Below are 57,671 nucleotides of genomic sequence, written 5' to 3' on the forward strand. Positions count from 1 at the left end.
TTCGGGAAATCTTCTCTAAAGATTAACATGCGTACATCAGTTTGAGGGGCGATGTCGTATTTGTATAGTTGTATATCATTCAAGAATTTAGAAGTTATGGTTAGGGACTTATATATATAGTGTTCAGGATGTGCATTCTTATTTTTTAAGTTTTTTTCACAACATTTCCGTAACCATTGGATGTATCCTTCTATGTGGCTGCGCTTTAATTTTTTAATATCTATCCATGTAGATTCTACGGAAAAAATATAGAGAAAGAAGTTCGATATATATATCATGTAGTTTATTGCTGTAGAAAACCTAAAATTATTTCCGTTCAACAATCTTAGTTTAATGTATCTTTTTGCTTGTTCACGAATATTTTCATGCTCAATTTTAGTGAAATCAATATAATGTGAAGCACTACTTTTGTTATATTTAAGTCCGTATTGTTCATGAAGAATTCTAATATCCCATCGGTCTTTTTGCCATTCCTCACGAAAATCCGCCAATATGAATAACTTTGAATATAATAGACGTAAAAACGCTGCGGCTTTAGTCTTTGCATTAGAGACTATCTTGCCGTATCTTTTTGTTTTACAAGTCGTACTTCTCCCTCTTTCATTGAGCCAAAATATCCATTCTCTTTCTGCACTTTCAATATCTAAATGAAGTAAGGATGAAAGTGTTGGATATTTTCGATTAATGAATGTTATTAATAGTCTTAAATACTGCTCGACCCCTTTAAATGCGGTATACATGTTCCATTCATCCCTGAAAATCCGTTGATAAAATATATATTTTACTTCCAAATTGACCGAGGGACTTTTAAATGAGAAGGAGATATTTTTAAACTTACTCTTTAAACTCATATATTTTTGTAATGAATCACTAAATTGTTTTATTTGACCAACACGTTCAACATCCCACATATCATTAATCAAGAAATACGGATCTTGAATTTGTTGTGTTACTACTGAACCATCTTCATGAATAGTTTTCTCTGGATATGTTAATAATTCTTGTTGTAATCGTTCATGAAACCCTCTTTCACCTGTAATTATCCGTTGAGTATTTTTCACATCCTTAGTCCTTTCCTTTTTTTATATTAAGCGCAAATGCTTCTTGTGCTTTCTGCCAATCTTTCCGAATTTCTTCATCAGAAGGATGAAGATAGAGGTTCATTGTAGTTTGAATATTAGTGTGTCCCAATCGTTCTTGTACCTGTTTAATATCCTTTGTCTCTTGATAATATAATGTGGCATGTGTGTGACGAAATAGGTGAGGATGAACAGCCAGACCCGTTTTTTTTCTTAATCGCTTAAATAGAGACTCAACATCTCCATATGTCATCGGTCTACCTTTATTTTCTCCCCGTAGTTTTACAAAAACAAAATTTGTATCAATATCTAGTTCATCAATAACTTCATATTGATAATCATCATACAAATCCATTAGGGATTGTGATATAAAAATCATACGTTCACCTGTTTTTAGTTTCGCTCCATTTTCTAACTCTCCTCGATCCGTTAAACGAATTTTATGCCCCTTATAATCGAATATAAAATCCTCCATAAATAAAGAAAGCACTTCTCCAATTCGCAAACCTGTTTCAAATAGAAGTTGGATAAGAAAGGAATCTCGAATATTCGTTGTTTCCAATATGATTCTTTTTACATCCTCTTTTGTCAGTGTATTAATTCTCTTACGAGGCTCTTTAACCTTTAAAACATTCTTTAGACAAGGATTATCTTTATTTATATGATGAAGAAAGCTCCTATATCGTTTATTTCCTCCGGTAAATACATATCGCATCAACATATCCTTTGTATTTTTTGATAACTCCCCATTACGGTATAAATAATCATAAAAGTTTGTAACTACTGTAACTATAAGGTTTATTGTCTTTTCGGTTTTTCTCGCCTTTATAGGCTGAATAGGTATGACTTTGTTATTTTCATATGGGCTCCTTATCCAACCTACAAATTCTACTAAATCCTCCAATTGTATCTTGTTATAATCTTTTTTGAATTCCTGTAAATACACAAAATATTGTTTTAACGCATAACAATAAGTTTTTTGAGTGTTACTACTTTTCCCAGTATTATCTAGATATTTTAGGTATTTCATTGCTGCGAATACTGGGATACCTGTGTCATCGATTAACATATATCTTTTACCTTGTTCTAAAGTGACTTCCTGTACATGCATAGTTAATCAACTCCTTTTTCACATTAAGTTAAAAACCTCGCTACACCTCCCGCTGCGAAATATATTCTCTACTATTCAACGAATAACTAACTAAATATTCTGTACATAATAGACATACTCCTCTATATCTGTATAAGGAGTCTATTATATAACAAGAAAGTGGATACTATGCTTTATATTAAACATAGTATCCACTAATAATCTTAGTACATTTAATCCTACGGCGCGGAGTGGGTTTTTTGTTGTCCTTATCTAGAAGTTGCTTCCGCAAAAAATACGCTGAAACTTCACGTACAGTCGCTTTGACAAACTCTTTTACAAGGTCAAACAAAAAGTCCATATTATCACCCCCTTTCCTTCCAAATGGAAAGAAGGGATAACCACCCACCCTCACAATATGCAGTTGACTTTATTTTATCAAATGATTGTAAAGATATTATGTAAATAAAACAAATGAAATTTTATATAGAAAAATATGAGTTTATATTATTTTCATTCTCTTCACTTAGATTACTTACTGCACATAGTCATACAGATTTTTCGCTAACAACAAACAAGTTACTGTAATGAAAAGGGCGCGAACATACCCGCTTCCTTTTTTTATAGCAAATTTGGAGCCGGCGATTCCTCCAGCGATTTGAGCAATCCCCATTATGAAGCCATACGCATAGTTTACTTGCCCTACATACATAAACATGAACAATGCACCAACGTTACTTCCTAAATTAAGAAACTTCGCCGTACCTGCTGCTTTTAAAAAATCATACCCAATAAATAAAAGAGAAAACATTAAAAATGAACCTGTACCAGGACCTAGAAATCCATCATAAAAACCAATAACAAAAATAAAAAAGGTAAAAATAATGACGTGTCGACCAGACAATTTTTTATGAGTGGAAATACTACCCCAATCCTTTTTGAATATCGTATAAATAGCGACCACACCGAGCATGATCAGCATTAATGGCTTCAGCACTTCTGGATTCATTAAATGAACGGTCCATGCCCCTATTATGGAACCTATGAAAGTGATTGGAAATAATTTAAAAGCCGATTTCAAATCAAGGTTACCAGAACGATAAAACACAATATTACTAGTTGCACTTCCCATTGTCGATGCTAACTTATTTGTGGCTACTGCACTTGCTGGATTCAATCCTGTAAATAATAAAGCTGGTAAGGCAATCAATCCACCACCACCTACAACTGAATCAATAAATGCAGCTACAAATCCAAAAACAATCAAAATCATTAATACAGATGGGTCTAAATAAAAATCCATACTAGTAGCCTCCCCTTTAGTCACTATTGTAATAGTAACTACCAATTTGCTAAATGTAAAGAGTTATTGTAACGTTGAAATATAACAGCAAACATCGGAGGACGAAAAAGTGGACTACATAGTGCAACAGCTTAAAAAAATTGGTTTTAATGAATATGAAGCTAAATCTTATGTATCTCTTGTGAAACAAGGGCCTGTCACAGCCTATCAAGTGAGTAAAGATTCGGGTGTCCCAAGAGCGCGAATTTATGAGATTTTAGGTAACCTTGTAGAAAAAGGAATTGTCATGAAAGAAGAAATAAATGACACCACTCGCTATTCACCTCTACCTGTTGAAATCTTTTTACAGAAGGCTCAATCAGAATGGCAGTCTACTTATGAAGGAATTAGTGATTCATTAAAAAAACTAGAAACTTCTGAGGAAAAAACGGATAATCGAGTGATTACTTTAAAAGACAATCAAACAATCATTAGCTACTGTCAAACATTAATAAAAAAAGCTGAACGACGTATTGTCATTTCGATGTGGGATGAAATGTATGAAGCGTTAAAAGAGGATCTAGCTGAGGTAGCTGATAAAGTAACAGTACAAGGCATTACCTTGCATGTTGAAAATCCTATTAAAAATCTAGAAGCCCATCGTATAACAACTTATACAGAAACCCTGTCTACAGAGCATTGGTTTATTTTATCAATAGATTCTAAAGAAATGATTTATGGACCATCACTTGAAGAGCGTAATATTGCTTTTTATACAGATGACCCCGTTCATATATACTTATTAGAGGATTATGTATGGCATGATGTTTTAGTGAATCGACTTGTCCGACGTAGCCAAGATGACTTGGAGCAGTGGATTACTGCGGAGAGACGATCTTTCTTTATGGGGAAATAAGGAACATATTCAAAAAATAAAGCATAAGTGAATACAGTGGAAAACTTATGCTTTATTTTATATGCAAAGTAATACTCAAGTCTTTTCACTATTTCCCCTCCACAAACCTCCCAAACTCCTTCAAAAACCGCAGCTTAAAAATTCCCACAGGCCCATTCCGATGCTTCGCCACATGAATTTCCGTCATCTCTTTCTGCACCGTTTCCTTATCGTAATAATCTTCGCGATACATAAGCATAATGACATCCGCATCTTGCTCAATTTGTCCTGTTTCTCTTAGATCAAATAAAAGAGGTGTCACCTTATAACTATGTGACACCTCTTTTTTAAACATTTAATGTAGAATTTTTATTATTAGATTTTAAGTTTGTTTTTCTTACAATTGCCGTTATTACCTTCATTAACAATAAGGGGATAATAGCTGCGTATATAATATATATAATTCCATATTTAATAATAACCCCCAATCCATCAGTATCTCTCATTATAAAAGTGACATAATCTACATTTTCAAACAGTTCAATAACATTAGTAAATAACCTAGTGGCCAGAGCTAAACACCCTAAATAGAATAAAAAATTCATAAATCTAGAATTAGCTTTCGTTACATACATGAGTATAAATGATATAACAAATCCTATATAAATATATGTAGCGTATTCAACCGCATACGCAATAACAAGAAATCCACCGATGAAAAAAGCTATTAAACCGGCTATTAAAATAGCTAAAACTAAAAAAAATGTCCATTGTCCAGTAGGTATTGGAATCCCAACTGAATGAGTATCGTTTTGATTCGATCCTACATCCCATGTATCGCTATCAGGATCTAGTGTATACCCTCTGTCATATAACTTATTTTCTGCTTCTCGACTTGCACTTGTATTCCCTTCGTAATATAGCCGTTCTAGCTCTTCATCTGACTTATTCGAGTAATCCCCCATAAACTTCCCCCTATCAAATATTTTTTTCATTGTATTATCTCATTTATATTTATAAGTTTAAATTATTATTTATTTAATTTTCTGTTTTTTTATTTAAAAAGTAGTTATCTAAATCAATCTAGTTCGTAATATAAATAATGGAGACAAACAAAACGAGAAAGGGTGAGTTATTATGCAGTATGCAACGAATAAAAATATTTTACAAATAATATGTGGTGTCTTGCTATTATTCAGTTTCTTTTCAGCATGGTACAATACCGGAGCATTTTTATTTTCACCTTCAGAACTTATGGGGTTTAGTCGCTTTCCTTTATTTAAATTATTCTTTGTACTTCCTATACTCGGTCTCGCACACATATATTTTGGGTGGATGAAAACTTATAAACCAATCCTCCACCTTGCAAGTACGATACTGAGCATCATATTAATATATGAACTCAATCGGATGGTTAATTTTGGAACATCAAATATAGATGGGGCTGCGAATGGCTACTATATGGCTGGATTAGCCATTTTAATTTCAATCGCAAGCTTTATTTTATCTAAAAAAGAGATATCCAATGTACAAACAACTGGCAAAGAAGGTTAACTATTACGCTATAAAATATAGAGGATTCAAATTGTAAAAAGGCACCTTAAGGTGTCTTTTTACAATTTGAATCCCACTAAAATCATACGTAACTTTTTCCTAACATAAACTTCCTCTCCAACTATTTCTTCCCCTCCACAAACCGCCCAAACTCCTTCATAAACCGCAGCTTAAAACTCCCCACAGGCCCATTCCGATGCTTCGCCACATGAATCTCCGTCATCTCTTTCTGCATCGTTTCCTTATCATAATAATCCTCACGATACATAAGCATAATGACATCCGCATCTTGCTCAATTTGCCCTGTCTCTCTTAAATCAGATAAAAGAGGACGCTTATCTTGACGCGACTCTACAGAACGAGACAATTGCGACAATGTAACTTTTTCCTAACATAAACTTCCTCTCCAACTATTTCTTCCCCTCCACAAACCGACCAAACTCCTTCATAAATCTCAAATTAAAACTCCCCACAGGTCCATTCCGATGCTTCGCCACATGAATCTCCGTCATCTCTTTCTGCTTCGTTTCCTTATCGTAATAATCTTCGCGATACATAAGCATAATAACATCCGCATCTTGCTCAATTTGCCCTGTCTCTCTTAAATCAGATAAAAGAGGACGCTTATCTTGACGCGACTCTACAGAACGAGACAATTGCGACAATGCTACTACACAAACATTTAACTCACGTGCTAATAACTTAAGTTTACGAGAAATCTCACTAATCTCTTGAAAACGATTGCCCTTATGCTTCGGATCGCCCGTAATAAGCTGCAAATAATCTACAATAATTAAAATCTTTTTATCACCGTGCTTCCTCTTTAACTTACGAGTTTGCATCCAAATATCTTGCACCGTAACCCCTGCATTGTCGTAAATCTCAAGAGGTAACTCACCAATCTCCGCAAACGCCTTACTCACCCTTTCCCAGTCTTCCATCGCAAAACGATGCTTCGGATTTTTCAGCCTACCTCCTGACACTTCACCTACGCAAGAAGCTACCCTTTTCAATAATTGCTTACTACTCATCTCTAACGAAAACAACCCAACCGCCGCGCCAGACTTCGCCGCATGCAGTCCAACATTTAGCGCAAACGCTGTCTTCCCCATCGAAGGACGAGCACCGAGAACGACAAAATCTCCTTCCTGCAATCCGCACGTCATTTTATTTAGCGATGTATAACCCGTCTCAATACCAGTAATCTCTTTCGCATCTTGATGAAGCTCTTCATATAAATCAACTAGCGCATCCTTCAAATCAAACTCACATACACAGTCCTTCTCCTCTAACTCACAAAGTGCCGTAATCGTCTCACCAATAATTTTCTCACTCTTCTCTGCAATAAGACGCTCTCCCATCTTGTGCCCAAGAACACCCGCCTGATACATTTTCCAGGCACCTCGAACAAGCCCCTCATAATATGAGAAGTTGCTAGTAGTAGGCACACCATCCATTAACCCTATAAAATACTCCATTCCCCCGATCCCCTTCAAAAACTTCGGATCCACTCTAGAAGTGAACGTCACAAGATCAATCGGTTGCCCCTCATCTTCCATCTTTCGCATTAACTGAAATATAGACTTATGCACCGGCATAGAAAAATACTGCTCCGTCAAACGGCACTCCTTAATAAGCTCTCCATCAAGTAATAGAGAGCCTAACACCGTCTTTTCCGCCTCCACATTTTGAATACTCATGGACGCCACCCGCGTTCCGCTAAAAAGCGCTGCAACTCTTCCTCAGACGGCGTATTCTTCTCCCACTCCTCACACCTCGCCAAAAACTCCTCCGTCTCCACCGTACTAACAGACGACCCCTTCTTCCGGAAATTCGCAGCATCCGCCTCAACCTCAGACACTTTCGTAAACCCTTTCCCGTACCAACCACGCAAAATCCCCTTCACATAAGCCATCTTCCGATTTTTATTCTCATACGAAATTTGAAGAGCCTTCAGCACCAGCTCCTCTGACAAATCATTCATCCATGCATTCAATTCCTCCACCGTAAAAGGAGACAAACTACCAAAATGTTGCTCATAAAACGTGAACACCTTACTTCCCGTCTCTTCCTGAACAACCTCTTCTTCCTCTTCTTCCTCTTCTTCCTCTGCCTCCTCACAAGCCGGCTCTACATCATCCATAGCCAAATCACCAGGCATACCGAAATGCGCTAAAAGCATCGGAACATTCAGCTCCTCCTCTACGCACTTCTGAAGAAACATATGTACAAACTCCTTATTCTTCACACCCTTCAGCTCACGAAGCACACACTTCTCTACATTCGTATTCGTCACCGGATTATAACGAAGCCAATTCAAAACGAATAACTCCCGCGTATCCGCATCATAAAGAATCTTCCCATAATCAACAAAGCGCTGCACAAGCTTATCAACAGTCTCCCGATTATAACCAGTCTCCATCTCAGCTAACCGCTTCGGAAAAGGAAAAATCCCGCACTGCGTCGTCTTCGAACAAGTTAATAAGTAAACATAAAAATACCGCTCCTCCGGCGTCAAATCCAAAACAAAATCATCCTGCCAAAAATTCACCTGCACAGTACGATACACCGCCATCCTAATTCCTCCCGTCCTAATTCAAAAATGAAAATTTCCTCTTTGTACTATATATAGGAAGGAGGGCCAGGTTTTTGGCGTGTTATTTCAAAATTTTTTTCGACTCCTACTACGTTGTTTGTTGGTGTTTTTGTTTTGTTATGTTTTTTCTTAGTGATTTATTACTTGGTAGGGGCTTGTAAGGGGCTTAGGAGGGGCTAGTTATCGGTTACTTCGATTAGGAAGACTCGATTTGAGAAGCCACCTCGTTCTTCTGCTTTCTTTTACGGATGTTGTTGATTTCTTCTAGTGTTGAGCCTTCGTGTTCGGCTAGGGCGTTTATTAGTTCTAGTAGGTCTGATAGTTCTTCTAGTTTATGTTCTTTAGTATTTGCTTCTAGATATTCGGTTAGTTCTTCTTGTGTTTTTTTGCAGAGTTCTTTTATGTATTCGTCTTGGGATAGGATTCTTGTTGTGGGTGTTTTTCCGTTAGCTTTTATGATTTGTGGGATTTTGTCTCGGATTAGTTTGTTGTAAGTTGGCAGGTGTGGGGGCCGTTAATTTTTTCTTATATAAACATTATTTTCTTCTCCCTTATACGGCAATGTTTTTAAAATACTCCTTAATTGACTGCATAAGTCGTTATATTTCATCAAACACCCCAATTTCAAAGGAAAAAGACACCTGTTATGGGTGCCCACAGTTTTAAAATGTGATTGTATGACTAAGCTCATATGCGCTACCTTTTATACTAAAAGACTCTTTGTATGAACTAGTTGAATCATTTCATTTGTCTTGAAAAAATTTTAATTAAATTTACTATATTCCCAACGAAATAGTCATCTATTAGAGTATCTCTATGATATAAATTTCATTAATATTCCAGATTAGTTTAAGAGCACTTCAATAAAATTAATCTGCTATTTCCACACCTAATGTACCATTCATAAATCCATTTGCTTCAAAGTTTTTCTGTAATGCTCCTTCAATCTTAGTTTCAATACTAACTAATGAATTTTGTATTACAGTGCTAACAACAAGTTCTTGCTCTTGCTCTTGCTCTTGCTCTTGCTCTTGCATAATAGATTCTAATTCCAACTTAGTTTTTTTCCAATTTTCGATAACTTGTATTCGCAATTCATCTGCATTATTTGTAGAATCATTTTCCAAAATATCATTTTCATCTGCATATTCAGCTTCTAAATCTTCCAATTCTTCATCCGAATAATCATCTTCCAATTTTTGTTTATCCAATTTATTTGCATATACTTGATGAATTAAATTTAATAATGCATATCCTGCAAAAAAACAAATTGTAAAAGGACTATTATGCTTTACTTCCTTTAAATCTACCTGTCTTTCATCGAAAGAATTCCGTTTGATAAAGTTTACTCCCAAAATGTCAATACAATTTAATTCTTCATTAATGACTGCTACTATAGGTCTCGTACTATTTATAAATAAACTACCAAATTTATCTATGTATTTCTTCTTGAGATTATTATATCTTTCTTGTTTCTCCAAAGTACTCTCTTTTAAAGAGTTATCTTTAAGAAGATTTTCCATTAAAATATATTCATCAATTTCATTATTTACTTTAATATTTTTCTTTTCTAATCTCTCAAAAAGGTCCTCACACTTTTTGTGTAATGTTTCATACCTCTTTTTATCTTTAACTCGTTTTAAAGAAACATTAATGTACTTTTTCAACTTTTCGATACTAATATCTTCATTTGTGATATTATCTATTGCTTCATTAATAAACTCATGTAATTCATCTTTCTTTAAGATTATTCCTTCTGCATTAAAGGCTGTATACAATTTAGAAAACACTTCAAATACATTATAAATTGCATATACCCTCTTATTCGGATACAGAGAGATAGGTTTCCCTAGATGGTATAAGTTTTTCACCCCTGTTTCTGATTTTAAATTATGTTTCCCTAAATATTCATATCTTTTATGAATACTAAAGGATTTATCAAAAATAATTATCTGATGGCTTTTTACACCATTATCTAGTAATCTATGAATTTCATTTATTATTTCTTTTTTATAGTTTAAAAAAGAGATTTTATCGACAAAATCGGTAACCCTCCAAGATTTCAGATGCTCATTTTTATCTTGTATCAAAGTGAATTTGTATCTATTCGCCATTATTCTTCCTCTTTTCCAATTCTTCTTGTAATTTCTCTACTGTTTTTGTAGCTTCTTCTAAGTACTTAACTAATTCAATATTATGTTCCTTCAAACACCTATTTTTTTCTTGATATTTCATTTTTCCTTCTTGGAATTTTAATTTTTCCTCTGCTTCTTTTAAATATTTCTTATGATTTACTTCGGCTTTTTTCTTTTCTTTCATCAATGCATTTACACTATATACATCACTTGTTTTAAATGACCATAAAGTTATAGCAATACCAATAAGCAATAAAGCATTTGTATCCACTTTATTTATCAAACCTTCTAATACATCATAATATTTAAAACCACTTGCTAAAAAAGCAGTGATTATCATTAAAATTCCAATTAAAACATTAATTTTTCTAAAAAACTTTATAGTATGATCGTTCATTTTACTTGTTACAGAACCTTGATTCACACATGAAACAGTAAGGAAAAATGCACCGATATTAATTACATTGAGCTGAAAATTGTCAAAGTTATAAAACCCTATACCAAGTAATACTCCTAAAAACATGAGTATTATCGGGGCTGAATTTTCTTTAAAAATCATTTTATCCCTCCTATACTTATATAGTTTATTTTTTACTTATCAATTTTCCTTAATTGAAATAAAGTGATATTTATATCCTTTTTTGTGTATCCTTATTAATCATCATCCTTAATAAGGATATATTTCCTATAATAGAAAATATAATTATTTTTTACAAAAAATCCAGATACTAGAATATTATTTTACATTTTACAACTTCCATAATAATTAATACCTTGAATAAAAAAGAAAAAGACACTTGTTGTAAGTGCTTTATTTTATGATTATTTGATTTGCCGGTTACATCATTCTGTTCTTTGATCACTATATATAGTTGCTCTACTTATTTTTTATCTCCGCAATTCTCTTTACTGTCATTTTGTTAATTTCCTACTGCTAAATAATACAATTGCATATTTCAAACCTTAATTTTTTCTGTTTTTCACCCCTACCTTTTACTTCCATTCTACCAACATTTCCACTTATTTACTAGATAAGAATTTTTGCTTTTACATCGCCAAACCTTAATAAATCTCCTAAACAAAACTATATATTAGTATGGATTTATTTGCATCGATATCCTTATCGAAAATAGCAGCCCTTATAAAGGATACAAATTAAAAATACTTAGAGAAAATTCTAAGACCTCGACACAAGTATTTTTAACTGTTCTTGTATATAAATGTAGGTACTAATACCGCTATAAATACCGTATATTATATTCCTTATGAAAATTCGCTTAGAGTGCATAAGATGGTGTGCTTATATTCTGCTCATCATACAAATCAAATCAACTCACCTCTATCTCTCGTTCTTCACTAGTAATTCACCTTGTATACAATTATTTCACATCGCTAAGGCATTTTCTTAGTATTCCTCACCTTGATTCAGCTTCTCTTTCAACACGGTTACTCTATGCTTTTTTAACCTCGCAACTGTTGATGCGGTTAGTAGTATTTTAAAACTTGATTATATCTTTTCTCTAAGCAAGAACGTCTTCCCATCATGACTTAATGTTTGGTTAATGGTTAAATGTCCTTTTTCTAAATCAACATCTTTCCACCATAACTTAGCAATTCATCCCTTTCATATTCCAGTCATAAGAACCAATGGAGGGAACCAGGAGGCCCTGAGGTGTTTAGTTTGGAAACCCCTTCATTTTAAGAAGTCCTTGTTGCAGTCAACTCCAAAAAGGACTTCTTAAAATGAAGTCCTTTTTGGAAGTATAACTATATATCCAAGTGTTAAAATATGGTTTCACAGCCTAGTTTTCAACTATGGCTTGCTCATTCATCAATTGTGGTAGTAGCCAGTCTCTAAGATCCATTAAATTTTGATTTTCTCTTGTATTACTGGCAATTAAGTTAAACATTGGCTGTATTTTTCTGTTAAATAATTCTACTTCCTGTTCGGATGGAATATAAATCTTTCTATTTTTAAGAAGGGGCTTTTGCAAATGTTTTAGCCCTGTCCCCTGGAAGAACTTCACATTAAGTTCTGGCGTAATAGATTTTAGCATCAGGAAAAGATAATCTTCCATCCCATTTTTCGCAGTAATACACCATGTATCAGTGGAATAGGCAGATTTCCCGACGTAAAACTTAACGTCAGCATTACCCTAAGTCTTTAAAATCAACTTTCAAACTAAATTCTTTACTATCCACAACAGCGTAAAAAGCTCCGCCAAATGCGATATCTACTTGAAACTCATAGTCATCTATTTTAATAGGAACGTCTTTTTTGTATACAAATGAAGGAACGTTTTCAAATGATACGGACTCTACTTCACTCCCCCTATATGTTGCGTACGCAATGACTTCCCCAGCAGGGCTATCAATAATGAAATTTTGTTTCTCACCTGTCACTTCAAACATACCTGTCTCAATTCCGACTGTAATAACAGCGATAATGCCGTGTCCACACATCGTACTCCATCCTTCATTGTGCATAAATAACACACCAAAATCAGCGTGAGCACTCGCAGGCGGAGTAATAATACAACCGTACATACCGTGATGTCCTCTCGGTTCATACATAAGAACCTCGCGAAGATGATCCAAATGTTCTATGCAATATGCACGTCTTTCTAGCTGCGTTTCTCCCTTTATTTCTGGCACGCCTCCTGTAATAATTCGAAGTGGTTCCCCAGCTACGTGAGCATCAATTGTCGTATACACTTTACTAACCTTCATTTCCATCTCTCCCCTTTATGTTGATACTCTTTTTATTGCAAATATCATGCCAACGCATAGGGTATAAATTTGTATACATTGTTTAAAAAAGCATACACTACTGTCTATTTTTTTATACACGATCCAGAAGCTATTTTATGGAACCACTTGATACAGCCAGGCTTATTATTTTCACTGGAAAGTTACTTCCATCCCCAACATATACTGTTCAAAAGCAAAAAGGAAGTGATCCAATGTACTACGGAACAAAAGGCTGGTACGTAGCTGAACTAAAAAAATTAGGCGTACGTTATCATGAAGGACGCAAACTAGAAAGTTACCGCGGACACATCTTGCGCAATTTACTACTTGCACAACAAGAGAAATTAAAAGAACAGTAATATACTAATGTAACGATATCGACGATTCTCGGAATATATCAGCGATTTCACACAATATATCGGCGATTTTTTAAATTTATCGACGATTCGACATGGAATATCGACTTACCGACAATTTTCGCCAAATCCCTCCTCCATTCCACCAACCAATCACACATCAAACCACCATAAAAAAAGGTCACCCAAACGGGTGACCTTTCTTCCTTATTCACAAACAAGAATTTGTCTAGAAAATGTTCCTTTTTTTGTAGTGCAGTGATCTGTAATTTCAAATCCTGCTTCATGAATCATATCGTCCATTGTTTCCATTGTAACAACGACTACCTTTTTAGCAATGCGGCGCGCGCTTGAAAGAATGGAGAGCTGATTTTCTGGTGTTGCGTGCGTAAATAAGTCATATGGCATGTCGATAATTGCGACGTCGTAATTATCCGTAATCTCCTCGATTGGGCCTTTCGTTATCTTCCCATCGAATCCGAAGTGTGCAATATTTTCTCTCGCTCCAATCGCAACGAGCGGGCTTATATCTCTACCAACGATGTTAATTCCCATCGAAAGAGCTTCTACTACAACCGTTCCAATGCCACAGCACGGATCAATCGCTCTTACTCCCTCTGGATTTGGCACCGCAATATTTGCAACGGATCTTGCAACGCGTGTGCTAAGAGATGTCGAATAGCTACGTGGTTTTTTTATATGATGGTACCAAACTGGCTTACTCTCTACATAATGTCCAAAATACCAACGTCCGCCTAATGGAACAATACCAAAAGTACGCTCTGGATTGCGCACATCTGCTTCCGCATCAATACAATCTCCAATACGTCGTTCAATGATGCGTCTTTCCGCATACTCTATTTTATTTTCTCCCTCAAGATCATTGATTTTCACGAAGATAACTTTAAACGTCATTTCTCCTAATTCAATTTCCTTTACTTGTTCCAAAATACTTTCTAAGTCGTCTCCTTCATACATAACCTCAACGCGCTCTTTCATAAAAGGACTTCTACTCGGGTCAATTTTGACATCACTTTTCAAAATATTAACGTGGGACTCCATTCCAAAGAACGAGCGCATTTCCAAGTAACATAAAGCACGCTCCTCCTCACGAAATGCATACGTATATATACATGCAGGTGTTTTCCTATGATTATTCAATCTATGATCATCCTCTATATCGTTATAATTACAATACTTTCTTATATAAAATTAAATGATATCACATGCCTGAAATAAAGAGAAACGTTAATAAATAAAAGAGACTGCCTATTGGCAATCTCTTTTAATGTATTAACGGAAAGAAGATACGTTATTACCCTTTGCTTCGTAATAGTCTAAAATACCTTGATAAATTGCTTCTGCTGCACTTTGTTTCTGTGCTGATGTAGCGAGTTTATTTGCATCATTCTTATTATCTACAAATGCTAATTCTGCTAATACAGCTGGCATTGTATTATATTTTATTACGTACCAATTATCCTTTTTCACACCACGGTCATATGTCCCAAGTGCTGCTACAAGGCGTTTTTGAATTTTTTCTGCTAATAAGCGACTGTCTTCCGTATGTGGATTCGTTGATCTTGTCGGTGCTGCTGCATAATAGAATGTTTCTGTACCGTGTCCATTTTTTTCATCCGAACCGTTACCGTGAATACTTACGAAAATATCACCCTTATTTTCATTAGCAAATTCTACTCTTTTTCTTAAAGAATCACTAGAATCTACTCCTGGGCGTGTATCGTTCGTACGTGTTAACTTAACAGTAAATGGTGTCTTTTTCTCAAATAGTTTTTGTAATCGTAAAGATGTATCTAATACGATTTGACTTTCTTTCTCGTAATAACCAACATTACCCGAGTCAATTCCACCGTGACCTGGATCAATAATAATTGCTTTACCTTCTAAGAAGTTCTCTTGTTTTACTGGGTTTAATTGATTTTTATCAACCCATTGGAAACCAGCGCCTACGCGGATACGAATCCAACTTCCACTCTCTTCCATAACCGTTACTGTTTGTGCATTATATGTACCTAGCACTTTAGAACTATGTGAAGCTGTTTCATAAGTAGTAAATCCTTCATTAATCGTTTCTGTTTTTTCTGTTAGAGGTGTCCACTTCTCACCTTTACTTGTTACAATTTTTAACCAGCCGTCTGCTCTTTGTTCTTTCACTACAACCATTTGTGGCTTATGCTGAACATCAGTAATACCAGATGATAATGATGGTTGATGATATGTAATAAAGTTTCTGTTCATATACATTCTTTTTGATGTATCTGTTTTATTTTGATCAGCCATCGCAATAAACTGAGCTGCTTCTGCACGAGTTACAGTTCCTTCAGGCTCCCAGCCATTTCCCGTACCTTTAGAAATCTCTAAAGCTACTAAAATATTAGCTTGTTTCTTACCCCAATGAGGTTCCAAATCTTTAAACTGTGTTGGAAGTTCTCCAATAATTTTCTTATCTAATGAGTATGCTTGTACTAACATAGATGCCATAGATGCACGGTTAATTTGGCTTGATGGATTAAATTTACCAGTACCATCTCCATTAATTACACCTGCTTTTTCCACTGCAGCAATGTACGGAGCTGCCCAATGGTTTTGTGCATCTTTAAAAGATGGCTTTGCTTTTGGATCAATTGGTAAACCAAGAACGACTGCTAAAATCTTTGCAGCTGACCCTCTATCTACTGCTTCAGATGGAGAAAACGTTCCATCTGGCTTTCCATCAAGCGCCTTTTTTCCTACTAAATAATCAACTGATTGTTGCGCCCATGTAGGAACATCCGAAAACTTCTTCGTTGCTGCGAAACTACTTACTGGAGACGATAATAAACTTGCGGCTAAAATACCTGCCGCGACTGCACGATACTTCATAAAAAATAATACTCCTCTCGACAATCATCTTTTAATAACGCGTAATCTTAATATATAAATTTCAGCAAATCCAAACAAAAAAAATTAGTGCGCCTCTATTATTTTATAATACTCGAATTATGTAGTAAACCTACTTTCTTAATATTGTAAAATAAATTACAATTAATTTACTCTTTGTTAAATAAAGTCGATTTCTCTGCACACAAAAAATAGGCTACTAGAGGTAGCCTATTTCTTTTCTTATTCTGCAATCATCTCTGATAATACATATGCATAAACAAGTGCTTCTGTATGAGCAATCGAACTTTCATGTGTACGCTCAAATGCATGAGAAGAATCAATACCTGCTCCAATTAATGCATGCTTCACATCAAATCCAGCGCGAATTGCAGCTGATGCATCCGATCCATAGTACGGATAAATATCTACTTTATATTCAATATTGTTCGTTTTCGCAAGCTCTACTAAATGTTTACGTAGTGCATAATGATACGGACCACTAGAGTCTTTTGCACAAATAGATACTGTATACTCGTCAGATGCTTGTCCATCACCTAGCGCTCCCATATCAACCGCTAAATATTCAACCGTTTCTTCTGGAATGTTAGAGTTACCACCGTATCCAATCTCTTCATTGTTAGAAATTAAGAAATGAGTTGTATATGGTAATGTTACGTTTTCATCTTGTAATCGCTTAATTAATTTTAATAGAATCGCAACACTTACTTTGTCATCTAAATGACGTGATTTTATGTATCCACTCTCTGTAATTTGAACGCGCGGATCAAATGAAACGAAGTCTCCTACTTCAATTCCTAATTCACGTACTTCATCAGCTGAAAATACGCGCTCATCAATGCGAACCTCAATATTTTTCTCATCGCGTTTCGCCTCACCTGCATCTTTATATACATGTACAGACGTTTGATGCATTAAAATCGTTCCTGTATACGTCTTACCACTTGATGTTTCAATTTCACAATATTCCCCTTCTACAGAGTTCCAGCGAAATCCGCCAATCATAGAAAGACTCAGACGACCATCTGGCTTAATTTCTTTTACCATCGCACCTAACGTATCAACGTGTGCTGTTAATAAACGGTGCTGTGCATCATTTTTCCCTTTTACCGTTAAAATAAGAGCGCCTTTATTGTTACGCTTCGTTTCTACATTCCACTCACTTACATAGTTTTCAATAAAACGAATGATTTTCTCTGTATTTCCAGACGGACTTGGAATAGAGACAAGCTCCTTAATCAATTCCATCGTTTCTTTCGTATGATGTGCCATTGTTATTTCCTCCTCATTTTCCCTATTATTTAGTATACCGAATTTACTATAAATCCTCTACTCATATAGCTTAATTTTCTAAATTATAGTAAAATTCACTTTAACAAAAAACATAGCGTTATTCATGAACACTATGTTTTCTATAAATCTATTCTTCTGAAACATCCAACAAGTAAATACCTCTTTCAAACCCACCGCGCTCTATTTCTTTTTGCTTACGAAGACGTTCTACATCTTCAATTGTTGCACCTTCTGCACGCGCTAATGAGATGATTACTTCCAGTGCATCCGCAAGAGAATCAAGCGCATGTTCGCGCTCTTTCATAGAAGCAAATTCACGAATTTCTTCTGTTCCAATTTTTGCTAAAGCTTGTATGTATGCTTGTCCTGTTAATTTTTGTGCCGTATATGTTTTTCCAGACATTAAAATCTTCTCTGGAACACGATCTCTTACTAACTTGTTATATGCTGACATCATTCATCCTCCTATGTTTAATAGCAGCCGAGCTCTGCCTTATAAAATAACCACTCTTTTTTCACACAAGCACTTAACATATCAATTCCTGATCCGTGTGCCCTTACTGCCGGAAAGAAATAATGCTCTGGTTCTTCTTTCTTATCGCCATATAAGGTTTGGTACTCATCAGGAATCGCCTCTTTTTTCACATCCCGTTCTTTCTCCACTTCACCTGAGAAAGCAACAATTGGATGCCCTTCAAAGAATAGTGCAGTTCGTACCGCAAGAGATGGTGTACTATGCAAAGCATAATATGTAAGTAAAATAATAACGATAACACCAATAATTTTCTTCATATATTACTCCTAAAAAAAGTGCTAACACAATTATACTAAAATGTGTTAGCACTTTCTCCCCTTTACCTTAAATTAACCGTTAGTAAAACTATTACTACACTTTATTCTCCTTTAAATGCTGGCAAACGTTTTTCTAAAAATGCAGCAATGCCTTCTTTATGATCCGCTGTTTGTCTCATCGCATATTGACCGCGTTTTTCAAGCTGCAATGTTTGTTCTAAATTGGAGCGATTTACTTCACATAAAATTTGCTTCGTTTGAATCATCGCTTTGATTGGCTTTTGTGACCATTCACTAATTTTTTGCTTCACAGCCGTTTGGAAATCTTCGCCAATTACTTCATCAATTAAGCCGATATCAAGCGCTTCGCTCGCTGATAATTTCTTTCCTTCCCAAATAATTTGCTTCGTCATATTTTCACCAACGCGCTTTTGAAGGAAGAAATGGCCGCCGCCATCGGGAATTAAAGCGATTCCAATAAAGTTCATCGCAATAATGGATGATATATCTGCCATCACATAGTCAGCTGTTAGCGCAATGCTTAATCCAAGGCCAGCAGTTGGTCCATGAATCGCACTAATAACGAGCTTTGGCATCGTATATAAAGTCACAACGACTTCAGAAATAGTATTCATAATACCATCAAACTTGCTTTCATCATTACTTGAAAGCATCGATTTAATATCTCCACCCGCAGAAAAACCACGGCCGTTCCCGCATAACACAACAATGTGTGCAGAACTCTCCGCTACTTCTTTCAGCTTTTGTAATAACTCTTTTAACGTTGGCTCATCTAATGCATTTAACACCTCTGGGCGATTGACCATAACCGTTGCAACGTGCCCTTCATATTTCACAATGACAGATTCTGTTTTACTTGTTACTTCCATTATATATACCCCTCTTTTCTACACAAAGATTATACTTATATAATTATAGAAAGGATGTGAAAAACCCTTCTTTTTTCTTAATTTTCTGTCTAATAATCTCGTAATTTGTATATCACCACCTTGCATAAAACATACAATTTCGTTGAAAAATATAGAAATTAAAGTCGGTTTATCCCGGCTCTTCATCTATTTACCATTACAATAAAATGGTGTATTCTTAAGTCTGATATAAAAATTAAATATAGAAATTCATTCCCCTTCCTATTATATAGAGGGGTGCTGAAATAAAGGAATGAAGAAATGGAGGAACATATGGTTACTAAGTTAAAACAGACGGATAACTACTTCCCGCATTTCCTACTGCTATTCATCGTGTTTCAACCAATTTTAGATTTATTAACGTCTTTTTCAATCTATATATTACACATGAGCGCAACAGTCGGAATCGTAGTCCGTTTCGCCTTTATGCTTCTTGCATTAGGTTATCTACTTCTTCATCATAAACAACAAGGCGCGAAAAAGTACATGCTCTATTTATGTTTACTCGGAATTGCACTGGCAATCGGTCTTGTAAATAATATGATGGTTAAATCTCCAGTTTCATTTGGAGAAGAAGTTAAATTTATTTTAAAGAGCATATATCCAATTGTGCTACTGTTTGGATATATTATCGTCTTTAAAGAGCTAAAAAATAAAGAATATGTGTTTCATAAAATCATTACATATTTCTTATATGCAACTTTAATTTTAAGCATCACAATGATTATCGCAATGCAAACTGGCACTGATTTCCCAAGCTATCCTCACTCAAAAATTGGCTCAAGAGGTTGGTTCTTTGCTGGAAATGATTTAAGTGCTCTCTTCGCGATTATGTTCCCAATCGTTGTCTTATATTCGATTTATAAAACAACTTCTTTCTCGAAAATATATTACTGGATTCCAACAATACTTGCGATGTATGCAAGTATTATGGTCGGAACAAAAGTTGGATATGGTGCAATTGTGCTAACATTAGGCGTAGCACTTTTCTTCTCGTTCATTGAATATATGATAAACCGTAAAAAAGAAAAAAAAGGATTCACATATCTTATAAACACCATCGTTGCAGCAGTTGTACTAGGAGGTTTAATTGTTCTTACACCGCATACTCCTATCGCAAAAAATATGGGAATCCACATGCAAATATACGAATACAAAAAATCAGTACAAGAAGAACAGGATAAAAAAGAAGGAAAAGTAATTAAAGAAAATCCAGAGGATGCAAAAAAACACGCAAAAGGTGAACTAACAGACTCTGAAGTGAAGAGTTTAATTTATAGTGATCGGGACAAATTCTTAAAAGTATACAAACAATACTATAAAGAAGCACCGCTCTCACAAAAACTTTTTGGAATGGGTTACGCTGGTAACTACACAGTTAAAATTAAATTAATTGAAATGGACTTCCATGACCTATTTTTCGCCTTTGGAATTATCGGTTTCCTTATTTACTTAATACCACTTCTATACTTCGGTATTAAACTATTCATCCGTATGATCACAAACTTTAAGAAAATTATAACTGTAAAATATATGCTATTATCTAGTACACTCATCCTATCACTTGGCATTGGCTTTATGTCTGGTCACGTATTAACAGCGCCATCTGTTAGCATTTTTTTCATCGTTATACTTGCCTACTTAATTGTTGATTTAGAAATAGAATAGAAAGAAGCAGCATCTATTTGGATGCTGCTTCTTTCTTATTTCAACCCTTTATCGCCTCCATATTCAACAAAAAAACACTTAATTGCCCGCTTTTTTTACGTATGAAATTAGAAACCGTTTATATGGAATAATTATTTTAATCGAATTATTAACATGCTAAAATATTAAAGGCACTATTATAAAAAAGAATATATAATAGATATGTCGTTTTTTTTACGAAATGTATTTCGAAAAAGTGAGGAGAGTCCTTTGGTATTTAGTAGTTCGATTTTCTTGTTTATCTTTTTACCTCTCGTATTATTTCTCTATTTTATAGTGCGTGCCGAGCTACGTAATTTCGTATTACTTGCATTTAGTTTAATTTTCTATGCATGGGGCGAACCACGTTTCGTTCTTTTAATGCTCTTTTCCATCGTATTAAACTACTGCTTCGGCCTACTCGTGCATCATTATGATAAACGAAAAAATATGAAAGTCACATTTTTAATTATGGCTGTAGTCGGAAATATACTATTACTTTCTTATTTTAAGTATATTTCATTTTTCACAGACATTTTAAACAACGCATTGCACTTATCTATTCATGTGGAACCTATTCCACTACCAATTGGAATTTCATTTTATACATTCCAAGCGATGTCCTATGTCATCGATATATACCGTAAAGATGGGGATGTTCAAAAAAATCCACTTAACTTAGCGCTATATATCTCTATTTTCCCTCAGCTTATTGCCGGACCAATTGTTCGTTACAATATTGTCGCTGAGCAAATTAAAACGCGCATCCATTCTTTTGAACGATTCACAGAAGGCATTCAAATTTTCGTTCTCGGACTAGCAAAAAAAATATTAATCGCTAACCAAGTTGGATTTGTCGCTGATAAAATCTTTGCCTTACCACCATCTGAAATGAGTGTTGGAACGGCATGGATTGGTATTATCGCCTATACCCTGCAAATTTATTTCGATTTCTCAGGATACTCTGATATGGCAATCGGACTTGGAAAAATGTTCGGATTTGATTTCCCGAAAAACTTCAACTATCCGTACATCTCTAAATCTATTTCAGAGTTTTGGAGAAGATGGCATATTACACTCGGCTCTTGGTTCCGCGATTACATATATATCCCGCTCGGCGGAAACCGCGTTTCAAAACTGGCGAATTATCGTAACCTTTTCATCGTATGGGGGTTAACTGGTTTATGGCACGGGGCGAGCTGGACATTTATCGCCTGGGGCTTATATTACGGCTTTATTATTTCAATTGAAAAAGCTGGATTCGAAAAAATATTAAACAAACTATGGAAGCCGCTGCAACATGCATACGTATTACTAATCGTTATGATCGGTTGGGTCTTCTTCCGAGCTGACAACTTCGCTTACTCTTTCCAATATTTAAAAGCGATGTTCGGCATAGGTGGCCAATCTTTCATCGATGACAATACGATGTTATACGTACATGAATACATTATCGTATTTCTCATTGCCTTTATCGCAGCGACACCAATTTTAAAACGAATGAAAAACATACTAGAACTTGCGCCAAAAACGTATATGTTCACAATGCAATTTGTACGTCCTATATTATTACTAACATTATTTATGATTTCGGTTATGTACTTGATTAACTCAACATATAATCCATTTATTTATTTCAGGTTTTAACTGATGTAGGAAGGAAACGTTATTATGAAAAAATTGGGGAACCTCATCCTGTTTATCGGTTTTCTCACCATTATCTTTTCATTTGGCATATTATCGTTACTCAAAACAGACCGAGACATTTCACCAGTTGAAAATCGGCCGCTCGCTCAAAAACCAGCACTTACGAAAGAAGCTCTCCTAACTGGTAGCTTCTTTAAAGATGTCGAAACATACACAAATGATCAACTAATCGGACGAGATGAGCTTATTAAAAACTATACAATTGCTCAAATTAATATGGGCAAATCTCTCATTAACGACATTATTTTAACTGATGATAAATGGCTCCTGAAAAACCCGGCGTGGACAAAAAAATATAATGAAATTGACCAATCCATGCCCGCTATAAACGATTTATCTCAGTTTTTAAAAGAACAAAACGTTGAGTTTTACATTGCTTTACCACCGTCAAAAACGAATGCATTATCATTTAAATTACCTTCTCATATTCATACATATGCACAGGAAAATTTAAATTACTTTCTAAAGAAGCTTCCAGCAGACGTAAAGCCAATAAAACTGATGGAACACTTTAAACAGAACTATACAAACGAAGAAATACAGGACATGTATTTCAAAACAGATCATCATTGGAATATGGACGGTGCCTTCTTAGGCTACCAATATATAATGAACACAATTGGGCAACAATCTTCTATATATAAAGGAAAAGAAATAAAAAAAGAAGATTATATTCGTACATGTGCGCAAAACAAACATTTAGTTGGAAGCTTCAACAACCAACTATACCAACTCATAGATGCAAATGGTGAAAAATTGTGCTATTACACACCGAAAGACGGTTTCAACTTCACAAGCGTAACCGCAAAAGATGTGCAAGGTACCGTTCACCAAAACTTAGATGAAATATACGGCGTAGAAAAACAAAAAGATACAACATCATACGCAGGTTATTACACAGATGACTATCCAGAAATCGTCATCGAAAATAACAACGCACAAAATGAAGTACGCGCCTTAGTCCTAAAAGACTCATTCGCAAACGCAATCGTGCCACACTTAGCACAAAGTTTCAAACACACATCTATCCTCGACCTACGTCACTATCACGAAAAAGATGTATATCAATACATTCAAGACAATAACATTAACATGGTATTGTTTATGTATAGTGATTCGAATTTGAGCGGGGATATGTTTAAATTTAAGAAATAGAAAGAAGGCTCTTGTAAAAATACAAGAGCCTTCCTTCTATTAAAAAATCAGTGGGAATTCATCCCACTGATTTTTCTTTATCTATAATCGACTTATAGATTTGGGTTATTAAGAACGTTCACGTGTACAGCTTGTGAACCAATTTCGCTTGTTAGAACATCTTTCTCACCTAATACTTTGAATACTAATGTACCTTTGTCAGTGTACTTAGTAGTTAAAGTATTGTAAATGTCTGGATTGAAGTTTGGAAGTACAGAATCACTTGTTTGAGACACTGTTACATGACCAAGCTCTTGATCGAATAAATCGAAGTGAGCATTACCATTTGTATCAAGGTAAAGTTTACCTTGGTTTTCACCAGACTTCACAACGCGTACTTTATGTTGTGTTTCTTTCGTTAAGTTAATACCTTTTACGATATCATCAAGGTTACTCTTCTCAAGCTCTAATACAGTACCGATGTTAATTTTCTTCTCAACGAAGTTTTCTGTTTGAACTGGTTTGAAGTTTACAGATTTAATAGCAATCTTCTCTTGAACGATTTCAATTGTCGCTTTACCAGCAGTTGCACCATTTTTCGTTAAGTGGATATCAACTTTACCTGGTTTTAAGCCTTTAACAACAACTTTATTTCCAACAATCTTAGCTTCAGCTACAGCTGGATTTTTAGATTCAACTACATAACCTTCTAAGTTTTCAGGATCAGAGTATACGCGATCTGAAGTGTACTTAGATAATTGATATGCAACTGTGTTAGAAACATTTAGGTCAAGTTTTGTATCAGGTGACGCACCGTATTGACCTACTTTAGATACAAGTTCAAAGTTTTTGAATGCAACGTTACCTTCTGTTACGTTCACATATAATGAACCTAAAGTTTCACCGTTAGCATTTTGGAAGTGAACAGTTCCTTCGCCCACGTCATTACCTGTAACACCAATTGTTTTTGTACCGATTGAACCAGAGTCAGTCGTTACTACATCTAATCCACCTTCTGCAACTACACCTGTTTTCGGAAGAACTTCTTTAATTGCAGTTGTGTTAGCACCAAATGGATCGCCATATTGGTCAGTTGTTACGAATGTAACAGGTAATGTTTTGTTTTGAACAACTTGTAATTTATCTGGGTTAGCTTTTACTGATACTAATTTACGAGAATCAGTTGTTACTTTAAATTTAACATCTTTTGTAACGTCGCCTACTTTAATAGTAAGTGTAGCTTCACCAGCAGCTTCAGCTGTAATGTAGTTGTTTACTACAGAGATAATACCGTGATTTGAAGATTTAATGCTAATTGAGTTTGGATCAACTACTTTATCTTCTCCAGCAATTGTAGCAACTACGTTATGGATTTGTGCTTTTTCACCAACAACTAATGTTTGGCTGTTTAGTTTGAAGTCTTTTCCAGTCAATTTATTACCGTATACTACACCGTTTTTATCTGCATCTACCGCAAATGCAGTACTCTTAATTGCAGAAGCTGGTGTATCAAGGTTTTTCACTGAAATAATACCAGTGTTAGAAACGGTTAAACCACCGCGTTTTGTAACTTGTACTTCTACTTTATAGTCACCGTGTGAAAGGCCAACACCAAGTTTACCTGTAGCAGAAGTTGCCTCTCCATTCTCAAAGATGTACGCTGGTGAACCATCTAAATTATTTGCTACAAATTTGACGTCATGGTCTGCTAAGTTTAAGTATTCAACATCAGCGTTACCTTTTTCGTCATTTAATTTGAAGGCAACTGCTTGACCAGCACGATCATCATCAAATGTAAGTTTTTCTACTTCTAATTTTTTCACTTCGTATACAAATTTCGTTACGAATGATTGATTTTTCACTTTTACAGTAAGGTTTTTATTTGGAGCAACTTTACCACCAAGTGTTACAGTTGCAGAAGTACCGTCAGCACTTGCTTCGATTGCAACAGCTTTGTCTCCTTCAAGAGTTACATCATCAGCAGAAAGTTTTTCTAAACCAGTACCTGTTAATGTTAATTTCGTTGGTTCTGAAACTTTCACATCCGTTACATACGCTTGTGCATTATCTTTTTTGCCATACTTTTTATCTGCTACTGCGATAAATTTAGCTGCTTCTGCACGAGATACAGATTTATCTGGCTCCCACTTATTTCCTCCTGTTCCTTCAGAAAGTCCAAGGTGGATTAGGATATTAGCTTTTTCTTCACCCCAATGATCTAATAAATCTTCAAATTTTGTAACTAACTCGCCGTTAACTTTATCTTTTAAGTTATAAGCACCTACGATCATAGAAGCGAAAGAAGCACGGTCAATCTTTTTATCTGGAGAGAAGTTTTCTTTTCCATCTCCTCTAACTACACCCGCTTTTTCAACCGCTGCAATGTATTTTGAAGCCCAGTGATTTTTAGCATCTTTGAAAGATGGTTGTGCACCCTCTTCAACTTTTAAGCCTAATGTAATTGCCATAATTTTTGCAGCAGAAGCACGATCAATATCTTCAGCTGGAGCGTATGTACCATCTGGCTTACCTTCGATTGCACCTTTATCTACTAAGTAATTGATAGAATCTAATCCCCAATGATCAGCTGGAACGTCTGGGAACGATTTACCTGCTGCTGCTACTGGAGAAACAACACCTGCTACCATTGCTGCTGTCATTGTACCTGCGATTACTTTTTTGTAAGAGTTAGTCTTTGCCATTTTATAAATTTCCTCCTTCAGGAATATGCTACTAGTTTCATATCATATTAAATTTGAAAACTAGCTAGATAAAAAAGCCATAAAACAATAAAAACATAAACAAAAACACTATTAATGAAAAGTAGTTCACATAAAAAATGATACAAACCGTTAGATGTAAATATAAGGTTTGAATACCATTTCCTGAAACAAGTTCATCATACTATACAAAACTATTCGTTATCAAGAACTTTATCAAAAGAAGATTCGACACATTCTGATAATTCAGCCTTTTCATCGTACTATTAGAATATCGATAATGTTTAAATATAAAAATGAATAAACTGTTTCCCTATAAACCACTCTCAATGCGCTTCGTATATTTTTCATATCGAATACACAATTGGAATTATAGCACATATTTCCACTTCATCACCTAAATATTTTTTACAAAAAATACAATTTTCAGACTATATTCGACTGAAACTATTTCATTTCGACATTATTTTCTTCTTTTCGAATGATTTTTTAACAAAAAAAGGTGTGAATTTACAAATAATTTACATATTAATGAGGTATTCTTCTATTTTTGAAAGCGCTTTTGATTTGTTTCTCAATAAAGCTAACTATTAATCTGCAAAATATAATTTATTTTTCAGAGCTCGTTTTATATAAAAAAAGAGCCCACATGTTGTGGGCTCTTTCTATTGAAATAAATTTCAATTAGCGAGTTGCTGTTACTGGTTTGAAAGCAACAAGTTTATTTTTATTAGCAGAAGTATCAGCTGTATTTAAAACTACTTTACCTTCAACTTCTTTAGCTTTAACTGTTACTGTACCAGTTGCTAAGTTAACATCTGCTGGAGCTGTTACTTTAAGAACTACGTCTTTAGAAGCTTCAGCTGTTTCATCAGCTTTTGTCGCAGTTAATACTACACCGTTTAGGTCAATTACAAAATCAGTTGCATCAACGTTTACAGCTTCAGAGAATGTTAAAGTGATTTCTTTAGCATCAACTTTTGTAATTTTAGCTGATTTGAATTCAGGAGCTTTTGTGTCTACAACATTTACTAATAAGTTTGTTGTACCCATTTTTACTCCGTCTTTATTTGCAACGTTAGCTACTGTGAATTTCACTGTTTCTGATTTTTCAAAAGTGAATGTTTCTGGTAATTCAATTGTTACTGATTTTCCATCAGCATTAACAACGATTAAAGTACCTTCTGGTAATTTAGCACCAGCTAAAGTGTAGTTGTTTACATTAGAAGCTGAGTCAGCGCCTTGGCCACCTTTTACTTCTTTATCAAATGTTACTGTAAACTTAGTTTTGCTATCTGCAACACGCTCAACTTTAGTTGCTTTTGGTGCTACTTCATCTTTTTTACCTTCTTCTTTTTTCTCTACAACTTTTACTTCTTTAGTAAATGCTGCAGATTCATTACCAGCTGTATCTTTTACAAATCCTTTTGTAGCAGCAACTTTATAGTTACCCTTTTCTTGGAATGTTAAAGTGATAGCTTTTTTATTATCCTCAACTGAAGCAACAGCTACTTCTTTAGTTACATCTTTACTTGTATCTAAATTAATTACACGAAGTTTTCCTTCTTGTGCATTTACTTCTTTATCGAAAGTAAATGTTGCTGCTTTATTTTCATCAGCTACAACTTTTACCAAGTTAGGAGCTACAACATCTTTTGTAACTTTTACTTCTTTAGTTACTTTATTACCTACGTTGTTAGCTGCATCTTTGTATCCAACAAATTCAACTTTAAGGTTTGCAGCTGTTTCTTTGTCCGTAAGGGCTCCTGGTACTGTAACAAGTGCTTTTGTAGTATCTTGATCAAGAGCAATTGTAGCACCCTCTACTACTTTATCACCTTTTTTAACTACTACTTTACCTTGTGCAGAAAGCTCTTCTGAGAATGTAACTTCTAATGTAGCTACACCATCAACAAGTTCTTTCACTTTAATATCTTTAACTTCTGGAGCTGTAACATCTTTTTCTACTTTGTAAGTAGCTTTACCTTCGTACATTTCCATTGTGTTACCAACTAAATCTTTAGCGCCAGTTACGATTACGTTAAATGCTTCACCGTTTTTAACTACAGATGCAACATCAGCTTTTGTTAATGTAACAGTATTCTCTTCAGGCGTAGCTGTGAATTCCTTACCGTTAATAACAACAGTAACTGCATCTTTGCTTAATTTTTCACTGAATACAACTTTAACATTTCCGTCTGGAGTAGATACTGTAGATACAGTTGGAGCTACTTCATCGTTAAAGAAGATTACTTCTAATGCTTTTGGAATGTCTTTTCCATCTACAGATTTAACATCTTTAACATGTGCAACATAAGCTTGTTTATTTACAAGTGCATTTTTTAATGTAATAGTTGCTGATTTTTTATCTTTGCTTAACTCAACTTTTTCAATATCAAGTTCTTTTGAACCTTCTACAACTGCAAAGTTTGCAGCAGTTACATCTTTAACTTCAGTACCGAACTTAACTTCGATCTCTTTAGCGTTGATTTCTTTAATAGACTCAACTTTAGCTTCTGCTTTTTGTCCGAACTGCATGTCAGTCTTAGCAATGAATTTAGCAGCTTCTGCACGAGTTACAGATTTATCTGGCTCCCAACCATTACCAGTACCATTAGTGATACCTAAAGCAACTAAGATGTTAGCATCTTTTTCACCCCAGTGATCTTTTAAATCAGAGAATTTAGTTTCTAATTCTCCGCTTACTTTATCTTCTAATTTGTATGCTTTTACAATCATTGATGCCATAGAAGCACGGTTAATTTGATTGCTTGGATTGAAGTTACCAGTTCCATCACCTTGAATTACACCAGCTTTTTCAACAGCTGCGATATATTTAGCAGCCCATGAATCTTGAGCATCTTTGAAAGATGGTTTTGCGCCATCTTTAACTTCTAAACCTAATGTAATTGCCATGATTTTCGCAGCAGAAGCACGATCGATTGCTTCAGTTGGAGCGAATGTTCCGTCTGGCTTACCTTCGATTGCTTTTTTTGCTACTAAATAATCAATGTATTCTGCACTCCAAGAACCAGGTTGAACGTCTGGGAATGTTTTACCTGCTGCTGCTACTGGAGATACAACACCTGCTACCATTGCTGCTGTCATTGTACCTGCGATTACTTTTTTGTAAGAGTTAGTCTTTGCCATTTTATATATTTCCTCCTTAGGAATGTAATACTAGTTACATAATGTTTTAAATAGATATTCTATTTGTTTTTGAAACTAGTAGATATAAATGTGGTTAAAGTATTCATTGTACAGAATAATAGAATATCCCGTATTAAAGATATCATAAAGAAATCATACACTCTTTTCATCTAATTTAAAACCTTAAATTCGACAAAAAAGTGAATTTTCACAATTCGAAACGATCGTTTTTTCGACTTTTGTTTTAAAGAATCCAGATTGCAAAATCTGAATATTTTAAATGAATAGAAAAACGCGTCTGAATTACATTTATAACAATCTTCTTATAACCATTTACAACTATAACAGAAAAACGTTTCCAATTTCAATATTTGACTATAAAGATATTACGACATTAATCGACAACTTATTTTTCTATGATTCGACATTTTTATTACCATCAGATTTCCCAAAATTACCATACCTATTTTTTTATCATTTACTAAATAAAACGTTAAATACAAACATTCAATATATATTAATGTTAGGATTTTTAAACATACATCTTATCTCTCAAACTTCTTTCTTTATGAGCATACATTTACAATCACTTACGTAATTCGACATTTTTCTACAAATTCATTTTTTCTTTCGACATTTTCTTTTTCAAAAAATAAAAAAGAGGATGTCCTCTTAAATTAAGATCCCATTCCTCTTTTTTTGAACTCTTTTGAATTCAAGTCACTTATGATGTATCGAGACGCTGTTGAAATTTGCTCTCGTAATTCTTCTACTCTTTGTTCCAATGTTTCTTGTACATATTCTTTTTGTTCTAATTGCTTCGTTGCGACATTATACAAAGTTTCAGACGTCCAATCACCATCTACGTTTCCGATAATCGGCTGATTTACTTGTTGTAAAAATGAATCGATCTTTGGATCATATGAAATACCGACCATAGGAATATTAGCAACCGCAGATAGTATGAGTGCATGCAGTCTCATACCGATTAGAAGCGAACATTCCGACAAAATTGAAATTTTCTCATGAATATCGAGCTTATACGGAAGCATATGAGCTTCTTCTCCCATTAAATTAATAATATCGCGTGATGCATTTTGATCAAATGGTCCATGCATTGGTACGAATAAAATATGGTATCCATCACGCTTAAATTTTTTCAGCGTATCTGCTAGCTTCTTCATATAATCTTCTTTCGCGTCCCAATACCTCACACTAACTGCAATTACTTTCCCTTGAATCGCATGTTTTTGCAACCACTCCGACTTCATTCCTTCTGGTTGACATGCCAATACTGGATCTGGAACTAGTTCGATATCCTTCTTAATACCAATTTCTTTTAAATACAAAAATGAATCTTCATCACGAACTGATATATATTCCGCTTTTGATACTTGCCATTTCACTAATAAACGATTTTGTCTTTTCGTAATTGGACCAATTCCTTGCGCATAAATATAATACGGCTTCTTCAAAAAACGAGCAATTCGCATAATACCCGTATAGTACAAAATACTTTTAATACTCGTTTTATCTTGAAGGAGGCTTCCTCCTCCGCTAATTAAGCCATTACTTCTCTTTATTTCCTTATAAATTGCTCTTATATCCCAGCGATTTACTGCCTCTACACCGTACATTTTTCTTGTATAGTCGGGGTCATTCGAAAGTACAACAAGCTCAAGAGTAGGATCCTCTTCATGTAGCGCTTTAATAATTGATTGCAAAATTGCTTCGTCCCCAACATTATAAAAACCATAATATCCTGATAAAACTAACCGCACTCTTAATCTCCTCCAACATTTCGCAATCAACTTTTTGTCATTCAACAAATCGCTATCAACTCTTTAATAAGAAAAGTTGGATAACTTTAAATTGATTTCTTTCCCAAACATATAAATAGCCATACTCATTTATGGATAAATTTACTTACGTAAAAATGGAATTTGCTTTTTGGATATCCAGTTCAACTTTAATGCGCATATGCCATATATAAACAAGGCCACACAAAACGCTACACCGCTATATATTATTGCAATAAGTCTAGAATCTACCACATTTATGAACGTAGATGTGAAATATAATCCTATACCTACTATACTCGATACTCCAATTACAGCAAAAAATCTACCCATTCGAATCGAATAAGCCAATTCTTTTCGAATGTATATATAATTTACGATACAAATCATGATATATATGATAAGTGTACTATAAGCCGCACCAGTTATGCCAAATTGACTTACAAGTACTATATTTAATATGACTTTTACAAAACTCGCTCCAACAACTATCCACGCCGCTTGCTTAGAACGGTTAATTCCTTGCAAAATTCCTATTGATAATACCATAAGTGATGTGAAATACGAACTACCAATTAAAATAGCTAACATTCCGCTCCCTTTCGCATCTGTAAACAATCCAACATTTAACGGGACTGCAAGTGCCATGAGCCAGATTGTTATCGGCGTTGTTAAAACATGGGCAAGCTCATTTGTTCGTTCAATTGTTTGTTTTGCTAACGCTACATCCTTCTTTGTTAATGCAGCCGTTAACAACGGGATTAACGGAAATACCATCGCACTTGCAAACACGACAATTAATTGTGTAAACGCAAATCCACGACTATATATACCAAATTGTTCTTGAATCGTTGTAGTGGATTCATGCAACATATGTGGAATCGTTACAGAATCAACTAAATTTAACACCGGCATCGATAATGCTCCAACTGCAATTGGAATCGAGACCTGAAGTATCTTTTTTGCATTATCTTTAAAATCTTGTAGTGAATATGTATTACTTTTATAACGATATATACTTTTTACATACTTCATTCTCAAATAGATAAGTGACGTAATTACTCCAAGGCAAGAACCAATCATTGCGCCGCCTGTTACAACATCACTCTCTTTATTCCAATATACAAATAAAAATGCAATTGCTAACATAAAGAAAACACGAATGAACTGCTCAATTACTTGTGATACCCCGGTAGGAATCATATCTCCAAAACCTTGGAAATATCCTCGATATACCGCCATATATGGTGCGATTAATAACGCAAACGAAGTTACGATTAATGGAAGTCTTGTATCTTGTCCACCAAGCATATTTGCAAACATACTTGATCCAATCATAATAACTGAAAATCCAAGCACTCCAAATATTACTCCAATAATAGATGCTGAAGTAAATAGTTTGGCAATTCCGTTCTCGTCATTCTTCTCATGAAGTTCAGCGATTAATTTTGATATAGCTAGCGGTACTCCCGCTACTGATAAAGTTAAAGCTATCATATACACAGGAAAAACAAGGCGAAAAATCCCCAGTACTTCATCTCCTGCTATATTTTGTAATGGGATTTGAAAAAAACTTCCCAACACTTTCGATAGAAACGTTGTAATCGTTAAAATCGCAGCGCCTTTCACAAACTTATTATTCATCTTCTAGCTCTTTTCTTTCAATATATAATTTCCATACATATTACAACATAAAACGAGATAGCTATATTCTTCTCTTTTTTGAAAAATTTCACTTTATCTCATTTAGCTATCATACCAAATTTCTTATATATTGAATACTCTCTTTCTTGCTAGGGTTTAAATATAGTGGGTGCAATAACTTCTTATTTCTATCCAGTTTTTTCTTCAATTTACTACTTCTACTTATTCGGGATAAACATGTGCTATAATGTAGCTATTGTCAGTAAGAGGAGTGTTTACAACATGCTGAATTCGGTAAAAAAGCTGTTAGGAGATTCTCAGAAGAGAAAACTAAAAAAGTATGAACAACTTGTTCAAGAAATTAATAATCTGGAAGAAAAACTATCTGATTTATCTGATGAAGAATTGCGTCATAAAACGATCACATTTAAAAACATGCTTCGTGACGGAAAAACAGTGGATGATATAAAAGTTGAAGCGTTCGCTGTTGTACGTGAAGCAGCAAAACGTGTACTTGGATTACGTCACTACGATGTACAGTTAATTGGTGGCCTTGTACTATTAGAAGGTAATATTGCAGAGATGCCAACTGGTGAAGGAAAAACATTAGTTTCTTCTCTTCCAACATACGTACGTGCTCTTGAAGGAAAAGGCGTTCACGTTATTACTGTAAACGACTATTTAGCAAAACGAGATAAAGAATTAATTGGCCAAGTTCATGAATTTCTAGGTTTAAAGGTTGGATTAAATATTCCTCAAATCGATCCTGCCGAAAAGAAACTTGCGTACGAAGCTGATATTACATACGGTATTGGAACAGAATTTGGCTTTGACTATCTACGTGATAATATGGCCTCTTCAAAAAATGAACAGGTACAACGTCCTTATCATTTTGCTATTATTGATGAGATTGATAGCGTTTTAATTGACGAAGCAAAGACACCTCTTATTATCGCTGGTAAAAAATCAAGCAGCTCTGATTTACACTATTTATGTGCAAAAGTTATTAAATCATTCCAGGATACTCTTCATTACACATACGATGCAGAATCGAAATCTGCTAGTTTTACAGAAGACGGTATTACAAAAATAGAAGATTTATTTGATATCGATAACCTATATGATTTGGAACATCAAACTTTATATCATTATATGATTCAAGCATTACGAGCTCATGTCGCTTTCCAATGTGATGTTGACTATATTGTACACGATGAAAAAATTCTACTTGTAGATATTTTCACGGGTCGTGTTATGGATGGTCGCTCTTTAAGTGACGGTTTACACCAAGCTCTTGAAGCAAAAGAAGGCTTAGAAATCACTGAAGAAAATCAAACACAAGCATCCATTACAATTCAAAACTTCTTCCGTATGTATCCAGCACTATCCGGTATGACAGGTACAGCAAAAACGGAAGAAAAAGAATTTAACCGTGTATATAACATGGAAGTTATGCCGATTCCGACAAATCGTCCGATTATTCGTGAAGACAAAAAGGACGTCGTATACGCAACAGCCGATGCTAAATATAAAGCTGTACGTGAAGATGTTCTAAAACACAATAAACAAGGACGCCCGATTTTAATTGGGACAATGTCTATTTTACAATCAGAAACCGTTGCTCGTTACTTAGATGAAGCAAATATTACATATCAATTATTAAATGCAAAAAGCGCAGAACAAGAAGCTGATTTAATCGCAACTGCTGGACAAAAAGGTCAAATTACAATTGCGACGAATATGGCCGGACGAGGTACTGATATTTTACTAGGTGAGGGTGTTCACGAACTTGGTGGATTACATGTAATCGGGACAGAACGCCATGAATCGCGACGCGTTGACAATCAGCTAAAAGGTCGTGCTGGTCGCCAAGGTGACCCAGGTAGCTCTCAATTCTTCCTTTCTTTAGAAGATGAAATGCTAAAACGTTTCGCACAAGAAGAAGTCGAGAAATTAACGAAATCACTGAAAACAGATGAAACAGGACTTATTCTAACTTCTAAAGTCCATGATTTTGTAAACCGTACACAATTAATTTGTGAAGGTAGCCATTTCTCCATGCGTGAGTACAATTTAAAGTTAGACGATGTAATAAATGACCAACGTAACGTTATTTATAAATTACGTAATAGCTTATTACAAGAAGATACAAATATGATTGAAATTATTATTCCAATGATTGATCATGCTGTAGAAGCCATTTCTAAGCAATATCTTGTAGAAGGTATGCTTCCGGAAGAATGGGATTTTGCTAGTTTAACAGCAAGTCTAAACGAAATTTTATCAGTAGAAAATATGCCATCATTATCAGCAAATAATGTACATTCACCGGAAGATTTACAATCCGTTTTGAAAGAAACATTATCTCTTTATAAAGAGCGCGTAAATGAGCTAGATAGCCATACTGATTTACAACAGTCGCTACGATATGTTGCCCTTCATTTCCTAGATCAGAACTGGGTCAATCACTTAGATGCAATGACCCACTTAAAAGAAGGCATCGGACTAAGACAATATCAACAAGAAGACCCTACTCGTCTTTATCAAAAAGAAGCTTTAGATATCTTTTTATACACATATGGTAATTTCGAAAAAGAAATGTGCCGCTATGTTGCAAGACATTTAGGTATTCCTGAAAACGTACAATAACGAGGTGAAAGATTATGTTATCATTCCTAAAAAAAGCTAAGAAAAAAGGAAAAGATACGACTGTCTCTAGTAATCAACTATTCGGACAAGAAAGCACAAATACTGAAAATAAAACTGTAAAACCAACGCTTTACTTCCACCCTAGCTGGGGGGCAGTAGGACAAGAACAAAAATACATTTATCAATTTTTACATAAAGAACTACCACGTTTAGAAGAATATCAAATTTCTTTATCTGGAATTGAGATTGAAAAGCGTGATAACGGTTATGACGTAGCTGTATTTATTCGCAGCACTGTTCCGAAACCAATTTCTTTCGAAGAAGTTACATTAATTCTTCTAAATAAAGAGAAAAAATTATGCGCGCGCAAAACATTCAACCTTTCTGCATTAGGAGATATTCCTGCAAATGTAAATATGCCGTTTATCTTTACATTTGAGCAAGATACAATTACAGATGCTGAATTATCGCAAACGGATTGGGAATTAGCGTTCGAACTTGAAAGTAAGCATGTATTAAATTTAGATCCATCTTGGGAAGCTCAGTTACCTGAAGCAAGCAAGGAAGCTTTACGTAATTTCGTAGACAATTTAACACCTCCAAATGATGGTGAAATTAACTTCCTAGGTCTGCAAGCTGCACGAAAAGAAAACGGCGATTTACATACAACGCTTCTTATTCGTAACGGTTGTAAAGACAACATTCAACTAGAGCAACTTCCTCTTCATATTGAAGATGCCACAGGTGCAGTTGTTGTTAAAGGCGCTTTCACATTACCGAACCTTGAAATTAAAGCGAACACTACAAAACCGTGGTCATTTGTCTTCCCTGCTTCATCTATATTAAAAGAAGATATGGATCTATCTTCTTGGAAAGCACTTGTACCACAAGACTAATCATAGAGATAGAGAGGCTCGCCTCTCTTACTTTTTTTCATACAAAAAGCCTGCTCAAAAAGATGGTCATCACACCTCTTTGGACAGGCTTTTTCTTTATGTAAAATTTATTTCGTTACGAATAAACGTTCAATATGATATTCAGCTTCTAATTTGCACATTTCATCTGCATGTTTTACTTTATTTCTTTTTAATTGCTCCACTTGTTCTTCGCTCGGTTTTTCATTAATAAGCTCGTTAATTTTTTCATTTACTTTCATTGCTAACGCTTGATGGAAATCTGGATGTCCTTTCAACTCGTCATCTACTTTATTAATCCAAGTTGATTTTGTGTATAAATACTGTTTCCACTGTTCAACAAATTGTTGCATATCAAACTTTTCTTCGTTCCATTCAATTTCTTTCATATACTTCTCAAAAGAAACAACAATTGAGCGTGTAATCCCAATCTTCACTCCGTGTGGTAACTGTTTGTACATCAATTATTCCCTCCAGCTTAAAGCTCTTCCTTCTGACAAAAAAGGAATCTCAAAATTCATATACATTACTATAATATCACATACCTAATCTAGAATGTTACTATACTGCTAAGAGGAATAAATGTCAACAGACTCATAATATCTTGATATACAGATGTTACAAACAACAAAACACCCTTATATAAGGGTGTTTCTTCATATAGTTTCCGTTTTTACAAATAGTAATTTATCTTTCTGCTCATTACTCGCCATCACTACTAACGTCTTTTTAATATGAGCAGGTACTTGCTCTAGCATTACACTCAATCCCGACTTATCCGACTGCTCAATGAAATTTAATAACGCCATAGCTCCTGATACATCCATATAGCGGGCATCTTTCATACGTAAAATAATAGGTGACTTCACATCTTGTAAAGTAGTAAAAATACGATCTACTGATAGGAAAGAGAGCGGTCCCTGAATCGTATACGTCGCTTCCTTTTCTTTCACAATAGAAGCTTTACGTTCTTTACATTTCACCATATATATAATGAACGAAAGAATAATTCCGAATGCAACAGCAATCATTAAATCAAACTTCACTGTGACAACCATCGTTACGAGCATAACAATGACATCACCTTTTGGTGCTACATGCATTTTCTTCATGCTTTCCCAATCAAACATGCCAATACCAGTTAAAATTAAAATACCTGATAATACTGCAAGTGGAATGTATTGTACGACCGATCCAAGTCCCATAATGAAAATAAATAATATCACACTATGCATACATGCTGAAAGCGCCGTTTTACCGCCACTTCTTATATTAACGATAGATCGTACAGTCGCACCTGCACCTGCTAATCCGCCAAACAATCCGCTCATCATATTACCGATACCTTGTCCGACCAGTTCTTTATTACTTTTATGACGTGTGCCCGTCACATTATCCATTACGACCGATGTTAACAACGAGTCAATCGATCCTAATAAAGCAATACTAAGCGCTGGTAAAACAAGTTCTGCTACGCCTGTTCCACTTAAAGATGGAATATGAAGCGTTGGCATCGCTTCTGGAATCGTCCCAATCTTTTCAATCACCTTATTTAATGACAAATTTCCGATAACCGGTAACCTCACTGTAAGCCCTTCTAAAGCAGAAGAAAATAAAGGAAGCATAGCTGTCACACCTACTAATGCGACTAAACTAGATGGGATTGCCTTAATCCACTTTCCGGAAACAATCATGACAATAATCGTTAATACGACGAGTAGAAAACTATTTTGCACATGTTTCATTTCACCTAAAATAATAATTAATGCGATACCGTTCATAAATCCTGAAACGACAGGATACGGAATGTAACGAACGTACGAGCCAAGCTTACATACACCGAATAAAATTTGAAATAGTCCCGCCATCATAAATGCTATAAAACTCGCCTCTAATCCGTGCGTCGCAATAACCCCTGTTGCGATAACCGTAATTGGTCCAGTTGGCCCTGTAACCTGCCCAGGTGTACCACCAAATAACGCCGCAAATAAGCCTGCAAAAATTGCACCATACAATCCGACTAGTGCTCCCTCAGATGTTCCCGTTGCAGCAATACCAAATGCAATGGCAAGTGGCAACGCAACAATTGCAACAGTAAAACCAGCTAAACATTCCTTTGCTATTTTTTGAAACATATAAATAACCACCTTCACATTAAGTCCACGTTCCATTGTACACCTAAAAAGATACATTCGTTAGTCCACTTTTTACAGTATCGTGACGTAAACGCATTCAATTACAAGTACCTATCGCATCTTTGGAAACCATTATAACTGTGCTATAATGGATAAATTAAATCTTTTATTATATATTTGGAGGCACTATGCTAACTTTTGAAGAAAAATTATCGATCATTGAATCTTTCCCAGAATTAGAAAGAAAAAACGTATCATTAAAACGTGTGAACTTTCACTTTGAAGAAAGTCGTTTAGATAAAAAGAACGTTGTTTATCACTTACATCCAAATGGAAACGGATTTGTATATGCAAGTGGTATTAAAGGTTACAAAACGGATGATAAAGGTATGGTTAACATCCGCGAATTTTCGGCAGATGAATTACGCTCAGTAATCGAGCAATCAATTGAACTACTTTCACAAGAAGAAGTAGTAATTCCTGCAGAGCCTGCGAAAGAAGAAGAATGGCAAAACGAAGACGGTCATATCCTTACTCTTATCTCAGAGGATGATATGTGGAACGTGTACGCTGGTGTAAACTTAGACGGTACATTCAACTCTTATCCAGAAGCTGCAGAATACCTTGATGAAGAAGGTTTTTCACGTAAATAAAAATAGAAAGTGGGCATCCCCCACTTTCTATTTTTTTGCCCCTTTTAAAGACTCTCTAAGCACAAACTTTTGTAATTTTCCACTCGCATTACGAGGCAGTTCATCCACAAATAAATAATGACGAGGACGTTTATAATCTGCTAATTCATCACTTTCTTTACAATATGTTTCTAAATCTGCCTCTGTAATATGTTCATCTTTCTTTACAACGACTGCCACAACACGTTCTCCCCATAATTCATCTGGCTCACCGAGCACTGCAACATCCAATATACCAGGATGACTATGAAGGAAATCTTCAATTTCACGTGGATAAATATTAACGCCGCCACTAATAACCATATCATCCACGCGATCTGCGACGAATAAATAACCATCTTTATCGAAGTAGCCTAAATCACCAGAGTGATACCATCCTTTATACATCGATTTTTCATTTGCTTCTTCTCGGTTATGATAACCAGCCATCATAGTTGGGCCGCGCAAAATAATCTCTCCCACTTCATAAGGAGGCAATACATCATCTGGTTCTGCCGGTGCATCTTCGCTTGGTTTTACAATTCGAATTTCATGACTAAAGCATGGCGTGCCTGCTGAACCAGCTTTCGTAATTTGATCTTCTTCTACGAGAAACGCAACAACTGGTCCCATTTCTGTCATTCCGTAAATTTGTACAAGATCAATATAAAGACGTTCTTTGCATTCTTTCACTAATGCTGGAGCCATCGCCGCTCCTCCATATATACCGATCTTCATTGACGTTAAATCATACTGCGTTAAATCTTTTTGCAATAACATATTCCACATCGTCGGTGCTGCAAAAAATGTCGTAATCTTCTCTTCTTGAATCGTATGTAAGACTCTATCCGTATCAAAGTGATGTAAAATAACATTCTTCCCACCAACTTGAATGCGCGGTATAATTCCAGCATTCAACTCACCGCAATGATATAACGGTGCTACAACAAGCCCAATACTATCTCGATTATATTTTAGGAAATACGTACAAATCATACTATGCTCAGCCATTTCGCGATGACGATGTAATACACCTTTCGGATGACCTGTCGTACCGCTTGTATACAGCATAGAACAATAATCCATTTCACCAATTTCAATATCTACTTTTTTGGAAGATGCTTCATTTACTTTTTCATGGTAGGAGCTAGCATAAGAAGGTGTATCGTCTTCTACATACCAAAAAGACGAATTCGGAAAATCTCGTTCAATGATAGCCACGGTTGGCTCAACTGCTTTTTCAAAAACAACTACTTTCGAGGATGCGTCCTGGAGAATATAAGATACTTCTTTTGCTTTTAAGCGGAAATTGATCGGGTTAAAGATCGCTCCAATTTTTGCACAGGCTAAGTAAACGTTTACAAATTCACGGCAATTATATAAGTAAACAGATACCGTATCGCCCTTTCTTACCCCTTCTTCTAATAGAGCATGCGCCGTTTTATTTATTTGCTCATCCCACTGTTTATACGTCCAGCGAATATTTTTTTCTGGTTCCACTAACGCCTCTTTATTCGGATACTTACCAACAGCTAAATCAAATATTCTCCCTATCGTCATGTACATGCCAACAATTTCCCCCTTTTCTCTTTCATAAATCTATCATTTCGTCCATAAGTAGACATTGTCCTTTAATGATTTGACTAATTTTTCTGATTATTATCGACATAGTTTTACAAACAGTTCTGGTTTTAGCGGTAAGTGAAATTATATCGGCGATTTTTCGAATATATCGACTTACCGATAAAAACTGACAAGATAAAAAAGAAGCTGTCCCGACTCGGAACAGCTCCTTTCTTCTTATGCAAATAGCTCTTCTAAAATTTTCAGTTTGTCTTCTGTATATTTTACGAAGCCATCGTTATATGATTTTGGATCTTTCGGATTCGCAAAGTGCGTAATTGCTCCCGTTTTCGGATGAACAAATTTACTTGATGCACCACAACCAAGTCCGATAATTGATTGTACTTCTTCCATAATGACAATGTTGTAAATACTTTCTTGCGTCGGCATTGCATAACCAACGTTCTCTAAATTACCTAAAATATTCTTTTGACGATATAGGTAATATGGTACGTAATTATGCTTTTGCGTCCACTCTTCTGCTTCGTGCATCATCGCTGTAATTTCTTCGCGACCTGCTACTTTATATTTACGTTTGTTTTGCGTCATTTCAGAAGCACGTTTAAATGATAACGTATGAACTGTTAATGATTCTGGCATTAACTTTTCTGTTTCATCTAGCGTATGCTTGAAAATATCTAACCCTTCACCAGGAAGACCAATAATTAAATCCATATTAATATTATTCATTCCCATTTCACGAGCTAAATGATACTTCTCAATTGTTTCTTCTACAGTATGATGACGTCCAATTGCTTTTAATGTTTCTTGATGGTATGACTGCGGATTAATACTAATACGGTCAATGTTCCATTTATTTAACACTTCTAGCTTCGCTGGCGTAATTGTATCTGGGCGACCTGCCTCAACTGTTACTTCACGCACATTTTTCACATCTGGGAACGCTTCATACATTTCTTCATACAGCATATCCATCTCTTCTGCTGTAATACTTGTCGGTGTACCGCCGCCGTAATAAATCGTCGTAACTTTTACACCTTTTTCTTTTAAAAACTTACCAATTTCACGAACTTCATAATGTAAACCACCTAAGAATGAATCAACAGAGCCTTGACGTCCGTTAATTGCATACGCCGGGAATGTACAGTACGCACACTTTGTTGGGCAGAATGGAATACCGATATAAATACTTACTTCCTCTTTCAAACGATATAAATCTGGAACTACCGCTAATTGACAATCAACGATACGTTGAAGAAGTTCAATTTTCTCTTCATGAATTAAATAACTTTCACGAAGTTCTTGGTGTGCTTCTTCTTTTGACATACCATTTTGAAGCATTTTATGAAGAAGTTTCGTTGGACGAACTCCAGTTAAAATACCCCAGCTTTGTTCAATACCAGTTAACTGCTGAAGAACAGAAAGATATACATAAGAAACAACGTGCTTCACTTGCTTCATACGCTCTTTTTCATCTGTAAAAGCAGATAAATCTTTTGCGAATGTTTCTTCATACACATTTCCAGTCGCAACATCTGTTAAACGAGCTGATGCTTTCACATTCTCTTCAATGTGTATATCAACGATAAGATTTGCTTCCTCTTGTTCAAATCCAATCGTACTATCTTCAAAAAATAAGCCGCCAATATTTTGTAGCGGACGTAAAAAACGATCATCTTGTAACGTTTTAATTGAAATTAACAACATTATCACCTTTTCATTTGCAAACTCTCTTTAGTTTACTTGAAGGGCGTTTGCAGGTCAATACAGAAGGTTTTACCTTATTTTCATATCCTATTTAAAACAAACTGAATATTGATTTTTTCATGAACTTTCCCTAGTTGTATAGACATTAGAATATACTCTTGTTACAATCTAGAACGTATTAGTACTTGCTACTAATTTAAATACATATAAAGGAGGACTCTTAACACGACATAAAGACTATCACGTGTTAAAACAACTATGAAAAAAAAGTTTTACAATATTTTAGCACTATCTTTAGCATTACAAACATTTGTAGCACCTATCCATTCATTCGCGGAAAGCATAGAGAAAACTGCGGAATTGTCTATGGATGAGCAAGCTTTAAAAAGCATTGAAGAACATGCAAAACAGCATAGACATGACGAAGAAAACGACCTTGAAATCTCGGGTGAATATCTTCTCCACTTATCAACAAAACTTCCACTATACGATTCAAACGACTTAAAAACGAAAACAAATATTGAAATTGCTGAACCAGTAGTAAAAGCAACGAAGAAAAAAGGGAATGCATATTACATACAAACTACGTTTGGTGCTGGCTGGGTTAATAAGGAAAGTAATAGTTTAGAAGTACAAGAGATTCATACACTCTCGAATCAAAAACTAATTGTAACAGAAGAAGCATCATTATATTCCTTCCCTTTCCAATCGTTTAAAGAAGAAACGAAATTACAGCCACAAACAGTAACTCCTACTGAACAAGCTGGGAATTGGTTTAACATTCAAATGAACGGAACTGAGAAATGGATTTATGCTCCTTCAGCTACATTCGACGGTACGAAAGCATCATTATTTGAAAAAACAGGTGCTATCGAAAAGAGAAGCGCAACTTTCTTCAAAACACCATCTAATTTACCTACAAATAACGTTTATGGTGTTACATTTAAAGAAATGATTGTTCCAAAAGGGAATGAAAATATTCGCCCTGGCTACGCAATGGAACCGAAATACATTACAATTCATGAAACTGCTAATACAAGTAAAGGTGCGAACGCTTTAAATCATGCGAAGTACTTAGATAATCAAGCTCGCGGAAATACTGATCGTTCAGCGTCTTGGCATTTTACAGTAGATGACAAAGAAATTTATCAACATCTTCCCCTAAATGAAGTTGGGTGGCATGCTGGAGATAAAACTGGAAACTATGAATCTATCGGAATTGAAATTGCTGTGAATAGTGATGGAAATTATACGAAAGCGGTAGAAAATGCGCGCAAGTTAGCTGCTTTCTTAATGAATGAATTAAACATATCTCTAGATCACGTTCAAAAGCATCAATTTTGGAGCGGAAAAAACTGCCCTGCATTTATGATTCAACGTGGACAATGGGATGCTTTCTTAAAGGGCACGAACGCTTACTATAACGAACATCGTAAAGATGTTATGCCGCCGCCAGAAGTCCCTCATGAAAAAGACGACATTACAGGTGGTTGGTATGAACAGGACATTCGTCAATTAGCTGCTAGAAAAATCATGTTCGGTGATGGAAATGGTTCTTATTGGCCAAACCGTCTCGTAACACGAGCTGAGTTTGCAAATTTAATGTCGAGAGCTTTAAAACTACCTGCTGGAAATGCTAAATTTACAGACTTAAACGAGGCACATCCATCTTTAGTAGATGGAATTAAACGTGCTGCTAGCGCAGGTATCATTAATGGTCGTGGGAATAATAAATTTGATCCCAATGCTACAATAACACGTGATGAAGCTGTTATTATGATTGACCGTGCATTAGAATATAACTGGATTTATAGAAAAGAAGTGAAATTACCATTCACTGACCAACACTTAGCATACGATAAAAAAGCATTACAAAATGTTTACGCATACGGAATTGTAAAAGGTAACGAACGAAATGAATTCGTACCAAAAGGCACAGCAACACGCTCTGAAGCAGCCGCATTTTTAAATCGAATGCTTAAAGTTATTGAAGCTTAAACAAAGAAAAACGTAGCCAAAAGCTACGTTTTTCTTTTATCGTTTCGGTGTATTTTTATGATTCTTCAAAAACGGAAGCGGGAATTGCTTGCGGAAATGCTCTTTAATCATATACTCTACGCCGTTCTCACTATTTGAACGTGTAATCCAGTCGGCCGCTTGTTTTAATTCTACAGGCGAGTTCCCCATCGCTACACCAAGCCCTACATTTTCAATTACTTCTAGATCTTCTAAACTATCTCCAATCGCAACCATTTCGTTTAGCGAAATATTTAAATGCTCTCCAAGCAATTGTAATCCGCGTAATTTTGATACATTTTGCGGCAAAATTTCTATTCGTTTTGAATCACACTCAACGTACTCTATATCTTGAAATGCTTTTCTTAATGTATTGAGCCCTCTTTCTTTTTCACCTTTCGTTTGGAAAAGAACATCAATTTTTGGTGCCGCTACTGGATGATCACGAAGCGCATCACCTAATGAATCCACAAATTGAACTGGATAAAATAACGGATCTGCACTCGATAACACCGTACGCGCAATTAAGTTTGGTGTATTTCTCTCGCGATTTCCGATTGAAAACCGTTCATGAGAAATACGGACGTTACAGTCAAAATGCTCTAACACTTGCACAATGTTAAATGTCTTCTCTTCCGATAATCTTCTTTGAACGTACGGCTTATCTAACGTTGCTGAAACGAAAGCACCACCGTGTGTCACTAATATAGAATCTAATTTTAACGCCTTTGCTACTTTATGAGCGGACTGAAAATTACGGCTCGTAAATAATGTAACGTATACATCTTTTCTTTTTACAAATTCAATTGTTTCACGTAATCCTTTTGCAATTTTTCCGTTGTTGTATAGTAGTGTCCCATCTATATTAAGAGCTAGTAAGCGATAAATCATGTCGCACTCCCCCTCTTCGCTGTTGTACTCTATCCATAATTTATGAAATAAATGTAGCAAATAGAACGAGTTAGAATTTCTACTGAAAATTTGGTTTACTATATACATATACACTTAGTAAAGGAGATAGTACAATGCAGGCACCTCCTTCCTTTTATGAAGGCAATACGTTAGAAGTCGCAAAAAAATTACTCGGACAGAAACTTGTTCATATTGTAGACGGAATAAAGCGAAGTGGAATCATTGTTGAAGTAGAAGCATACAAAGGTCCGGGTGATAAGGCCGCACATAGTTACGGCGGCAGACGGACTGATCGTACAGAAGTCATGTTTGGTGCGCCAGGACATGCTTACGTATATTTAATTTACGGTATGTACCATTGTTTTAACGTCATTACAGCACCAGTAGGCACCCCGCAAGGTGTTCTCATTCGAGCCCTTGAGCCGGTAGATGGAATAGAAGAAATAAAACTAGCGCGCTACAACAAAACAGACATTACAAAAGCGCAATATAAAAACTTAACGAACGGACCTGGCAAATTATGTCGTGCCCTTGGAATCACTTTAGAAGAACGAGGCGTATCATTACAAAGTGACACATTGCATATTGAACTCGTCCCAGAAGAAGAACACATATCATCACAATATAAAATAACAGCAGGGCCTCGTATTAATATCGACTATGCAGAAGAAGCTGTACATTATCCGTGGCGTTTTTATTATGAGGGGCATCCGTTTATTTCAAAGAAATGAACGATATCAACGATTTTTCAAATATATCAACGATTCGACATGAAATATCGACTTACCGACAAATGATGACAATTACGAATAAAAGAAGACTGTTCCAAAATGGAACAGTCTCTCCCTTTTACTCCGCACCTTCCGCAGTCGCAATATTATCCTCTAAGTTTTCTCTAGATAATTCAGCCGCCATAAAGTCAGCTGTTTCTGGAAGTGCTAAATGCATATGAGCTTTTTGACAAATTTGGATTGTGCAGTTTTCAACAACATAATCAAAAACGTGCCCGCCTCCGCTTCTTTCATCATCAATATAATGTAAGTGGAAACCAGCTACACCAATACCTTGCGCATAATCTGGTGTCCAAAATCCAGCTAGCGTACCTTCCGTATTTTTAAAGGAAAAGATTGGTTGTGATTTCGTCACTTCAACGAGCGGTGTATACGGTTTTTCTTGTTTTGGAACAGTTCTCGTTCTTACTTCGCGGAATGTACCATCCATTCGAATACCGTAAAATAAGTTTTTACTCGGCATTAATTCATGTAATAATGCTTCCACTTCTTCACGATTCATCGGATGCTCCACTGTATAACTCATTTCTTTTTCAAAAAACGTTACAGTCGCAAATGGTGTTGTTTCTTCTGGCTCTACTTTTTCTGCTGAACCGTCTGAACGTAAATGATAAAATTCGTTATCAAACGCAATCATTTCACCATCTAACTGATCAAATGTGCCGATACCGAAATCACCATGTTTTTTCAAATCTTCAAAGCTAATCACACCATCATATATACCATCTAATAGCGCAAGCATTGTAGATGTTTGATATACTTCGTTATTCGTTTTCGTTCTTTTTGCATCAATATCAATTAATTGCGCAACCGTCATCTCAAATCTGCCTCCATTAGTTTAATTGGTTTGGTAATAATTTTTCGCTTAATTTAATGTTGTCACGATAGTCAATTGGAATATCAATAATGACAGGGCCGTCTGCTGCTAATGCTTCTTTTAATACACCTTCTAATTCATCAGGCGTGTTAACGCGAAGACCTGTCGCACCGAAACTTTCTGCATATTTTACAATATCAACATCACCGAACTCTGTCGCTGATGTTCTTCCATATTTCATCATTTGTTGGAACGCAACCATATCATACGTACCGTCTCTCCATACAAGATGTACAATTGGAGAATTTAAACGTACCGCTGTTTCTAATTCCATCGCTGAGAATAAGAAACCACCGTCACCTGATACGGAAACTACTTTCTTACCTGGTTCTACTAAAGTAGCAGCAATTGCCCAAGGAAGTGCAACACCTAACGTTTGCATACCGTTACTAAATAATAATCTACGTGGTTCATAAGAACGGAAACATCTTGCCATCCAAATGTAATGAGAGCCGATGTCACACGTAACAGTTGTATCATCACTAATTAAAGAACGAAGTGTACGAATCACTTGAAGCGGATGTGTAACACCTTCTGAAGCACGATTTGGAACTTCTGCTTGTTCTGATAATTTCGCGCGTAATCGCTCTAACACTGCTTCTGATTTCGTACTTAATACAAGTTTCGGTAATTTCTCCGCGATGCTATTTACAGTTAAAGCGATATCACCAATTAATTCACGCTCTGGTTGGTAATCGTGGTCGATATCTGCTTGATGGTCATCAAGATGAATAATCGTTCTGTCTCCAAGTTTATTCCAGAATTTCGGATCATACTCAATTGGGTCATAACCGATAGAAATAACAAGATCTGCTTCTTCTAGTAAAATATCACCTGGTTGGTTACGGAATAATCCAACGCGGCCGAAGAAATGATCTTCTAACTCACGTGAAATGGCACCAGCTGCTTGATATGTTTCAACGACAGGAAGTTCTGTATCCGCAATTAATTCACGAACAGCTTTCGTCACTTCATTTGTGCTTGCTCTCATACCGAGTAAAATAACCGGCAATTTCGCTGCTTTTATTTTTTCTACTACGTATGTAATATCATGTGTGGGAGCGATTCCAAGCTGTGGCTTAGAAAGCGCACCGATAGACTCTACATTCGTTTCCGCAGTCATAACGTCTTGCGGAAGACTTACTAAAGTAGCGCCTGGATTTGTGGAAGTCGCACTTCGAAATGCATTTGATAATGCTTCTGGCACATTATCAGGATGCTCTACTTCTACGCTATATTTTGTGATTGGTTCGAATAGTGCAGCATTATCCATAGATTGGTGCGTACGTTTTAATCGATCCGTACGTGGAACTGCACCAGCTAAAGCAACAACGGGATCACTCTCCGCATTCGCAGTAACAAGACCTGTCGCTAAATTTGATGTCCCTGGTCCTGAAGTTACAAGACATACGCCCGGTTTTCCTGTTAATCTACCAATCGCAGCTGCCATAAATGCTGCGTTTTGTTCATGACGACATACAATTAACTCTGGTCCTCTTTCTTGCAGTACATCAAATACAGAATCAATCTTCGCTCCTGGAATACCGAAAACATGTGTAACACCTTGTTTAATTAAACAATCAACAACAAGATCTGCTCCTTTTGTTTTTGTCTTCACGTCGTTTGCTTTTACACCTGTACTCAAACTAATCATTCCTTTGTTTCATAATTTGTGTAATAAAGATTTTAATTTCACCTGGTTAATTAATGTGGTGAAGTATTATTTATCATTATATTACAAATACATTATTTTTCCAACAATATGAATATGACATTATTTTGACAACCACTAGAGAATACGCTTACAACCCTTTATTTATCCTAAAATAATATTTTTATACCTCTTCTAAAAATACACAAAAAACTTCCATCTCATCACGGTACCAAAATGTTTACAGTACCTTGCAAAGAACACTACTAAATGATATATTTGTAAATATTGGAACACCCATTAATTGGAATAACATTCGTAGTTAGTATATCCCCCTTTCAAAAAAGAGCGGATTCTCAGCTATAATTCATTATTTTATAAAGGGAGGTGATCGCAATGAACAAAAGTGAATTTTTAAGCCAACTTAGTTCCTCTCTACGGAATATACCTAATTCAGAAAAGGAGGATATTATCTCAGAATACGAAACTCATTTTATTAGTGGTAAACAAGATGGCAAATGTGAAGAAGAAATTGCTAGAAAACTAGGAAACCCTAAAACGATCGCGAAAGAAATTAATGTTTCCTATGCAATAAGCAATGCTGACAGTAAACGAAGCTTTAAAAATATGCTAACCGCACTATTTTCTGTTATGAACTTAAGTGTTTTAAACTTTGCCTTTATCTTTGTCGCCTTTTTCGTACTACTCTTTTTATTACCTTTTCTTCTAGCACTGATCATTGCCACTCCAGTATTAATTATTTCACCTATTTTATTAATAGGATTAGGATTCTTTAAAGGGTTTCATCAAATTAGTTATTCCGATGTTTATAATGTGTTCATCGCTTTTTGCGTCGGTTTACTCATATCCGTCATATCTTACCAAATGGGCAAACATATATACGCACTTTTAGTAAAGTATTTGAAATGGAATATTGCTATTTTACAAAGACATTAATGAATAAAAAAGGAGATTAAAATGAAGAAATATACTTTATATTCACTCATGCTACTTACTCTTTTATTTCTATCAGCTTGTTCAAACAGTGCACAACCTAAGGAAGAAAACGATGTACAATCTATTAAAGATGTTACGGTTAAAATTCCTGAAACTATATTTACTTCCTCAAAAAAGAATGAAACGATTAACGAAGATGAAATGAAACGAAGTATAAAAACTTATTTAGATTATAGCGGAGAGTTATACGAAAACATCGTTCCACTTTCGTCAGCCATGTCTGACGAGAAGGTTACTGAATCCGACCGAGAGAAATTACAAAAACTAATAGATTTAGCTCAACAAAACGATGCGAACTTCCATCATTTTATTAGTAACAATACGATTCCTGCTGATTACAAACAGCCTTCGAAGGAAATTCATGATTACATTTCATCGTCTACGGCACTTTCAGTAGAATTAGAGCAAGAACTAGACAAACTCGCTGAAGATGGCAACTTGTTCAAAACCGATTTTTCTTTTACAAAGCGCTTTGAGAAAGTGAATGGAAGAAAGCAAAAAGAGATTGAAAAGTTTTTGAAGGAGAAGAATATTGAAACGGAGTATTTTAAAAAATAATTCAAGTTTGTATTAAAACATAAAAAAGGACCTTCATAAAGAAGGTCCCTCCAGAATTAACAACAAATAACAACGGGCAATAAAAATCTCTATACCGACAACATATAGTATTTTTATGATTGGAGTAACTCATCCAAAAAGTTAACCTTTACTTTATTAACAATAATAAAGGTAACAAACGACAAATTATAATACAGTGAATTCTTTTGCCGTGTCTCAAAATAATCGACTGTATTATAAATTAATTCTATTTTTTATGTATAATTGAATACGACTACCCAACCTAATAAAAGGCAATATATTAAGCTGTCAGTCCTCGCGAGTTTTCTGTTTGCCTTTAATGTAACTATACTATAGTTTATTCTTTATATCACCGAACACTTTTCTCGTACAAGCGCATTTCTCCTTGCGTGACCACCGCAATTTATTGCATCGGACCTACTAATGTCTACTCTAATTTCCCTTTATATTCTCCGAACACTTTAATTCATAAATCCTTTTATAACTAATCCCTAAATAGTGAAAAGGAGCATCTATTTAAAGATGCTCCTTTTCACTATTTGCCATTTCACTCATTAGCTGGAACATCACTTAATGACCAAGTAAATGATGTTTCATATGATGTTGCATACTTCGTTGTCTCACCAGGTATATCCAATTGGATGCTTGATTCTTTTGTCTTATCATTTCCAAAACGATACACATATGTTGCTTCTTCTTCCCCAGACTTTCCTACAAGAACATTTTGTGCTGCTCCTGATCCATCTGCTGTGACATCAAAAGAATCTTTAATAAGGGATAACCCTGGCATCTGTACACTCGAAATGATTTCTGCATTATGGAATGTAATTTTCGCTCCTGTCAATTCTCGACCTTGCTTATCTTTTAATGGACCATTTTGTCTTACTGATAGCGTCCACGATGACATATTGGCACGATTATCCGTTACCTGTACATAATTCATTTTTGTAGAACCATCTTCTAACTTTTGTCCTTTTGCAAAATAACTTTCGTTCTTAGAAGAAATGAATTGCTCTCCAAAGTTTAAAGAAGATGCAAAGTCTAAACTTAAAGGACCTTTTGTACCACCTACCGGCTTCTTATCTGGCGTTGTTTCATCTATTGGATCAACCGGTTTCTTCGGATCTTCTGGATCAATTGGTTTTGTTGGTTCATCATATGGCTTAACTACTAAAGCCGCTTTATCTGCAATTGTAATGCTTATCTCATCGCCTATTTTGACAGTTCCATCAGCTTCAATAATTGGCTTATTTCCTTTCACAATTGCTTCATTTATAAATGTTTTCCCAGCACCAGAACGTAACACTTCTGTCTCAAATATTAATGCGTATTCTTCTACATGCTTCATATCACCAATTTGAGCTAGTAATTTATTCCCTTGCACAAGAACCGGAATGCTTGTCCCTTGCTCTTGTCCATTTATTAGTTTTACTACTTTTCCGCTTCCTTCTTTATACTGTAGATACGCTGGTAACGTATCTTCTATCATAACGTTCTTAAGAGAAGACGCTATTTCTTCTTGTTTCAACCGCACAGTATACTGAATCGTATCTCCAAACTTTACTTCCCCGCCGTTTACATCGATATGAGATTTTTCTCCACTTAACTTCGGTTCTTTCGATTGAATAATTACTGTTGCTGGATTACTCGGATCTGGCTCGAATTCTCCCCCTCCATTCGGAAGATCAATTTTTGCTTTCACCGTATTGACTACTGCTTTTTCTATTGCTTTCTCATTCAAGACAGCCTCAAATGTTATTGTAGTTTTTTGTTCATTAACTAACTGACCTAATTGAAATATTAGCTGCCCTTCTTTTTCATCTATTGTATATTTCGCTTCTGGTATGCTCATTTGAATCGATGCCTTATCTACTGTAATACCCTCTGGCAATTTATCAAATACATTTACATTGACACTATTAGCAATAGAACCTGGAATTGTATTTTCCACAGTTATCGTATATTTAACACGATCACCTATATGGTATGTATCGCCACCATCTACTTTTTCTACTGCCTTGTTTAGTTTAATAAATGGATTCAATGGTAAAACTGAAAAATCAGCTTTACTCTCTTTTGTTACAACTTTATCATCTGGTTGCTGATATGTTAACTTTGCCGTATTGCTAACTGTTTTTTGCATTGCAGAAGGTAATATTTTTACAGGGATTTCTACTGTTACACTCTCATTTTCTTTAAGAGATGGAATCGTATAAGATAACTGCTTCTCTTCATGCTGAGTTGATATTTCCATATTATCTGGTTGTTTCGTTATCTTTATATCTCCCGCTGGTTCAATCCCTTCTGGCAGCAAATCTTCAATCCGTACATTTTTTGCCTCTGAATGTATAGTATGATTTTCAACCTTAATGGTATAGTCCATAAACTGACCCGGGAAAACTTTTTCTGCGCCATCACGTGATTTTACTGACTTTTGAATCGACACATCTGCATCAGAATATTGTATTATAGTCGACGCTACATTCGTCTGTTCCCATTCCATATCGACATCAGCAGCTGTATCAAAATACCTAATAGATGCTTGGTTTTTTACCTCACCTGCCTGCATAGCTTTTACTGGTATAGTAAACTCAATCACATCATCTATATCCAGCTCACCTGGATATCGCATATGACTGTAACCACTTTGAGCTGAAAATTGTAGATTAACAGCTTGCGTTTTCCCTGTTTCTGCACTCTTTACTCTCGCAGTTGGTTTTCCATTCTCAATTACTTCCTCAGGTAATACATCTTTTAAGCTAATCATTTCTGCTGGGAAACCCCCGACATTTTTAGCTGTAACTGTATAGTTAAACGTATCGCCCACTTTTACTTGCTTAGGTGCTTTCTTTTCATAATCTAAACACGCCTCTGTTCCAAAGTGAACATTATCTATAAAGTTCCCTATACTACTATTCACTCGTGGAGTATAGAACCCTAAGTATATATCTCCACTATCCGGAAGCTCCTCTGCCGGAACTTTCACATTTCTCTCTACCCACTGCCCCGTCGCTCTATATTCAGGAGATTTATAGATTGTATTAACTACTTCTCCCCTCATACTAGAACCACTTCCACTCGTCTTAATTTGCGGGGTTCCTGCACCACTTACGATATGCATAGTTTCAGCTGGTGATGTTTGACGTTGTTTATGGTATACACTAATATGTATATCCTTTTTAGGATTTGGCACGGGAATCTTCGTATATAAAACGCCACCTACCGCTGCATTTAATTCAGCATATTGATTCCCCTCTTTTGCATCACTATATCCAAGTGATTTATGCTGAATTTCAATTAGTCTTCCAGATTGTGCATCTGGATATCTTCTTTTCAAAGCATCTGGTACTTCTTTGTTGTACTCAGTTGTCGTTAATCTTCGAAATGGTATTGTGTCCCACCCAGGCACCTCTTCTGGTGTAAAAAACACATCTCCTCTTTTCCACAATGGCTTTTCAAATCCACCATTAACAGTTCTCACAGGATGTCCACACATCTTCCCGGGTAAATCGTCATCCACTTGTTCAATCATATCCTGTGCCATGGCAGTTGGAATTTGAATATTACTTACTGTAGATAGTAACAGTAACATAACAAAACAAATTTTCATGAGTTTCCTTAGCACATTATTACCTCCTATCTTTCTCTATTTATCTAGCATCCTCTTATTCGCTTTTACGTATACAATGAAAAATCTGAGCAAAGAACTATTTTCTCCATCCATTGCTCAGATTTTTTACATGTATTACATTTTTACTTTTGTTCTTCTTTTTTTGACTTACGGCGTCCAAGGAAATAGAAGAATATCGCAATTAAAATTAATAATACTCCTCCGAGCACATAGTACCATGTGTAATCCTTTTTAATTGATACATCTGATTTATTATATTTCTTTGCTGTATCAGCTTTAATAACAAAATCTTTCGTCCAAGTCCATGTTTTCCCTTTTGACTCGGCCGTAATTGTAGCTCTATATTCTCCCGCTTCTAATGGCTGTCCTTCTAACTGAATTGGATAATTAAAATTAGAATTAGGTGCCATCTGCATTCCTTTTTTTTCAGAGTGATACAATACTTCAGATGATCCCTTACGTGAAATTTTCGCATCTATCGATAGCTGATTCACTAGCATCGGCTTTGTATTTTGAATATTAGCGTTAATGACATTTCGAGCATTCATTTGTCCCGGAGCTACATCGTTTAATGTTAAATGAGGTTCTACCTCATTATCATTTTCATTCAACACTAACCCAACAACATAAGAATAACGATTTTCTATGGATACGTTCTTTTTTTGTTGTGGCTTATTATCTTTCTTCTCTTTTTCTTGTAGTGAAATACCACCTAATAAAATACCATCGAATTCTTCCTCTGGCATTTTCACTTCCACTGGTAATTCAATTTGCCCTTTTGCAGGCACTGTAATTTCATTAACAGTTTTCACTACATCTGTAATTGGTAGCTTTAATGTTTTATCATGTTCTTTCACTTCCATGCTATAATCCGCAATACCATTTACATTTGTTACTGCTACATTAACTTTCGATTCGATTGTAACAGCCTGTTTTGTATCGTTCGTCAACACTATCTTCAATGTTTGTTGTTGACCCGGTTTAACTCTTAAGTCAAAATACGTTTTATTTTTATCACGTTGATTTTCTGGAATAATTGGCTTTACTGCAAAATTTAATTCTGCTGCTAAAGTCTTAGATTGATAGGCACCACCCAATCCAATCATAAATACAGTCAATAATAGAATCGATACTATTTTTTTCACATATTTCATTTCATTTAAACACCTTTCCAATTTAGAACGCAGGGCATAGAAGCAGAAACAATATATTTTTTTATTTATTCATGTATTTGATAACTCTCACATTAATAGCATTTATTCAGCAACATATATTTACCCTTGTTCAGATTGACCCACTTCATTTGCTGGTACATCTGATAAAGTCCATGTTAATGTCGTCTTATACTCATCTGCATATTTTGTTGTTGCACCAGGCACTTCTAATTTAATACTTTCAGCTTTCGTTGCATCATCACCAAATTTATATACGTACGTTCCAGCACCCTCGCCAGCTTTTGCCTCTACTACATTTTGCACTGCACCTGTTCCATCTGCTGTTAAATCAAATGAAGGCATTACTTCGGATGGCTTAGCTGATTTTGAAGCTGTATTTACAGTACCGTTAGTAAACGTAATTTTCGCACCTGTTAATTCATTACCTTTTGAATCTATAAATTGACCATTTTGTTTTACTGATAATGTCCAACCAGCCTCTGTTCCGCGGTTATCTGTTACTTGAACATAGTTAGGTTTCTCTTGTCCATCTTTAAATTTTTGCGTTGCTGCAAAATATGTTTCATCTTTCGTTGAGATTACGTTCTCCCCAAAATCAAGAGAAGATGCAAAATCAATGCTTAATGGACCAGTTGTTCCTGGCTCTGGTTTACCATCTGGATTTGTTGGATCAACTGGTTCAACTGTTGTATTCGGATCTGGATTTTCTGGGTCAACAGGGCCAGTAATACTTTCGTTCGCTTTAAACTTTACAATTGCAGTTGAATCTAATGTTTTCGTCTCTTCTGCAAATGCAGCTGCTCCCCCAAATGATAATGCTGATACTAATAATGCGGATGTCGCTGTTACTTTTATAAATTTCATATTCATTCCTCCATATACTATATTTATTAGTTATTTGCTGGCGTATCTGATAAAGTCCACGTTAATTTTGTAGTGTACGCAACTGCATCCTTCGCTGTCTTACCAGGAATCGTTAAAGTTACTGCTGTATTTTTCTTTACCGCTTGACCGTCAATCGTAACATCTTCAAGAGAGCCGAAGCGTCCTACCCAAGTCCCCGCTCCTGAACCGTTTTTTGCCTCCATTACTAACGACTCATCTCCATTTGGATTCAGTTCAACCGGCTGTGTAGTTGGTTTCGTAATACCTTCTGCATTACTTTCTGCTTCAATAGTACTGATTTTAATTTGAGCACCCGTTAACTCTTTATTTTGTGTTGCATCATTTTTCAATTGACCTTCTTGCTTTACTTTCAAAGTCCAGCCTGCGTTTGTACCTCGTTTATCAGAAACTTGTACATAATTTGCAGTTGCTTTTGTACCGTTACTGTAAGTTTGTGGTTCTGCATAATACACTGCATCCGCACCAGTAATTTTATTTTTACCAAAATCTAAAGATGATGCATAATCAATACTTAGCGGTCCTGCTGTTCCAACATTCGGCTTGCCCTCTGGGTTTGTTGGATCAATTGGCTCAACCGGATTATTTGGATCTGGATTTTCTGGATCGACAGGATTTGTTACATCCATATTAGGCGTAAATTCCACTACACCATTCGTTTTATATTCGGCTGCTGATACAGGCATCCCTAACTCCGTAACTCCTAGTACTGCAACACTAGCAAATGCTGCAATTCCTAATTTCATCTTGTTCATAATCTCTCTCCTTAAATCTTTATATTTTTATTAACCATGCTAAAGTAGCCATTCCATCTCATTCGAGAACTACCTTTAACAAGTGAATAAACGATTGAATAAAAATACCTTCCTCATAAAGTGGAACTATAATTAGTGGGGGGTTGCGGGCAGTTAATCTCTGAACTAACTTCTTTGCTCCAGCCCAATTTTGAGGTGGGTTTTTTACTGC

44 protein-coding genes and 4 pseudogenes (1 of these 48 running past the window's edge) are annotated in these 57,671 nt (G+C 35.4%); 13 read left to right on the forward strand and 35 right to left on the reverse strand.

What is annotated here, in order from left to right; all coding sequences use genetic code 11:
- From RCJ96_RS10140 to RCJ96_RS10150, 3 genes are all read right to left on the reverse strand, one after another.
- Window positions 1-1,061, reverse strand: the 5' portion of a protein-coding gene (locus tag RCJ96_RS10140; protein ID WP_446699774.1) for a tyrosine-type recombinase/integrase. Its footprint begins 1,054 nt before the window's first position; only the first 1,061 of its 2,115 coding nucleotides appear in the window; it begins with the start codon at window positions 1,059-1,061; its stop codon lies beyond the left edge, outside the window.
- Between the two features lie 4 nt (window positions 1,062-1,065).
- Window positions 1,066-2,190, reverse strand: a complete 1,125-nt coding sequence (locus RCJ96_RS10145; RefSeq protein ID WP_202294826.1) for a tyrosine-type recombinase/integrase — start codon at window positions 2,188-2,190, stop codon at window positions 1,066-1,068.
- Between the two features lie 514 nt (window positions 2,191-2,704).
- The gene (locus RCJ96_RS10150) at window positions 2,705-3,472 is read right to left on the reverse strand and encodes a TSUP family transporter (RefSeq protein ID WP_074607532.1); all 768 of its coding nucleotides are present in this window, start codon (window positions 3,470-3,472) and stop codon (window positions 2,705-2,707) included.
- A 109-nt stretch (window positions 3,473-3,581) separates the two neighbouring features.
- Here RCJ96_RS10150 and RCJ96_RS10155 point away from each other — a divergent pair, with 109 nt between their 5' ends.
- Window positions 3,582-4,367, forward strand: a complete 786-nt coding sequence (locus tag RCJ96_RS10155; protein WP_000384608.1) for a TrmB family transcriptional regulator — start codon at window positions 3,582-3,584, stop codon at window positions 4,365-4,367.
- Between the two features lie 88 nt (window positions 4,368-4,455).
- On the opposite strand, the gene RCJ96_RS10160 is transcribed toward RCJ96_RS10155, so the two are convergent.
- Complete coding sequence (locus RCJ96_RS10160) at window positions 4,456-4,686, reverse strand: DnaB-like helicase C-terminal domain-containing protein (protein ID WP_446699787.1); 231 nt, start codon at window positions 4,684-4,686, stop codon at window positions 4,456-4,458.
- 7 nt (window positions 4,687-4,693) lie between these two features.
- Window positions 4,694-5,311 (reverse strand): hypothetical protein, encoded by a 618-nt coding sequence (locus RCJ96_RS10165; RefSeq protein ID WP_000503173.1) that lies wholly within the window; start codon window positions 5,309-5,311, stop codon window positions 4,694-4,696.
- Window positions 5,312-5,483: 172 nt separating this feature from the next.
- On the opposite strand from RCJ96_RS10165, the gene RCJ96_RS10170 reads away from it, so the two are divergent.
- Entirely contained in the window at window positions 5,484-5,900 is a 417-nt protein-coding gene (locus RCJ96_RS10170; RefSeq protein WP_446699775.1) for a hypothetical protein, read from the forward strand.
- A gap of 121 nt (window positions 5,901-6,021) precedes the next feature.
- Here RCJ96_RS10170 and RCJ96_RS10175 read toward each other — a convergent pair whose 3' ends face one another.
- The 9 genes and pseudogenes from RCJ96_RS10175 to RCJ96_RS10215 all read right to left on the reverse strand — a co-directional run.
- Complete coding sequence (locus tag RCJ96_RS10175) at window positions 6,022-6,276, reverse strand: DnaB-like helicase C-terminal domain-containing protein (protein ID WP_446699776.1); 255 nt, start codon at window positions 6,274-6,276, stop codon at window positions 6,022-6,024.
- 34 nt (window positions 6,277-6,310) lie between these two features.
- The gene (gene dnaB / locus RCJ96_RS10180) at window positions 6,311-7,600 is read right to left on the reverse strand and encodes a replicative DNA helicase (RefSeq protein WP_446699777.1); all 1,290 of its coding nucleotides are present in this window, start codon (window positions 7,598-7,600) and stop codon (window positions 6,311-6,313) included.
- On the reverse strand, window positions 7,597-8,475 hold the full coding sequence (locus RCJ96_RS10185; RefSeq protein ID WP_446699778.1) for a DnaD domain-containing protein: 879 nt from the start codon (window positions 8,473-8,475) through the stop codon (window positions 7,597-7,599). Before RCJ96_RS10185 ends, dnaB begins: the two co-directional genes overlap by 4 nt.
- 197 nt (window positions 8,476-8,672) lie before the next feature.
- Window positions 8,673-8,998, reverse strand: a pseudogene (locus tag RCJ96_RS10190) (nucleoside triphosphate pyrophosphohydrolase).
- A gap of 367 nt (window positions 8,999-9,365) precedes the next feature.
- The gene (locus RCJ96_RS10195) at window positions 9,366-10,610 is read right to left on the reverse strand and encodes a hypothetical protein (protein ID WP_446699779.1); all 1,245 of its coding nucleotides are present in this window, start codon (window positions 10,608-10,610) and stop codon (window positions 9,366-9,368) included.
- Window positions 10,600-11,190, reverse strand: coding sequence for a hypothetical protein (locus RCJ96_RS10200; protein WP_446699780.1), 591 nt, complete (start codon window positions 11,188-11,190; stop codon window positions 10,600-10,602). Before RCJ96_RS10200 ends, RCJ96_RS10195 begins: the two co-directional genes overlap by 11 nt.
- A gap of 849 nt (window positions 11,191-12,039) precedes the next feature.
- Window positions 12,040-12,237 (reverse strand): annotated as a pseudogene (locus RCJ96_RS10205) (site-specific integrase); the annotation flags it as partial.
- A 196-nt stretch (window positions 12,238-12,433) separates the two neighbouring features.
- Window positions 12,434-12,757 (reverse strand): annotated as a pseudogene (locus tag RCJ96_RS10210) (restriction endonuclease subunit S); the annotation flags it as partial.
- Between the two features lie 31 nt (window positions 12,758-12,788).
- A pseudogene (locus RCJ96_RS10215) lies at window positions 12,789-13,367 on the reverse strand (proline racemase family protein); the annotation flags it as partial.
- A 131-nt stretch (window positions 13,368-13,498) separates the two neighbouring features.
- On the opposite strand from RCJ96_RS10215, the gene RCJ96_RS10220 reads away from it, so the two are divergent.
- Entirely contained in the window at window positions 13,499-13,741 is a 243-nt protein-coding gene (locus RCJ96_RS10220) for a YflJ family protein (protein WP_242304049.1), read from the forward strand.
- A gap of 204 nt (window positions 13,742-13,945) precedes the next feature.
- On the opposite strand, the gene RCJ96_RS10225 is transcribed toward RCJ96_RS10220, so the two are convergent.
- The 6 genes from RCJ96_RS10225 to RCJ96_RS10250 form a co-directional block, all read right to left on the reverse strand.
- A complete protein-coding gene (locus RCJ96_RS10225) occupies window positions 13,946-14,899 on the reverse strand; it encodes a TRM11 family SAM-dependent methyltransferase (RefSeq protein WP_416504265.1) in 954 nt (317 codons plus the stop codon).
- 132 nt (window positions 14,900-15,031) lie between these two features.
- Window positions 15,032-16,621: an N-acetylmuramoyl-L-alanine amidase gene (locus RCJ96_RS10230; protein ID WP_074607472.1), complete on the reverse strand. Its 1,590-nt coding sequence runs from the start codon at window positions 16,619-16,621 to the stop codon at window positions 15,032-15,034.
- A gap of 240 nt (window positions 16,622-16,861) precedes the next feature.
- Window positions 16,862-17,911 carry a M42 family metallopeptidase gene (locus tag RCJ96_RS10235; RefSeq protein WP_000930097.1) on the reverse strand — a complete coding sequence of 350 codons (1,050 nt, stop codon included), beginning with the start codon at window positions 17,909-17,911 and terminating at the stop codon, window positions 16,862-16,864.
- A 148-nt stretch (window positions 17,912-18,059) separates the two neighbouring features.
- Window positions 18,060-18,386, reverse strand: a complete 327-nt coding sequence (locus RCJ96_RS10240; RefSeq protein ID WP_001277353.1) for a nucleoside triphosphate pyrophosphohydrolase — start codon at window positions 18,384-18,386, stop codon at window positions 18,060-18,062.
- A 17-nt stretch (window positions 18,387-18,403) separates the two neighbouring features.
- Complete coding sequence (locus tag RCJ96_RS10245; RefSeq protein ID WP_000720155.1) at window positions 18,404-18,724, reverse strand: hypothetical protein; 321 nt, start codon at window positions 18,722-18,724, stop codon at window positions 18,404-18,406.
- A 101-nt stretch (window positions 18,725-18,825) separates the two neighbouring features.
- A complete protein-coding gene (locus RCJ96_RS10250; RefSeq protein ID WP_000454170.1) occupies window positions 18,826-19,614 on the reverse strand; it encodes an enoyl-CoA hydratase in 789 nt (262 codons plus the stop codon).
- A gap of 312 nt (window positions 19,615-19,926) precedes the next feature.
- Here RCJ96_RS10250 and RCJ96_RS10255 point away from each other — a divergent pair, with 312 nt between their 5' ends.
- From RCJ96_RS10255 to patB1, 3 genes are all read left to right on the forward strand, one after another.
- Window positions 19,927-21,321: an O-antigen ligase family protein gene (locus RCJ96_RS10255; RefSeq protein ID WP_242304052.1), complete on the forward strand. Its 1,395-nt coding sequence runs from the start codon at window positions 19,927-19,929 to the stop codon at window positions 21,319-21,321.
- Window positions 21,322-21,570: 249 nt separating this feature from the next.
- Entirely contained in the window at window positions 21,571-22,986 is a 1,416-nt protein-coding gene (locus tag RCJ96_RS10260; RefSeq protein WP_000232137.1) for an MBOAT family O-acyltransferase, read from the forward strand.
- A gap of 24 nt (window positions 22,987-23,010) precedes the next feature.
- The gene (gene patB1, locus RCJ96_RS10265) at window positions 23,011-24,201 is read left to right on the forward strand and encodes a secondary cell wall polysaccharide O-acetyltransferase PatB1 (RefSeq protein WP_416504266.1); all 1,191 of its coding nucleotides are present in this window, start codon (window positions 23,011-23,013) and stop codon (window positions 24,199-24,201) included.
- A gap of 92 nt (window positions 24,202-24,293) precedes the next feature.
- Here patB1 and RCJ96_RS10270 read toward each other — a convergent pair whose 3' ends face one another.
- From RCJ96_RS10270 to RCJ96_RS10285, 4 genes are all read right to left on the reverse strand, one after another.
- Window positions 24,294-26,882 (reverse strand): S-layer homology domain-containing protein, encoded by a 2,589-nt coding sequence (locus RCJ96_RS10270; protein ID WP_074607467.1) that lies wholly within the window; start codon window positions 26,880-26,882, stop codon window positions 24,294-24,296.
- A gap of 702 nt (window positions 26,883-27,584) precedes the next feature.
- Window positions 27,585-30,050: an S-layer homology domain-containing protein gene (locus tag RCJ96_RS10275; RefSeq protein WP_074607465.1), complete on the reverse strand. Its 2,466-nt coding sequence runs from the start codon at window positions 30,048-30,050 to the stop codon at window positions 27,585-27,587.
- A gap of 677 nt (window positions 30,051-30,727) precedes the next feature.
- Window positions 30,728-31,831 carry a polysaccharide pyruvyl transferase CsaB gene (gene csaB, locus RCJ96_RS10280; RefSeq protein ID WP_001241608.1) on the reverse strand — a complete coding sequence of 368 codons (1,104 nt, stop codon included), beginning with the start codon at window positions 31,829-31,831 and terminating at the stop codon, window positions 30,728-30,730.
- A 141-nt stretch (window positions 31,832-31,972) separates the two neighbouring features.
- Window positions 31,973-33,493 (reverse strand): putative polysaccharide biosynthesis protein, encoded by a 1,521-nt coding sequence (locus tag RCJ96_RS10285; RefSeq protein ID WP_001060186.1) that lies wholly within the window; start codon window positions 33,491-33,493, stop codon window positions 31,973-31,975.
- A 282-nt stretch (window positions 33,494-33,775) separates the two neighbouring features.
- Here RCJ96_RS10285 and secA2 point away from each other — a divergent pair, with 282 nt between their 5' ends.
- Together secA2 and RCJ96_RS10295 are read left to right on the forward strand one after the other, a co-directional pair.
- Window positions 33,776-36,142: an accessory Sec system translocase SecA2 gene (gene secA2, locus RCJ96_RS10290; protein ID WP_416504267.1), complete on the forward strand. Its 2,367-nt coding sequence runs from the start codon at window positions 33,776-33,778 to the stop codon at window positions 36,140-36,142.
- A gap of 14 nt (window positions 36,143-36,156) precedes the next feature.
- Window positions 36,157-37,038, forward strand: a complete 882-nt coding sequence (locus RCJ96_RS10295) for an accessory Sec system S-layer assembly protein (RefSeq protein ID WP_074607461.1) — start codon at window positions 36,157-36,159, stop codon at window positions 37,036-37,038.
- A gap of 107 nt (window positions 37,039-37,145) precedes the next feature.
- Here the strand turns inward: RCJ96_RS10295 and RCJ96_RS10300 are convergent, their stop codons facing one another.
- Complete coding sequence (locus tag RCJ96_RS10300; RefSeq protein ID WP_000278023.1) at window positions 37,146-37,517, reverse strand: hypothetical protein; 372 nt, start codon at window positions 37,515-37,517, stop codon at window positions 37,146-37,148.
- A gap of 195 nt (window positions 37,518-37,712) precedes the next feature.
- Window positions 37,713-39,227 (reverse strand): SulP family inorganic anion transporter, encoded by a 1,515-nt coding sequence (locus tag RCJ96_RS10305; protein ID WP_416504302.1) that lies wholly within the window; start codon window positions 39,225-39,227, stop codon window positions 37,713-37,715.
- A 152-nt stretch (window positions 39,228-39,379) separates the two neighbouring features.
- On the opposite strand from RCJ96_RS10305, the gene RCJ96_RS10310 reads away from it, so the two are divergent.
- A complete protein-coding gene (locus RCJ96_RS10310; protein ID WP_000955016.1) occupies window positions 39,380-39,844 on the forward strand; it encodes a hypothetical protein in 465 nt (154 codons plus the stop codon).
- Between the two features lie 27 nt (window positions 39,845-39,871).
- Here the strand turns inward: RCJ96_RS10310 and RCJ96_RS10315 are convergent, their stop codons facing one another.
- Window positions 39,872-41,428 carry a fatty acid--CoA ligase gene (locus RCJ96_RS10315; RefSeq protein ID WP_416504268.1) on the reverse strand — a complete coding sequence of 519 codons (1,557 nt, stop codon included), beginning with the start codon at window positions 41,426-41,428 and terminating at the stop codon, window positions 39,872-39,874.
- A 234-nt stretch (window positions 41,429-41,662) separates the two neighbouring features.
- Window positions 41,663-43,153, reverse strand: a complete 1,491-nt coding sequence (locus RCJ96_RS10320) for a coproporphyrinogen III oxidase (protein ID WP_001998823.1) — start codon at window positions 43,151-43,153, stop codon at window positions 41,663-41,665.
- Between the two features lie 258 nt (window positions 43,154-43,411).
- On the opposite strand from RCJ96_RS10320, the gene RCJ96_RS10325 reads away from it, so the two are divergent.
- Window positions 43,412-45,151, forward strand: a complete 1,740-nt coding sequence (locus tag RCJ96_RS10325; protein WP_416504269.1) for an S-layer homology domain-containing protein — start codon at window positions 43,412-43,414, stop codon at window positions 45,149-45,151.
- 36 nt (window positions 45,152-45,187) lie between these two features.
- Here RCJ96_RS10325 and RCJ96_RS10330 read toward each other — a convergent pair whose 3' ends face one another.
- A complete protein-coding gene (locus RCJ96_RS10330; protein WP_061682699.1) occupies window positions 45,188-46,060 on the reverse strand; it encodes a Cof-type HAD-IIB family hydrolase in 873 nt (290 codons plus the stop codon).
- A gap of 134 nt (window positions 46,061-46,194) precedes the next feature.
- Between RCJ96_RS10330 and RCJ96_RS10335 the strand changes: the two genes are divergently transcribed.
- Window positions 46,195-46,812 (forward strand): DNA-3-methyladenine glycosylase, encoded by a 618-nt coding sequence (locus RCJ96_RS10335; RefSeq protein ID WP_416504270.1) that lies wholly within the window; start codon window positions 46,195-46,197, stop codon window positions 46,810-46,812.
- Window positions 46,813-46,930: 118 nt separating this feature from the next.
- On the opposite strand, the gene alsD is transcribed toward RCJ96_RS10335, so the two are convergent.
- Window positions 46,931-47,689 carry an alpha-acetolactate decarboxylase gene (alsD, locus tag RCJ96_RS10340; protein WP_270794794.1) on the reverse strand — a complete coding sequence of 253 codons (759 nt, stop codon included), beginning with the start codon at window positions 47,687-47,689 and terminating at the stop codon, window positions 46,931-46,933.
- 16 nt (window positions 47,690-47,705) lie between these two features.
- Window positions 47,706-49,394, reverse strand: coding sequence for an acetolactate synthase AlsS (gene alsS / locus RCJ96_RS10345; protein ID WP_074607451.1), 1,689 nt, complete (start codon window positions 49,392-49,394; stop codon window positions 47,706-47,708).
- A gap of 402 nt (window positions 49,395-49,796) precedes the next feature.
- On the opposite strand from alsS, the gene RCJ96_RS10350 reads away from it, so the two are divergent.
- Together RCJ96_RS10350 and RCJ96_RS10355 are read left to right on the forward strand one after the other, a co-directional pair.
- On the forward strand, window positions 49,797-50,357 hold the full coding sequence (locus RCJ96_RS10350; protein WP_416504271.1) for a DUF1700 domain-containing protein: 561 nt from the start codon (window positions 49,797-49,799) through the stop codon (window positions 50,355-50,357).
- Window positions 50,358-50,378: 21 nt separating this feature from the next.
- Window positions 50,379-50,975, forward strand: a complete 597-nt coding sequence (locus RCJ96_RS10355; protein ID WP_074607447.1) for an NDxxF motif lipoprotein — start codon at window positions 50,379-50,381, stop codon at window positions 50,973-50,975.
- A gap of 568 nt (window positions 50,976-51,543) precedes the next feature.
- Here RCJ96_RS10355 and RCJ96_RS10360 read toward each other — a convergent pair.
- The 4 genes from RCJ96_RS10360 to RCJ96_RS10375 all read right to left on the reverse strand — a co-directional run bounded on the left by RCJ96_RS10360 (window position 51,544) and on the right by RCJ96_RS10375 (window position 57,460).
- Window positions 51,544-54,621: a WxL domain-containing protein gene (locus RCJ96_RS10360; protein WP_242304062.1), complete on the reverse strand. Its 3,078-nt coding sequence runs from the start codon at window positions 54,619-54,621 to the stop codon at window positions 51,544-51,546.
- Between the two features lie 128 nt (window positions 54,622-54,749).
- The gene (locus RCJ96_RS10365; RefSeq protein ID WP_074607445.1) at window positions 54,750-55,781 is read right to left on the reverse strand and encodes a DUF916 and DUF3324 domain-containing protein; all 1,032 of its coding nucleotides are present in this window, start codon (window positions 55,779-55,781) and stop codon (window positions 54,750-54,752) included.
- A 120-nt stretch (window positions 55,782-55,901) separates the two neighbouring features.
- A complete protein-coding gene (locus RCJ96_RS10370; RefSeq protein WP_242304063.1) occupies window positions 55,902-56,666 on the reverse strand; it encodes a WxL domain-containing protein in 765 nt (254 codons plus the stop codon).
- Between the two features lie 26 nt (window positions 56,667-56,692).
- The gene (locus RCJ96_RS10375) at window positions 56,693-57,460 is read right to left on the reverse strand and encodes a WxL domain-containing protein (protein WP_139302840.1); all 768 of its coding nucleotides are present in this window, start codon (window positions 57,458-57,460) and stop codon (window positions 56,693-56,695) included.
- Between the last annotated feature and the right edge of the window lie 211 nt (window positions 57,461-57,671).

The sequence above is a fragment of the Bacillus sp. BSL6 genome (genome assembly GCF_052928345.1).

Coding starts and splice junctions, on each gene's coding strand:
- RCJ96_RS10330 (WP_061682699.1), bottom strand. CDS start 46,060: ATGATTTATCGCTTACTAGCTCTTAATATAGATGGGACACTACTATAC.
- RCJ96_RS10235 (WP_000930097.1), bottom strand. CDS start 17,911: ATGGCACATCATACGAAAGAAACGATGGAATTGATTAAGGAGCTTGTC.
- RCJ96_RS10250 (WP_000454170.1), bottom strand. CDS start 19,614: ATGGAAGTAACAAGTAAAACAGAATCTGTCATTGTGAAATATGAAGGG.
- secA2 (WP_416504267.1), top strand. CDS start 33,776: ATGCTGAATTCGGTAAAAAAGCTGTTAGGAGATTCTCAGAAGAGAAAA.
- RCJ96_RS10350 (WP_416504271.1), top strand. CDS start 49,797: ATGAACAAAAGTGAATTTTTAAGCCAACTTAGTTCCTCTCTACGGAAT.
- RCJ96_RS10320 (WP_001998823.1), bottom strand. CDS start 43,153: ATGTTGTTAATTTCAATTAAAACGTTACAAGATGATCGTTTTTTACGT.
- RCJ96_RS10325 (WP_416504269.1), top strand. CDS start 43,412: ATGAAAAAAAAGTTTTACAATATTTTAGCACTATCTTTAGCATTACAA.
- RCJ96_RS10310 (WP_000955016.1), top strand. CDS start 39,380: ATGCTAACTTTTGAAGAAAAATTATCGATCATTGAATCTTTCCCAGAA.
- RCJ96_RS10355 (WP_074607447.1), top strand. CDS start 50,379: ATGAAGAAATATACTTTATATTCACTCATGCTACTTACTCTTTTATTT.
- RCJ96_RS10145 (WP_202294826.1), bottom strand. CDS start 2,190: ATGCATGTACAGGAAGTCACTTTAGAACAAGGTAAAAGATATATGTTA.
- RCJ96_RS10150 (WP_074607532.1), bottom strand. CDS start 3,472: ATGGATTTTTATTTAGACCCATCTGTATTAATGATTTTGATTGTTTTT.
- RCJ96_RS10285 (WP_001060186.1), bottom strand. CDS start 33,493: ATGAATAATAAGTTTGTGAAAGGCGCTGCGATTTTAACGATTACAACG.
- RCJ96_RS10275 (WP_074607465.1), bottom strand. CDS start 30,050: ATGGCAAAGACTAACTCTTACAAAAAAGTAATCGCAGGTACAATGACA.
- RCJ96_RS10375 (WP_139302840.1), bottom strand. CDS start 57,460: ATGAACAAGATGAAATTAGGAATTGCAGCATTTGCTAGTGTTGCAGTA.
- RCJ96_RS10370 (WP_242304063.1), bottom strand. CDS start 56,666: ATGAAATTTATAAAAGTAACAGCGACATCCGCATTATTAGTATCAGCA.
- RCJ96_RS10245 (WP_000720155.1), bottom strand. CDS start 18,724: ATGAAGAAAATTATTGGTGTTATCGTTATTATTTTACTTACATATTAT.
- RCJ96_RS10200 (WP_446699780.1), bottom strand. CDS start 11,190: ATGATTTTTAAAGAAAATTCAGCCCCGATAATACTCATGTTTTTAGGA.
- patB1 (WP_416504266.1), top strand. CDS start 23,011: ATGAAAAAATTGGGGAACCTCATCCTGTTTATCGGTTTTCTCACCATT.
- RCJ96_RS10295 (WP_074607461.1), top strand. CDS start 36,157: ATGTTATCATTCCTAAAAAAAGCTAAGAAAAAAGGAAAAGATACGACT.
- RCJ96_RS10240 (WP_001277353.1), bottom strand. CDS start 18,386: ATGTCAGCATATAACAAGTTAGTAAGAGATCGTGTTCCAGAGAAGATT.
- RCJ96_RS10335 (WP_416504270.1), top strand. CDS start 46,195: ATGCAGGCACCTCCTTCCTTTTATGAAGGCAATACGTTAGAAGTCGCA.
- RCJ96_RS10195 (WP_446699779.1), bottom strand. CDS start 10,610: ATGGCGAATAGATACAAATTCACTTTGATACAAGATAAAAATGAGCAT.
- RCJ96_RS10270 (WP_074607467.1), bottom strand. CDS start 26,882: ATGGCAAAGACTAACTCTTACAAAAAAGTAATCGCAGGTACAATGACA.
- RCJ96_RS10315 (WP_416504268.1), bottom strand. CDS start 41,428: ATGTACATGACGATAGGGAGAATATTTGATTTAGCTGTTGGTAAGTAT.
- RCJ96_RS10300 (WP_000278023.1), bottom strand. CDS start 37,517: ATGTACAAACAGTTACCACACGGAGTGAAGATTGGGATTACACGCTCA.
- RCJ96_RS10220 (WP_242304049.1), top strand. CDS start 13,499: ATGGAACCACTTGATACAGCCAGGCTTATTATTTTCACTGGAAAGTTA.
- RCJ96_RS10165 (WP_000503173.1), bottom strand. CDS start 5,311: ATGGGGGATTACTCGAATAAGTCAGATGAAGAGCTAGAACGGCTATAT.
- RCJ96_RS10255 (WP_242304052.1), top strand. CDS start 19,927: ATGGTTACTAAGTTAAAACAGACGGATAACTACTTCCCGCATTTCCTA.
- RCJ96_RS10230 (WP_074607472.1), bottom strand. CDS start 16,621: ATGAAGTATCGTGCAGTCGCGGCAGGTATTTTAGCCGCAAGTTTATTA.
- RCJ96_RS10365 (WP_074607445.1), bottom strand. CDS start 55,781: ATGAAATATGTGAAAAAAATAGTATCGATTCTATTATTGACTGTATTT.
- RCJ96_RS10305 (WP_416504302.1), bottom strand. CDS start 39,227: ATGGAACGTGGACTTAATGTGAAGGTGGTTATTTATATGTTTCAAAAA.
- alsD (WP_270794794.1), bottom strand. CDS start 47,689: ATGACGGTTGCGCAATTAATTGATATTGATGCAAAAAGAACGAAAACG.
- RCJ96_RS10185 (WP_446699778.1), bottom strand. CDS start 8,475: ATGGCGGTGTATCGTACTGTGCAGGTGAATTTTTGGCAGGATGATTTT.
- dnaB (WP_446699777.1), bottom strand. CDS start 7,600: ATGAGTATTCAAAATGTGGAGGCGGAAAAGACGGTGTTAGGCTCTCTA.
- RCJ96_RS10170 (WP_446699775.1), top strand. CDS start 5,484: ATGCAGTATGCAACGAATAAAAATATTTTACAAATAATATGTGGTGTC.